Genomic DNA, 57455 nt, shown 5'->3' with positions numbered 1-57455 from the left:
TTGTCGTACGGGGCACTGGCAGCGGCATCGGAGTCCGCGCCGCGGTCGCCGTGAGCGTCGTCCGCCTTCGAGTAGTCGTCCCGGGTGGTGTCGTCGTGGGGTTGGCGGGGCGCAGGTGTGCGGGCGGCGGCCAGCAGGTGCCAGATCTCGCCTGCTTCGGCCGGGGTAAGGGTTTCGGCGCGTGCTCCGGCCACCCATTCAGTGCCGGGGCCGTGCGCGGCGGCGATGGTGCCGTCGGCGTCGAGGGTCAGCTGCGTGAAGTCGCCGGCCTCGTGAAGCTGGTCGTCACCCAGGAGCAGGGCGTGGATGCCGACCGCGCGGCCTTCGTCGCCGATCGTGGCCCATTCCCGCCGATACTGCGGAGACGGGCGGGCTGCTACCAACAGCAGCGGCACCAGCTCCGCGCTCTCGCCGAGCCGCTCCTGGGGGCCTTCTTCGCCGTGGAGGTCGGCGTCGAGCTGGTCGTCGTCGCGCAGCCGGGTACGGCGGGCGAGCTCGGTGCGTAGCCGCGCCAGCGCCGCGGTCTCGCAGTCGGTGACCTCGACGCCCGGGGTCTGCTGCAGCGCGGCCAGGTCAGCGCCTCCGGCGATCAGCTCAGCGGTGGCGGGGTCGGCCAGCAGCGCGTGGGCCGGGTAGCGCGCGTCGACGGCCAGCACGGTGGCCAGCACGGCGCGGGCGGCGGACACGGCACCGGAGCCGGTCAGCGTGAGCCCGGCCATGGCCGCCAGGTCCAGCACCTGGGCGCTGGTGCCGGTGTGAGCGGTCAGGCCCGGCGCGGGCGGCGGCCAGACCCGTCGCCGCCCCGCCGCGAGGGTGCCGACCTCGATGCTGCGGGCGAGGGCATCGTGGCGATCGTGCTCGTCTTCGTCCGGGTCGGTGCCGTGGCGGTATAGGGCGCGCTGCGCGGCGTGATCGAGGGTGGCGACCACCGAGCCGGGCTGCACGGGATCAGGCGGCCCCGGGCGGTGATCTGCTGGCGTGAGTCGGCCGGTCGGGGTGCGGCGAGCGCGCCGCCGCCGCCGTGCGAGGACGAGCAGGATCGCAACGCTCAGCGCCAGGCCGAGCCCGACCAGCCCACCGCCGGGAAGCTGCACCGGGGTGTTCTGGCCGGCCTGGGTGCCCTGGTCGTGCCCGGGGCTCGGGGAGCTGGTGGGTGGCGCTGGCGCTGTGGGTGAGCTGCTCGGCGGCGCGGGCGGAGGTGGGGTCGGACTGGGTGGCGCTGGCGGTGGTCCCGGTGCGGCGGAGGTTGGTGCTGCGGCGGGGAGGTGGATCTGCCAGCCGGGCAGGAGCTGGTCGGGGTTGCGCAGGACGCGCCCGTCGGATTGTGGGAGCCCGCGGTTGGCTTCGAACAGCGCGGGCCAGGCATCGGCGTCGCCGAGTTCGCGACCGGCGATGGCGGAGAGGGTGTCGCCGGGCTTCACCGGCACGGTCCGCAAGCTCGCCCCGGCATCCAGGGCATCCGCGGGCAAGTTCACCGCATCCGGTGGCAGGAGCAGCACATCGTGCGGATACAGCTTGTGGGCGTTGGGGATGTGGTCGGCGTTGAGGCGTTCGATTTCGTGGTAGCGGCGGCCGTCGCCGAGGTGGTGCTCGGCCAGCCCCCACACCGTGTCTCCCTCGTGCACCGTGATGCGGGGGCAGTCCGGCCGTGCGGACGGGTCCACCCAGCTCCGGCTCGGCTGGGGCTGTGCCGGCAAGTCTGCCTGCTCCGATACCGACTCGGCGGTGGCGTAAGTCTGATGTGGAGGCCGGTGCGGGGCGGTCGCCACGATGGGACTTCCGGTGGCGGGCAGGGCGGAGGCGGTGCCCGACGAGATCAGCACGAGGGCTGCGGCGACGAGTCCGGCGATCCACTGGCCGCTCGGAACCCGGGCCAGCACACCACGAGCGGTACGGACGCCACGCCGGGTCTGGCGGATCACTTCGGCCGTGACGGACAGGGTGAGCAGCAGCCAGCCCACCCACGCCACGACGACCACCAGGGCGACGACGAGGTCGCCGGTGATCCACGCCCACCGCAGGGTGTTCCAGATCCGCTCGGGCCACTGGCTGATCGGAGCCGAATCTGGCCAGCGGTCAGGAATCAGCCGGCCGGGATCGGCGCCGAGTGCAAGGAGTCCGCAAGGGATCCCGACGATAAAGGCGAGTAGCGCCAGCGCGGCAAGCATGCCGCGCAGCCGCTGGGCAGCCGGGGAGGTCACGGCAGGCCGCCGTCTCGGGTGCCGACACCGAGCTGGGCCAGCGCGGTGCCGGTGGCCTGCGCGCTGCCGCCGAGCAAGCCGATCGTGGTGGGCTCGGTGACCGTGACCGTCACCCGCACTGCTCGGGGTCCGGTGATGGTGACCTGGCCGGGGTGTCCGGCGCGGGTGAGATAGTCGGCCGCGGTGCGGGCTGCGGTCGCGGTGTCGACCCCGACGCTCGGGCTGCGGGTGTCCACAGCGGTGTTGGCCGCGCGGGCGGCCTCGGCCGCGACCGCGTCGGCGCGGGAGATCGCTCGCAGCCGCGCGGAGCCGTCGACCACCAACGCGAACACCAGCAGCAGCGCGGGCACCAGGACCGCGACCATCACACTGACCGACCCGGCATCGCGCGGCGTCGCTCGGGCAGTCATGGGACGCCTCGATACGGGTCGACCGGGCTGGTGAAGGCACCGGTGACTCGGGTGTCGCCAGGGACAGGGAGGGCGAGATCGCTGAGCGGAACGCGGCAGGTCACGCTGGCCCGGACCTGCCCGGTGCGGCCGACCGCAATCTGGCTGGCGTCGACGGACACGCTGGACTCGCGGCAGGTGATGCCCTCGCGCGCCAGCCGTTCGCGGGCAACCGCCGCTCCGGCCTGCTGTGCCGCGGCCGGGCCGCGAGCGATCGAGGCGGCACGCGCGGCGGCGGTGGCGGCGTTGTCGACCGCCTGCTGGGCCGAGGAGGTGCGGGCGCCCGCGACGATCAGCAGCCCGACGAAGAGCACGGCGGGCACGAGCACGGCAGCCTCGACGCTGACCGAGCCCGCATCACTCCACCGCCGCGACCGGACGCCACGTCGACGGAAGCGGGTTTTGTGGTTCACGAGCCACTCCCGGCGGCCAGCGGCACGGTGAACCGCTCCTTGCTCGCCTGCGCATTGGCTTCGACGCGAAAATCCAAGCCCGGAATCGGAAGCAGACGAGGGGCGGTGCCCGCGACAGTGACCCGGACGGTCTCCGCCGTGACTGCCGCCTGCACCTCGGGGGCAGTGAGTACGCCGCTTCCGGCTCGGGTGGTGAACGAGCGCGCGGCATCGACCGCGGTGATCTTGGTGGCACCGACCGGGCGACCGGCGTCGACTCCGGCCTGCGCTGCCTGGGCAGCGACGGCGTGCGCGTACCACCACAACCCGCCCTGCACCGCCGAGAGGATCAGCAGCAGGACAACGGGAAACAGCACGGCAAGCCCTACCGATTCCGACCCGGTGTCCTCACCCAGACGGCGGGACACCGTCACCCCACCTCCGCGGTAACCGGCTCGGGCGCGCTCGCCGAGCCGCCACGGGACACGGAAGGTTCGCGCCTGACGGATGCCTGGTCCGCCGCCTGTCCGTCTCCTGTGGACGGTCCCCGGCTTATAGTGCTCTTCGCACCCAAAGTGCCGCCGGTCGGCTTCGGCTTCTTTCGCTGGGGGCGGCTGGATTTCCGGCTGCCCAGCCATTGGGTGAGATCCGCGGCCGGGACGTCGGTAAACCGCGCCAGCTCGTCGATCCCGATGACGTCGGTGGCCTCGGCGAGCGCCTCGCCGAGTTCCCGCTCGATGTCGCGCAGTTGCTCTGCGACCGCGGTCCGGCGCTGGGCGAGTTCGCCGATCCGTTGTGCGGCAGCGGATCGCTTCGCGCTGCGGGCGGCGTCGGCCTCGGCGACACGACGTTCGATCTCCTCAGTCGTAGCCATCCTGGTTCCTCCGTTTGTTGACTCCGTTACGAGACCGGGCTCGGGTGATCACGGCTGCGTGGGAGGTTTGAGCTGGCCTTGAAGTTGGGTGACGAGGGCACGGATGGCGAACCCCAGTCCGACTGCCACAGCCAGGCCGATGGCCACCAGCACGGCCTTCTCCACGGATTCGGATCCCCGGTCCCCGGACGCCCGGATCCGCGCCCACCGGTTGTCGAGGGCACTGGCGCAGGCGAGCACCAGGCCGGTCAGCACGAGTCCCAGGCGCACGTAGTGTTGGCGCGCCCTGGTGACGATGTCGTGGATGGTGTTGGTCATCCGAGGTCAACTCCTTCGCTGAGTGGCGGGAATGCGTTGTCCCGCAACGATTCTCTTGCGGTGGCTCCGGCTAGGTGCCCCCGGTCAACAGGCGGATGAGCGCCGGGAATATCGCCAGCAGCAGGAACGCGACCAGCAGCAGCGCCACCGGCAGAGCGAGGCGTTGGGAGCGCGCGTTGGCGTCGGCCTTGTCACCGGCCAGCGCGGCGGAACGCAGCGCACCAGCTTTGGCAATCAGGGTGGTGTAGATGGCTGCGCCGTCAGCGGCGGTGGCGAGGATGTCGGCCAGGTCGGCAAGTTCGACCACGCCCATTCGCTTTCCCAACCGGGACAAGGCTTCCCACGGGGTGTGTCCGGCGCGCATCGCCCGGCCGAGCGTGCGGCTAATCCGGGCGAACACCCAGGAGTCCGCCACGGCGGCGGCTTCGGCGAGGGCTTGGCTCGGGGCGCGTCCGGTTGCCCGTTCCTGGGCGACCAGGTCGAGGTAGGCGGCGGTGGCCCGGCGGAACTCCTCCCGTGCCCGGGTAGCGTCTTCCCGCACCGCCAGCATCGGCACCAGCGACCCCGCCAGCGCGGCGACCACCGCTGCCAGCACCGCCACGGTGATGGGAAGACCGATGCCGCCGAACCACGCCAACCCCGCGATCGCGAGGACACCCGCGGTGGCGCCTCCGGCCCAGGCCAGGCGGCGGGCGAGGTAGCGCTCGGGAGTCTGGTCGAGGACGTCGAGGTCGGCAGTGGGGATGCCCCACCAACGGCTCGATGACCGAGCCGAGTGGCCGGCGAGACGCTCCAGCCGGGTCGACCACCGGCTTCTCGGTGGAGCACCCTCGGCGTGACGAGCGGCGCGGTCGTCCAGCTCGGCGACCGCGGCGGCCACGTTGAGCGGAGCCGGGCGGACCAGCGCCAGGATCACACACACGACCGCGATCCCGGCGAGTGCGCCGAGCGCGGCGGCAGTGAGACCGGAACTCATCGCGGCACCACCTCCTCGGGTTGGGAGACCGCGGCCAGCCGCCGTTTCGGTTTTAGTGCGCCGACGGGGGTGCGGGAGGCCGCGCCGAGCAGCCGAGCGGGACGGCGTGTACGGGTCAGGATGTGCATCCACCACCCCGCCGCACTCAGCAGACCACCGATGCCAGCCATCACGAGCTGACCGAGCAGTCCGTTGAACGGAGTCAGGAACTCGCGGGCGAACAACACTAGCCCGGCCACCATGACCGCGGTGATGCCGAGGATCGCGCGGACATCGGTGCGGGGTTTCGCGCGGTCAGCTTCGATGTCGCGACGCGCGACCACCTCGGCCTCCAGTGCACGGGCTTTGGCGTCGAGGATGTCGACCAGGCCGCGTCCTCCCGCACGGGCGCGCAAGATTAGTGCAAGGGCCACTTCGTCGGCGGCTTCGTCACCGACGTCCTCAGCGAACGCCCGCAAGGCGGGCTCCAGGCCGCGGGTGCGCACCCGCACGGCCAGGGTCTCCACCTCGGTGGCCAGGGCCTCGGGGGAGGTACGGGCCGAGCTGGCGATCGCCTGCTCCAGGCCACCGGCGCCGGAGGCCAGCACGTCGGCCAGGCGCCGCACCCAGCTTGCCAGCGCGTCGAGCCGCGCAATGAGCTGCTGCGCGTCGTGTCCGCGCGCCAGGATCGGCACGGTCACCACCCCGGCCGCGACCAGGACCGCGGCGACCGGCCAGCTCGTGGCCCACCACACCAGCCCACCCGCGGCCACCGCGACCAGCACGCGCCGCAGCGGCAGCCGCGCGGCGAGTGCCTGCCAGCTCGACGCATGCCGCGGCGTGGATCCTCGAGCGGACTCACCTGGCCGCCGCTCGGCGGGAGGAAGGAACGCGGCGACCGCACAGGTGACCGCCGCCACGGCAACGATGCCGAGCAGCCCCGGCCACACGGTCGTCATCGCATACCTCCGTCCGGGAAACCAGCGGTGTGCCAGGTACCGGAACCGGTGGTGTCGAGTCCGGTGCGGTCGAAACCGTGGCGCTCCAGCCGCTCCAGCAGGTCGCGGCTGGGCGCGTAGGCCGGGACGGCGCGCCCATCCTCGGCGCGCGGGCCGAAGATCCGGGTGATGTCCGGGCGCCCGGAATCGCCGACCGGACCGACCTCGATCACCTCGGCGACGAACCGTTCCCGGCGCCGCCCGCCCGGGTGGTCGTGGTCGGTGCGGGCGACGTGGACGACGAGGTCGATGGCCGAGGCGGTCCACTGGTGCGCGGCCTCGATGGCCAACGGTGGATCGGCGAGCTGCCCGAGTGCGCCGATTCGGTCGAACACCGCGGAGGCGGAGGTGGCGTGCAGGGTGCACATGCCGCCGGTGGCCCCGTTCCCGAGCGCGCGGAGCATGGCGGTGACTTCACCGCCGCGGACCTCGCCGACGATCACTCGGCTCGGTGAGTGCCGCAGCGTCTGCTTGAGCAGGTCATCCAAGGTGATCTCGCCGACGCCCTCCGAGTTAGCTGGGCGGGCTTCCAGCGGGGTCACCAACGGACGGGGGCCGATGTGCAGGCCGAGTTCGTACTCCTCCTCAACCGTGACCACATGCTCGGAGGCGGGGATCTCGCTGCACAACGCGCGCAACAAGGTCGTCTTCCCGGCGGCGGGGCCGCCGTCGACGATGATGTTGCAGCCCGCCAGGACTGCCGAACGCAGGAACGAGGCGAGCAGCGGGTCGAGGGTGCCGTTGGTCACGAGGTCGTCCAAGCCGACGTCGACCAGGCGGTGGCGGCGGATCGCCACCCGCGGCCGGTCGCTGACCTCAATCACCGCGGCGACGCGAGCGCCCAGTGGGCCACCGGCAGGGATCCGCAGGTTCCCCAGCGGGCGACCGGCGTTAAACTCCCGGCTGGTTTGGCCTTGGCGGGCGAACATCGCCGCGAGCATCTCGATCAGCTCGGCGTCGGTGTCGGCGACCGGATGCGGCCACCGTTCGACCGAGCCGTCGGCCAACTCCAGCATGACGTTGTTGCAGCCGTGCACGTGGATGTTCTCCACCTCGTCGCGCTCCAGCAGCTCCTCCAACGCACCCAGCCCAGACAACGCGGCCACCACAGCCCGCACGAGCCGCTGTTCGTCCTCGACCGGCAGCGGCGCTTGCCCTGCGGCGGCACGGCGCTGCACCCACGCGGTGACTTCCTCGGTCACGTAGGCGCGCATCCGGGCCTGCTGCTCTTCGGCCGACAGCGGCACATCCAGATGTGTCTCCCCGGCAGCAACGCGCTCCAGGCGGGCGGCGACCGACTCCCGGATCGCCCGCACGGACTGCGGGTCCAGTAACCCGCCCGCAGCGCCGTCCTGCCGTACTGCGAGCGCTGGCGGCACCACTGGCCCTGCCCCTGCGGCACGGACGGGCGGCGGCGCCATGTTGGTCGGACGTGGGTAGGTCGTGGGACCGGCGAGGCGGTGACCGTTGTGCGGCAACGTCATCGGGCACCTCCGGTGAGCACGCTCGCCGAGGCGGGCGGCGCCGGAGCGCGCAGTTCCGCGGGGGTGTAGTTGTGGTAGGTGCCATGCAAGCGGCGCGCCGCGCGGCGCACGTTGCGCAGCAACGGCGAACGGCGCGGAAGTGCACCGGCGTCGAGGCCGTCGGAGAACACCGCCGCGGCCCGCGCATCCGCAGCAACCTGCACACCCGCCTCCCGGCCGAGCGCAGCGCGAACCTCCCGGCTGCCCGCCGGGGTCGTGGCGCACACCGCCAAACCGAGCCGTTGCGGCACGATCCGCTCGGCGAGTTCGGCCAGCAGCGGGCGCGCGGCCAGGACGTGCCGCTGGGTTGGGCGCACCGCCACCAACACCAAGTCGGCGGCGAGCAGTAGTGGCCACGGGGTGAGCGCGCTGTAGCGGCCGACGTCGACCAGTGCGTCGGCCGGAACACCGGTCGCGGTTTTGAACGCGGCCAGCGCCGCGGTCAGCCGTGTCCACCCGGCGGTGCCGACCGCGGCGTGCTGGCCCGGCGCACTCAACCCGGCCAGCAACCCGACGTGACGGGCCGGAGGAACCTGCTGCACGTGGTCGAGCAGCGTGGCCGGATCGCCCGCAGTCGCATGCCGGGTCGCCGTGGCGTGCGACAGCACACCGAGATCGGTGCGGATCGTGCCGTCCACCACCCACTGGCCCAACCAGCCGGCCGCGAGGTCACCCCCACCGGGATCGCAGTCGGCCAGCAGCACCGGCGCGGGCCAGGCCGCTGCCAGCGCAGCCAGCGTCGTGGTCGCGCCGGGCGCCCCCTTACCGGAGACGATCGTGATCATTGCCAACACCCTCACCGCCCTTCCAGACAGCAGTTGCTTCTAGGCGCCGGGACCGAGCTGGACCAGGACCACCTGACCCGCGGCGGCGCTGCTTGCGGCCTGGGCGGCGTCGGCGCCGACCAGGACATCGACCGTGACCGCGCCGGTGGAGTCCGGCAGGCCGACACCCAGCACCCGCGCGCGGAACGGCCCGGCCGTGCTCGCGGAGGCTTGGCCCGCGTCGGTGCCGGTGCCGCCCGCGACCGGGCTGACCTGGACCAGATCTCCGGGCGCCAACCCGCGGGCGGGTAGGTGCCCCGGCTTGACCTGCAGCCCGACCAGGCGCTCGCCTGGCCCGGGAACCGGCTGCGCGGTGAGCTGGCCGGGCGCGAGCATGGTGCCCGCGGGCAGCGTCGAGCGCACGACCTGGCCGACCACCGCGGCGCGGTCGTTGGCGGAGATGGAAGCCAGGGGCTGGTCTGGCACCGCCTTGGCCACGCCGAGATCGCCTTCGCCGATCCGCTGGCCCCAGCCCACGTCCCGGGTCAGCACCAACACGTCGACCCGCTCGTCCTGGCCCGCGATCAGCGCGTAGTTGCCGTACGCGACCACGGCAGCCAGCACCACCGCGACGGCCAGCAGCCACCAGCGGCGCCGCCGCGGCACCCGCGGACCATCACCATCCTCGGCCTGGTCAGTGACGACCGAGTCGCTGCTGCGCTGCTGCGGCGGCCGGGAAAAAGACACAGCACTACCCACCGGGGTACTCCTTCCCCATTCCAGAAATGCGGTTTCCTTATGTCCACAAAATGCGAGAATCAGAACTTCGCAGAATGCGTTTATGACAACTCTCGGTGCGCTAATTCGCTCGTAATGCCTGCACCTCCGCAACCGCGAACGTGGCCGCCGCTCGTGAGCTCATCTGCGGGAAATCACCACCGACCTCGGCCGTGCCGTCCGAGCCGACCCAACTCACCTGCCATTGGATCGCCCACTCCGCGCTGGCCTGGTCGTTCGGTTGCCCGACCGACGAGCGCGTGTAGACGAAGCCGCAATCCGGACTGGCGGCATGCAATCCGTACGAGCGGTCATACGGCGTGCCCGGACCCGAACACGACATCGAGCCACCGGTGCCCGAGGTGAAGGTCATGCCCGTCGGAGTGGCGGTCACCTCGGCCCAGACCGGGCCGACCTGCACCCGCTGCACCGCCGGATGCCAGACACTGCGGTCGGTCCACACCCACGTGTTCTCCCCGACGATCGTGGCGTCCCGCCCATCCGGCAACCGCACATCCGGCGAATGCCGCGGCACCGGCAACGGCAACCGCAACTGCTCGAACGCCTGCGCGGCCAGCTCCGCCGGAGTCGGAAGCGGTGGAGCAGCCGGCGCCGCTGGCGGCGCGTTAGCCGGAAGAGGCGGAAGACAGCGCATCCCGAACGCACTCCCACCAGGACGGCCACCACCCGGTGGAGCACCAACGCCGAACCCGCCGATAAAACACCCGGGTGGGATGCCACTCGGGGAATCCGCAGTCCCGTCAACTCCGACCTGCCGGTCCTGACCGGGTTGTGGGCCACCAGGCCGGACCGGAGCCTGCCCCCGCCTGTCCAACGCCTGCATGTCGATCTGGGGCGGCGCATAGCGGCCCGACCCGTCGCCCGGTACGACGATGACCTGGCCGTCGTCGTTCGGCGGATCCTCTGCCATCGCGGGTGAAGGCGACACAGCCATCGACCCAGCAACGACTGACACGGCTACCAAGGAGGTGATCGGCCCACTTCTACGCCCCAGCATCAGCATGTCCCTCCGGGGAAGGAGACCTGGGCGACTTTCCACTGGCCGTCGCTGGTGTCGCGCTTCAACGATGCGTTGACCGGATTCCGCGGTACACCAACGGTTTTCCGGTCACCGGTCTTGGCGTCTGCCTGACCGGTGCGGGAAGCGTCCTGGCAGTCGACCACCTTCGCGGTGTCTCGAGTAACGTCGACCGACACGATTCGAGCGGTGACATCGCCGTAGATCTTGATGCCAGCCTGCTTTTGATAGCGCATCGCGTTGAGCGTCGTAGTGAGCTGGGGATCAGTCGCAACCGCGGCCACCGCGTCGTGCCAGGTGTCTTCCGGGTTGTCGTCAGCATGCATAGTCCGGGGCCAGAACTGGGTGTAGGCGGCCTCGACCGCCTGCCGCTGGTCCTGCCCGGACGCACTCGGTGCCGAGGGAGTCTGCGATGGAGCCGACGGGTTGGGTGACGACGCCGGCGCCGGAGCATCCCCACCGCTACAGCTCGCCACCAGCATGGGCGCCAGAGCCGCGCCTGCCAGGGCAACGAGCTGGGACCAACGACGGGTGCCGACGATCATCACAAGTACCTTCCCTGTCTTCCGGTATTGATGTCCGAGCCGACCTTCCGGCCCCGGCTGCACGCAGTTAGCCAGCTACGCCACCAGCATGCTGACCAAGGCACCGGCCAGCAGCGGCGGCCCGGCGGGGAACCGCGAATTCATGCGTCTGGAGCAAACCGCCACCACGAGCGCGACCACCGCGGTGAGCCCGCTGACCATCAGGAGTCCCCGCAGCAGCCCCTCCAAGCCGAACCAGCCCAGGTACAACGCGAGCGCCCCGTACAGGGCGGTGTCCCCACCTCCCGTGTGGTTGGGTGCCCACGCCTGCACCAGCGCGGCCAGCGCGAACACCACCACCGCCGCGCCGCAGGCGAAACCGAGCTGCGACCAACGCTCCTCGAGCGCCGCGGCGCCGAACAAGGCGATCACGCCTCCGCCCGCGAAGGCCGCCACAAGCGGAAACGGCAGTCGCCGACAACGCAGGTCGGTGAGCACGAGTCCGCATCCCAGCGCGCAGGCCCAGCACCACGCGAGCCAGATCGGAGTCACGCCGAACCGGAACCACCCCGCCCAACACAGCACCGCGGTCACCGTCGACACCACGGCGGGCATCACCGCGCGCGCGAGACCCGGGGCCGTAAGCGGCGAGCCGACCGCCCGCTCGGCGATCCTCACCAACGCTGGCCCGGCCATCAGACCTACGGCTCCGACTGCCCACGGCACCATCGAGACCACGAGCACCTCCAGAGTGAGCGCACAGGGGCCAGCGATCGCCAAGAAGAAGATCGGGGAAACCGGCCCCCGGAAGGCCGGTGCCCCCGCATCCGGCGTGCCGGGCCGGAGCTTGCTGGTCCGCATCGGATAGCACCTTGTGAACCGGAGCCACAAGTCCGAGTCGTTCCGCCGCCGATCTTGCGAACCTCGACATTTCTCCACCTCCCGACGCTCTGACCTGCAGATGTGATCAATTACCACATGTCTACGCGGTCTCGTGAGCAACTTCCAGCCGCGCCCCGTTCACCGACGCGCCGGTCAACGGGAAATTCCACCCGTCTGGAGTAACGTCGATCACAGAGCGTGGTCAAGTTTCCGGCAAGTGGAGTAAGCCCGTGCGCGTTCCGTTACGTTGAGGCTCGTCGGCGTTGGGCGGAGCGGGTCTTCCCTGCGCGGCGGTGTCGCGGGGAGCCGTCGGCGTTCTCGAACAGATCCGCATGGCGGCGCAGCCATGCCTGCATGCTCTCCAGCACGGGCAGCAACTCGGCGCCGGCTTCGGTCAGCCCGTACTCGACCGAGCGATCCCAGCCCTCAGACAGCGCAGTTCGGTGCACCAAGCCTTCCTCGGTGAGCACACGCAACGCCTCGGTGATTCGGCTGGGGCTGAGGGTGGCCTTCGTGCCGTTCCAACGATCGCGGAACGGCCACTCAGCCGCCATGCGCGCGAGATCGCGTGGGCGGCGAGGGCCGTCTCGCAGCAACGCGAGCACCGCCAGATCCCAATTGCCGTGGAACAGCTTGCCTATGTTGTACGTGTCGACCGCCAGCGTCCAGTCGTTAGCGCGCATCAGCCCTCCCCTGATCGCCCGCCAACGCCGGATTCCTAGCCGCCAGCGGGGCCGCGATGACCGCGTCGAACACCAAGATCGTCGGTGTTCAGCACCCCCACGCCCGGTCGCATCGCACATTCCCCTTAACGTGCGGAGACAGGTGAACCATCCACGCTACCGGCGTCGGTCACAAACCCGCATCATCATCTTGTGTGTCCAAATCCTACAGACGAGGCCGACATGATGACCGCGCGTTAACGCTCAGTAGTTGATCTGGGCGCGAGTGCGCTACCAGCGCTGAAGTCAGCCTTCGCCATCGCCGGGGGCCGAACTGAGCTCGGGCGGCCACCAGGCTTCATCACGGAGCGTGCCCGCCGGAAGGCGTCGCCGCACCAGCGACGGGTAGAGGTCAGTGCCCGGGATGTCATCCCACCGGATCCACACGGCTTCCCACAGATCGCTGCGGCTGACGACCTCGACATCGTCGGCACCCACCAGCGAGGTGTCGAACACCAGGTTGACGTGGTTCCCCTCGGGCCGCGGTTCGTCCTCGATCGCGGTGTGGAAGGCGAGATCGCCTACCTCGGCACCCAGTACTTCACGCAGACGCGCGCGCAGGCCACCGCAGACGGTCTCCCCGGAATGGATCGCACCGCCAGGCAGCATGTGCCACCGCTGCTCGCGGTGCCGCAGCGTCAGCACGAACTCTTCGCCGAGCAGACGAGCGATCACTGCATGCGCGTAAACCACCGTGGTCAACTCCGCGATCGGCCCGGCAGCGCGTCGACCATCACTCATCTCGCGCACCTCGCTCGTCGTTGCCTTCCCGACTTCGATGTCGTGCTCCGCACGACAACACCCCCTCGACGCGACGACGAAGCCTTCCAGTCCGGATAACCGCGGCTCGCCGTCACCCGTCTGGGGGCACGTCCTACCAGGTCTGTGCATCCGTGTCGAACCCGGCCTTACCCACCACCATGAAGCGGTTACCGGTGACGGCATATCCTGCGCGACTTGGCACCCAGGCCAGGTACTGCGGGTCACATCCGATCAGCAACTCGTCACAGCGAGGTGGTGACGCGGTAGTCACCGGAGCGCATAGCGCACCCGCCAAGGCATTCGCGGTACCGATCATGTCAGGACGATCGCCCGATTGACGGCAACTGCTACGACCTGAGTGAGCCGAAGTAATCACCCTGTGCAACGAGGTTGCTGGTTGATCATCGTCGCGGAGCCAATGGCGACACGACCATGATCACGCAGGCTGATACCTTGAACAGCATGGTCGACGTCACACTCGGTTCCCCTGTCCGGCCTCGTGACCTGCGCAAAGAGTCTGTGGATGACGTGCTGACCCGCGTCGAGGCCGGGCTCCGTGTGACGCTTGATCGCGCGACGGTGGCGCGCAAGCGGCGTTCGGTTGGCGCTCGCAGTGATCGGGGCACGTGGGTGCGGATCGAAGCCCGTCCTCTGGCCAAGATCGTTGCGCATGGGCAGGTGGCGGACGGCATGGAGGCCGCGAGTCTGCTGAGCGACATCGCGAAGCCTGCTTGGTACGCGGCGCTGAGTTGGTACGCACCCGACTCTCAGGCGTTCTGGCGTGCTGATGAGGTCGAGTTCGTCTCCGATGCGGCCCTTCAGCGGCGGATGATGCGCGATGTGTCGTTGTCCGAGACGTGGTGGGCCACGTTCAACGCCTCGCTGGACGCTCTCGCCGGCCAGCGCACGACCCGGATCGCTACCCCGGACACCGAGGTGATCACACAGGCGCTGGTGACGCAGGAGATCGAGCGCGCTTTCCCTGGGCAGGTCGATACGACGCTCACTGAGCCGTGGACGCCCGCGCACGCGGATCTGGGCTGGGCGAACGTGACGTGGCCTGGATGCTGGATCATCGATTGGGAAGATTGGGGGATGGCCCCGCGCGGGCTGGACTCGGCGAATCTGTGGGCCAGTTCGTTGGGGATCCCCGGGCTTGCCGAGCGAGTCTGGCAGGAGCGACGCGCTGATCTGGAGTCGCGGCCGGGCAAGCTCATGGCGCTGTTCTGCTGCGCGAAGATTCTCAGGGACTCGTTGCTTCCTAGCGAAATGCGGGACCTCGTCACCGGTAAGGCAGCCGCTATCGTCGCCGATCTCCAGCGATGACCGGTCAATCATCACGGCGCCTCGTTGATCAGTTCCCGATATCTGACGAGCGCTGCGGAATTGAGACGCATGGCGGTCGCCGCGACGAGTTCGCGTAGGTGCGCCGGGTTGCTAGTTCCAACCGCAATCCGTGCGACGCTCGGCAACTCATAGGCCAGACGGAACGCCGCTTGTGGCGTGGACCAGTCTTGATCGCTTGCCAGAAAAGCGCGTAAATCAACGACACCCCATGCCGGATCAGCCATGCTGCCGGCAAAGGGGCTCATTCCCCAGCGGTGCTGCGTGTTGACGCCCATCGTGCGACACAGACTCTCGCCTACGCTGAGAATCGGTGCTGCCACTGACAATCCTGCCCGCAGCAGGACCACGTGCGGCTGAATGTCGGAGACGCGATGTTCGACGGCGGCCGCGACAGGACGAGGATCCCACGTGGCGATGCCCCACGCGCCGCACAATCCGGACCGGCTCGCCTCGCTCAGCGTCGCGCAAGCGGCGGCCAACCTGTCGTAGGACTCCGTGGGATCGAGCTCTGACAGGGTGACTTCCGGGTTGTGAAGGAACACCACGTCTGGAATGCGGCTCAGATCGTCGGCGGATCGCTCGACCGCCGCCCGCAGGCGGGCGGGGTCAAGCGAATGCACCGGGCGCTCGCCGGTGTCGCTGAGGAAGTACCCGACCTTGGTAGACAGGGTGAAGTCCCCGAGCAGGTCAGCAGCGGTCCGCGCGAGCGCCCGGTGCGTCGTGAAGCCCTGGTAGTTGTACGCGGTATCGATGCCGCGTACACCGAGGCTCAGGGCGTGTTCGAGCAGGTCCCGGTCGGGACCAGACCGGTGCAGGCCGAGGACAACGCCTCGGTCAGCTCGGCACACACGCCCTCCTCCAACAATGGCTCGGCGATCGCCGCCGCGTCCACACCGGTTGCAGCCGTCACATCGGCGATGCCAACCGGATGCCCAGACAGCAGGTACGCCAGCACCGGGCCTGCGTTGCTGCCAAAAGTGAACTTCTTCTCCGCTGCGCGTACTTCGATCGTCTCGCCCTGGCGCTCCACATGAGGTGGAAAGCCGGCCACGCACAGCACGGCCCTTGGCGGGCCAAACACACTGCGCGTGGCCACCTGCCGTGGCGGACGTCGCTCCTGCTCCCGAGCGGCAAGGTAGTCACCGATCGGATAGTCCGCCACGAGCTGTCGGACCTCCGCGACGAGACTGTCTTGCTGTCCCGTCGCCGCGCACGGCCCATTCCATCGGTCAAGGTCATGACGGAACGGCTCGCGCTCGCGGCTGCGATCAGCGACCCACGTCAACCAGTCCACGCCCGTGCGCTTCACGAACCCGAACGTGAGATGGAGGCTGTAGCCCTCACCTCGATCGGCGCGGGTCGCCTGGTGCCAGTAGCCACGCGGAATGTGCATGACATCGCCCGCACGCATGGTCCCCGACCAAACGATGTTCTCGCTCGGCGCGGTGTTGGCCTCGGCGTCCCGGTACATCGGCGCCAGCCGGGAAGCGCCACGCACTTCCCAGGACTTCTCGCCCGCAATCTGGACGATCACGACGTCGTGATCGTCCCAATGCAGTGAGAACCCGGCTGCGTCATTAGTGGTCAGATAGGTGTTGACCTGCACCACCTCCCTCGACCACCACTGCAGGGCGCGGCACACGAGCTCCATCGTCGGATCGAAGGCATCCAGCGCGTCGAGTACAACCGTGCAGCCCGACTGCAACAGCTGCCCCAGCCGATCCATGTTGGCCATCGGCAACGACTGCCCACGTCGCGTCACCTGCTGCGTGAGGTAGGCATCAGGATGCAGCTCCGTGCCGTGCTCAAAGCACCGGAATTGCGGCGGTGCCAAGCTGCGCCGCATGATGACGTCCAGCAAATGCTGGGGCGTCAACAACCGCGAGCACAACCCGACGTCGGCCATGCTGCCCCGGGCAAACTCGACGCCAAGCGCGCTCGGACCGTTCCACCCCAACGCCTTCTCGACCGACCGGACCAATTCGTGATCCATTGTCACCTCTCGGTCAGGACGACTCGGGGATGTTCAGCCCGTCGCCGCCCGCGTCGCCGTGGCCGTCGCCTCCTGCGTCCTGGGCGCCATCCGAGTGCACGGCGTCCATACGCCCACGCACGAGAGACAACTGCTCCACCGCCACAACCAGACCATTGTTGTTCTGTTCCACGGAAATGTTCCCTTCTCTCCGGTTATTTGTGCTGCACGCCAACGATTGTTGGCGTGAAGACTCGGCCACTGGACGCCGGGCCAGCCGCCGCAGCGGTTGCTCCTCGGCGGAGTGGGTCGACATCTCTGCCGCGTCGGATTCAGTCGAACCACCCAGAATCCGGCTTGCTGCGCCGTCCGCGCAGTGGGGGCACTGGGCCCGGTGTCCGCTTCGGTAAGTGTGGACGCGTCGTTGGCGAGGAGATTCCCCGCCGTGGCGCAGGCGATGGCCAGCATTCGCCACATTGCCTCGATTCCGGGGAAGGCTGGCGGAGTATGCAAACCCGGCCGCAGACAGCCAGCGCGTAAGTCTCGTCTGCTGCTCGGAGCCAGTGGACATATCCCTGTGGCAATCGGTGAAGCACGTCGCCGTGTAGTACTCCGGGCCAGACGTGGTCTCTGCCTCCTTTGCCATCACTCACCGCCTGCTGTTCGGCAATCAGCGGCCGGGTGACGGTCGGACGAGATCCGACGCTGACCTATGCGCTCGCGTCGGTGCGCCAGGCTCGCCGTCCGGAGGCAGCTCTAGTACTGCGCTGATGACTTCCCCGACTGCGCCGAAGTGCCGCCACAGGGGCACCGCCGCCGACCCCTCCTCGAAGTAGTCGATGGTTCTCCATCGAGCTGACGTGGCGACCGTCATCGAGGTGACCGAGTACGTGTCGACTACAGCGCCGCGGTGGCCTTCGTAGTACAGACCCGGGTAACTTGGGTTCTGAATCTGCTCGAATCCGGCGGCTGTGGCTTGACGCATCGCGTCGGTGCGCGAACGTTCCTCGTCCGTGACTGCGTCCATGTTCAGTTCCGCCTCGCGTCGTCCGCAGCGGTCCCGGAGGTCAACTGCGGCAACTCCGGGACCGCTGCGATCGAGCCCTGGTGGCGTTGCGGCGGTTTGAAGCGCTGCGGGAAGGCCCAACGCGACCAGGACGCCTCCCCAGGAAGAGGCGATGGCCCCAACGACTACTGAGCGTGGGCCGTCGGGGCCATCGCAGGGAGCTGACCGGCCCGAGGGGGGCGCAGGGGAAAGCGCCGGGTCGGCCAGCAGGTCGTCGAACCCGATCCCGCCAACGCACAGCCGACGCCAGGAGCGCGGCGCAGGCTCGTGAGATCTCGCCAGTCGCACGGTCATCAGGCCCACCTACTCTCCGTATGCCCCGGCATTGCCCGGGTGGTCTTCGTGGTTCGCGCACTTTCTACAGGCGACGATCAGGCTGAAACTGCTCGCAAATAGCCTCTGAGCAGCGAAGATGCGGTGCAGTCCGTGCGGCTTGGGTTCCTGCCGGCGACGTAGCCAAGCCACTGTGCTAGTGGCCGCGCCACCAGGCGGGTCCTAAGATCGAGCGGAGTGTGGGACTTCAGCGCGGCGCACGAGGACGGCGGGCCTCCTGGCGGAGCGGATGTCGTGGCGTGCGCGTCGCAGTGTTCCGCCACCGCGAGGCTTTTTCGTGCTCATGCCACTACTTTCGCCCGCTCGCCAGCGTCCAGTCCAAGGCCAAGTAGTCCTATCCGTGTCATAACATGACGGCCGGGCATAAGCCCAGGTCACGACCCCGCGCAGAGGCGTCGGTACCTGAACGAATTTCTAGCGAAGGGACTCCCGCCCCGTGCATGATGACCACTCCTGGCTCTCGCCGAGGAGCACGACGGAGGTCGAACTGAACACGGGCTTGCTCGCCGAAGTCTTGAAGGACTACCGGAACGAACACGGGGTCAGCCAGGCGGACCTTGCCCAGATCCTGAACATGGACCAGTCCTACGTCTCCAAGATCGAGAGTGGCCGACGCCAAGTCCGGGACCTGGACACGTTTCTCCGAGTCATCAATCAGCTTGGCATCGCGCCCGCGCGACTCGGTCTCTCCAAGGAACTGCTTCACCCAGTCTCGCCGCCCTCGACGTCGACGCTCGTCAACGAAGTAGACCCGGTGGCAGTCAGCCAAGAGCAATGGTGCCGTATCCGCCGCGAGCTCAACAGCCGGCGGCGGGAGCTGGCCGAGGCCGCAGCAACCCTGTACCAACCAGAAGCCCGGATCGGCAAGGCGCCGTTCATCGCCAAGCGGGAATGGATGCCGCCAGCGCCGGTACGGCTTGAGAACATCCAACTCGGATGGTCGGACGGCCGAGTCCCGATCATCGTGACGGGCACCGAGCCGGAAGCAGACCAGGCATTGCCGCTGCGCGCTCCAGGTCGCCGGTTCGAGCGCTACACATCGGCCATTCGGTATCTCGACCCGCCATCACTCTTTGAGAACCGCGTGAGCTACCGGCTCCTCGACGTCGATCTAAGCCCCGGACACGAGCGGATGACGTTCGGGCTTGCCACCTATTTCGACAAGCTAGACCTGTCCGAAGCCATTGCTCACGAACTTGCGTCAGCGCAGGCACCGGATCGGACGACGCCCCGCGCAGATTGGTCGGAGCTTCCGTTACGTAGCCTGATCGGTGATCCCTTCGACTTGCACCGGCGACCCGTTATGCCCGCAATCGAAACGCTTACGCTCCGGCGGCAGCGAAACACGGGCAAGGCTACATTTCTATTGCACTGGCGCGATCCTGCGAAGGTTGCCACCGCGGCCGGAATTTACGGTCTCATACCGGCAGGGGAATTCCAGCCCTCGTCGGTAGCATCGTGGGACACGAAAAACGACTTCGACCTGTGGCGCAGCATGGTCCGCGAGTTCTCCGAGGAACTGCTCGGTGAGCCCGAGCGAGACGGAAGCTCGGGTGAGCCGCTTGACTACGACAACTGGTCCCTGTATCGAGATTTGCAAGCAGCCCGGGAAAATGGCCGGGTAGCCGTCTACTGTCTAGGAATCGGACTTGACACCCTCACGTTGACCGCAACGGTCCTCACTGTGGTCGTCATGGACGATGACATCTTCGATGAGCTGTTTGGCGATTCCGTGCGGGTCAATGCAGAGGGCGTTCTTATCACGGCAGCTGAGTCGACCTCGGTATCCGAGGGTGTCCCATTCACAGAAGAGAACGTGACAAGACTCCTTACGCGAGAGCCAATGGCATCGCCTGGCGCCTGCATCCTCGATCGTTCCTGGCGCTTCCGCGCCCAGGTCCTAGGTCGCTAGTCGCACGTCACAGGCGCAGTGTCGTCGCCGCAGCGCTGCCGTGGTGGCCCGCCCGGGGAGTCCGCGTGTCGGCGGCGTCGCTCAAGCTGGTTGAGGAAGTCGATCAGGTCGCCGGTGACGCGTTCGCCCTTCTGGACGACTGCGGCGAGTTCGGGGCGTGTGACGGGCAGCAGCTCGGCGGCCCGAATGAACGGTCTCTCGTTCGCGCGCTGGCCGGTCAGCTTGCGGCGGCGAGGTTGCCGGTGAAGTCGAACTCGCCGTCGGCGGCTCCGGCGACGAACGCGGACCACTCTCCTTCATCGAAGCGCAGTTCGACATCGGTGATGAGGGACCTGACGAGGGTGTCGGTGCCGATCATGGTGATGGTGGCGACGCCGTTTGTGCTGGCGAGACCATCGCGAGCTTCGCGCACGAATGCCGCCCAGGCGGGGAAGGGGAAGGGGATCGTGCCAGCAGCGGGGCACTTGCTGTGCCGGATGACCACGCCCTCGGCGGCTGGGGCGACCTCGACGCAGTTTTCGCCGTTGCTGCTGCGGCTGGAGGTCCGCCACGCGAGGCGGTCGGCGGTGGTCATCTCAGTCCTCCGAACTCGTTGTCAAGATCTCGATGCGCGCGGCGATCGCATCGGCCGACTCGGACGCCGACAACGCGGCGGCGCACAACCGGTCCGCCGACAAAGTATACGCGCCGACTTGATCTTGATCCTGAACGTAGATGGCGCCGGTGGGGTACTCGATGTAGCCGATGCTCTGAGCCTCATCGAAGTCCAGCAGGAGGAAATCCCCATCGAGCCCGTCATGGACGGCGACGCTGACAGGCATGACGTGAAGCTCCACGTTGTCGCGTTGCATCAGGGCGAGCAGATGTTCCAGTTGTGCTCGCATGACCTGCGGGCTACCGACAATGCGATCGAGGACGTACTCCTCGATGACGGCGCGGAACCGCAGGGGTTTGGTGTCATCGGCGAGTCGCTGGTGGGCCAAGCGAGCGCGGACGACTTGCGGGGCGTCCATCGGCGCGACGCGGAGGTTGCCTACCAACAGACCTGCCGCGTAGTCAGCTGTCTGAAGTTGACCGGGCAGCAGCAGAGACTCATAGGCGAACTCGGCGGCGGCAAGCCCTTCCAGGCCGACGAAGGTCTTGAACCAGTTGGGTAGCACGTCACCAAAGGGCGCCCACCAGGTGCCCTGATCAGCCCGTCCAGCCAGGGACGACATGCGGTCGACATGCTCCACATCCGCGCCATAGGCGCGCAACAGCTCGGTGACCTCGTCGGGCTTCTGCTGCGTCTTGCCGGTCTCCAGATAGTTGATCTTCGCCTGGCTGCAGCTGAGCACCTTGGCGGCCTCGGTCTGTTTCAGGCTGGCCCGCTCGCGCGCGGTGCGTAGGTCGTGGCCGATCAGGAAGCGCAGCGCGGACGGGTCTGAGCGGTGGTCGGCCACTGATGTCCTCCTGTATGTCAGCCAGGTTGCACACAGTGTGGCACCAGGTCGTGCAGATGACGGCAGGTCCACCCAGTTAGCGTATGGGCTGTTGTATATATACAAGGTAGGTTACAGTGGTGCCGACAATGAACGGTACCCCGCCGGGAGGACGCCATAACGCGGCCAGCAACCGCGGTGTGCCTTCCCGGCACCCAAGAGCCCCGGCGGGGTCGGGCCAGTCCCCGACCTGGTCCGACCCCGCCGGTACCAGCCAGCGACCCCGGCCCACAGGCCGGGCCGAGCAGCGGGGAGGGATCATGTGGTGGACGCGACGCAAGCCCGGTCAGTGGGTGGCAGCGTGCCGGGACTTCGCCGGCCGACGACGGGAAATCCTCGTCATGCCTACCGACGACCAGCGGGTGGCGCTGGTCTTCCCACCTGGCGAGGTCGCAGTCCTGGACCCGTTGCAGGCCGGTCGCCTACGGGGCGCGCTGCGTGACGCGGTGCTCGCGCTGGACCATCCCGAGACACGAGACCAGCGCCAGGACGCGATTCCGACCGTGCAGGCCAGCGCATGAGCTCCGCCGCACAAGCCCTCCTGGTGGTCGCCGCAGCCACGGTGTTCATCATCCGGCTGGTCGCCGCGCTTTACCACGCGCACGTCGACGGTCAGATCGCCGCCCGCCGGGAGCGCCAACCGTGAACGCGATGCCCGCACGTATTGCCCAGGACTTGGGTCGACGCCTGCGCGACGCAGGATTCCAGCCGCTGCCCGACGTGGCCGACGACGGCGAACTGATCGGCACCCGCCTGTGGCGGGGNNCCCCCGCCTGTGGCGGGTGCGCGCCGGATACGTGGAATGCCTCGCACTTCGCCCCAACGGACTCGCTCACGCCGTCCGCGCCGAGGCCGCCTTCGACTACCAACGACCTGCCGAGCACGGCCGCGTAGTCGAGCGCCGATCCGGGCATGCCGTCAACGCCCTGGACTGGCTGCTGAGCAGCGCCGACCCACCCGCAAACGACCTGCCCCGCCGTCACGCGCCGCCCAGTCCGTCGAACAATCCGGACGGTCCCCGATGACCCCGCCCGTGCCCGGCGTCGAATGGCTGATGTCGGCCTACGACGCCACCTGGCACGCCTTCCCCACCGCGCAGGTCAGCGACCAGACGCGAGCCTTCTACCAGGCATTATGCGATCACTCGATCCCCGTTCGCCACGTCGAGCGTGCCGCGCCGCGCGTCCTCTGCGCCGCCTGCCTGGTGCTCTACGGCGCGCAAATCCCCGACGACCAGCGATGGCAGATGGGCGGCTAACCGATGGCTGGCCCTGGACCCGGAAGAAGCCGTTACGGATGGAGGCAACGCATGACTACAGCACTGACGCGCCCCGATTGGCCGCGCGAACCTGACGACCGTGACCAGCGGGAACAACACGGTGACCCGCTGGATGCGGTAGTGCCCGATCCCTCCAGCTTGACACCGCTGTGCGACGAGCCGGAGTTCGCGGAGATCCTGGAGGAATTGGTCGCCGACGAGGCACCCAGGATCTTCGCCGTGGTGCAGGAATACGGCGAGCGCGTCGACGGCAGGATCGCCGCCTGGGGCATGGCCTTCGCCGATCACGCCGAGGTCGTCTCGGTGACACGCGGGCTGCGGATGAGCCTGCAAGCCCCGGAGAACGCGCTGCGGATGTTCAAGTTCGGCAGCCACGTCCGGGCTCGCCTGGTGTGGCTCAACCCGGACGCGGCCACGCCCGCCGACGATGACGAGGCGGCCTGAACGAGCGCAAGGTGTCAGCGGATGGCGTGCTGTGGCTGCCGGGGCTGTTCCGGCCGCTCTACCACGTCATCCCTGACACCCTGCGCTACCACCGACTTCGGCGGCATGATCGTGCTGTGGGCGGCGTGCGGCGTGCCCGCGATAACCTGGACCGGCAGCGCCCTGCCGTACTCACCATGTCGGGACTGTGAGCGCGCCGCCGGTCCAACTTTGCCGCCAACGCCGCCCCAATAGTGACTGGAAGTCGGGCTGCTGCCCACGCTTCCCGTCACAAGGTCAATCGGGTCGATCAGGCAGCTTTGGCCACACCAGCTCAGCGAGTCTGGCCGCCCTTGGACGGCGGCTTTCGCACGCTCAGGTGGAGTTCCTTGAGTCGATTCTCATCAACCTCGGTGGGTGCACCCATGAGCAGGTCCTGAGCGTTTTGGTTAAGCGGGAACGCGATCGTTTCACGGATATTGGGTTCGTCCGCGAGCAACATGACGATGCGGTCGACACCGGGAGCAACGCCGGCGTGAGGCGGAGCTCCGTAGTGAAAGGCGCGCACCATGCCGCCGAACTCCTGGTCGACCCGTTCCTTGGGGTAGCCCGCAATTCGGAATGCCTCGTACATGACCTCGGGGCTGTGGTTACGGACCGCACCCGAAGAGAGCTCAGTGCCGTTGCAGACGATGTCGTACTGCCACGCGAGGATGTCCAAAGGGTCCTGGGTCTTCAGGGCTTCGAGGCCGCCTTGCGGCATCGAGAACGGGTTATGGCTGAACTCAATCGCGCCGTCGTCATTCTTCTCGTACATCGGAAAATCGACGATCCAGCAGAACCGGAACGCGCTGTCCTCGAAGAGGTCGGCGCGTTTGGCCGCTTCGACGCGGACCTCGCTCATGACCTTGGCGACATCGGTTTCGTCTCCGGCACCGAAGAACACAGCGGTCCCGGGTTCGCCCTTGACTTCGGCAATGAGTTGCTGGGCGACGTTCTCGGTGAGGAACTTGGCGATCGGACCTGTGAGCTGTCCACTGTCGTCAATCCGCACCCAGGCCAGGCCTTGAGCGCCGCGCTCGACAGCGAAGGCGCCCATTTGGTCGAAGAACGACCGCGGCTTGCTGCCGCAGCCGGGTACAGGCAGCGCCCGGACGTGTTTGCCCGCGAAGGCGCGGAACTCGCTGTCGTGGAACAGATGTGTGACGTCGACGAGTTCGAGCTTGGCGCGAAGGTCAGGTTTGTCGGTGCCATAGCGGGCCAGTGAGTCCCGGTACGCGATACGCGGGAACGGTGAGGTGGTCTCCCGATCGGGTGCGAACTCGGTGAAGAGTTCCACGAAGACCTGCTCGATGACCTGGAAGACGTCTTCCTGTTCGGCGAAGCTCATCTCGACGTCAAGCTGGTAGAACTCGCCGGGCGAGCGATCGGCGCGGCTGTCCTCGTCACGGAAACACGGCGCGATCTGGAAGTAACGATCGAAGCCCGAGACCATCAGCAGCTGCTTGAACTGCTGGGGAGCCTGTGGCAACGCATAGAACTTGCCCGCGTGAGTACGGGACGGCACAAGGAAATCGCGGGCACCCTCGGGGCTCGTCGCCGACAGGATAGGGGTCTGTAGATCAAGGAACCCCCGCGCGGTCATCTTCTGCCGAATGCTGGCAATGACAGCTGAACGCAGCAAAATGTTGCGATGCATCCGCTGGCGACGAAGGTCCAGGAAGCGATAGGTGAGCCGGGTCTCCTCGTTCACCTTCTCTTCGGGGAAGACGCTGAACGGCAACGGATCGCAGGTGCCGAGCACCTCGATCTCGCTGACCTGGACCTCGATGTCACCCGTCGGCAGCTCCGGATTGACGTTCTCGGCCAGGCGACGCAGGACACGCCCATCGGCCCGAAGAACGGTCTCCTTCGGCAGGTTGCTCAGCGGCTCGTATGCCGGCGAGTCCGAGCGAACGACAAGCTGCACGACGCCGGAGTTGTCGCGTAGGTCGACGAAGATGACACCACCAAGATCTCGCCGGTTGTGCAGCCACCCCGACAGCCGCACATCACTGTCGACGTCCGTGGCACGCAGCTCGCCGCATGTGTGAGACCGGTATCGATGCATCATCCATCCAGGTTGTCGGTTTATGGTCGCCATCGACGATGGCCGCCCTCCTGACCAGGGGCTCTAGCAGCGTACCGCGACCGTCTGGATCGACTCCTTGGCCATCGCGTGGCACACGCGCCGCTGGTCCCGGTCATGGCGACGGGGCGACCGACGTCGACGGAACCACTGGGCACCGTGACGCACTCAACCCCACACTGCCAGTGTCCTGGATCACATGTTCGCCGAGAAGCTAACCCCCTGCTCCCAGCAATGGACACTCTGGGTATACGCCTCGGTCACCCGTCTGCACCTATAGCGCCTTGCGCGTCCCTCGATAGGTTGGATAGTTGCAGACAGTGCCCTGATTACGCCCAGGAGGTATCTCGTGACTTCGTCCGTACCGCAGCTCGACGAGGACGCCAAGCAGCGCGTCGAAGCGGTCCTGTCCCGGGCAGCCGAGGACATCGAGTTCCGCGAGTTGCTGCTCGCCGATCCGGAGGCCGCGCTCAAGGACTCTGACCTGACCGACGACGAAAGGACGGCGCTGAGCACGATGCGTCGCGTGGCGCTCGAGGAGTGGGGCGTCGACGTGCGGCGGTTCCGGGCGTTCCTGATGGACAACGGCAACAAGTTTTGGACGGGCGAGGACGTCGAACCGGCCGTCTGACTCGGCCTGGCGACCGGGGAGCGTGGGCATCCACGCTGCCCGGTCGTTTGTGTCGGGACCATCGAACAAGGGACAGCCGTAGGTGCGTAAAACATCGATCTATTTGCTCGGCAGTGGCATCAAGGGGGCGTTGCACTTCACCGTGGAGACGGTGCAAGCTTTGCGCGCGTGTCGGCGTGTCTTTGTGCTCCACTCTGATCAAGGCGTGATCGAGTCGGTTCGTGAGCACTGCGCCGAGGTCGAAGATCTGGCTCCGCTGTACAACGGCCAGACAGTCCGCGACGACGTCTACCACGAGATCTCACATCGCCTGGTCGAGTCGGCCCTCGACTCGGCGCCCGTCGCGTTCCTGGTCCACGGACACCCGTTGTTCCTGGTCAGTGCGACCGAGTACACCCTCGAACTGGCAGAACACCATGACCTGCGCGTATCCGTGCTGCCCGCAGTGAGTTCGTTCGACACCCTCCTATGTGACCTGCGCATCGACTACGGCTACGGGGTGCAGATTTTCGACACGACCACGCTGCTGAAGGCTGGCTGGACACCGAATCCCCAGGTCCCGCTGTTGCTGTTCCAGCTCGCCTCAACGCTGAACCGGGCCGTCATCAGTGGTGATCCCGATCAGGGAGCACTACGCCCGCTGATCGACCTGCTCGCCCCTCTATACGGGGCCGACCATCGGGTCCAGGTTGTGTGGTCGTCGGCGCACATCCTCGAAGCCAGCTCGATCACCGAACTACCCATTCGTGAGCTCGCGACGACCGACTTGGAGCTGTGGAGGAGGCCGACGCTGTATGTACCAGCCAAGGACTGACGACCTCCGCCTACCCCAACAGGAGGATCTCGACGGAATGCGGGCCCAGCTCCGCACGGCCGGCCACAAGGTGCTCCCGACGTTCGCTCACCCGGCCATGCTGGAGGCACTCCGGCACGAGGCCGCTCGGCTATCCACCGAGTTGGACGGACAACCCGAGGGCACAGTGATCTCGCGCGACGCGGACGGACAAGTGCTGAGCATGCACTACCTCGACCGCCACAGCGACCTGCTGTTCGACCTGACCCGCCTGCCAGAGTTGCAGAACCTGGCAGAGGAACTACTCGAATCGCGATGTGTGCCCTTCCTGACCGAGTATTTCGCTAAACCTGCCACGACTTCCGAAGCCACGCCATCACACCAGGACCAGATTTTCTACCGGGACCATTTCGGTGACGAACTAGCGATTACGTTCTGGATCGCGCTCACCGATGTCACCGAGGAGGACGGAGTCCTGCAGTACGCCAACCCGCAACCCGCGGCGGGCGAGCTGCTCAAGCATCGGATTTCCGACGTACAAAACTTCGGCGCGGAACTGGTTGACGATTCCGCCTTCGAGTTCCAGGCGGCGCCGGTACCCGCGGGCGGCGCCGTGGTACATCATTCCTACGCAGTGCATCGCTCAGGCCCCATGACGGGAAGAAGTTCGCGCGCGGCGTTCGCGCTGAACTTCCGACGCTCGCCATACCGCCAGCAGATCCGCCCCCTGGCACGCTGAATGACGTCGCAGGGTGCTCGGAGGTTGCAAGCCGTCGTGTTCGCCGGCCCATCGTTGCCGCAGCGCTTTCGACCGGACTCGGACGTTCTGATGTGGCGTCCGCCAGCCCGCCGCGGCGATCTCCATGAGCTGAATCTGGAGCCAACTATCAAGGTCGTACTCGTCGACGGCTATCTGATCCAGCAACACCCTCCGTCGCCCACCGAGGTGTTCGAGCTGATCGCCCGAGGCCACGAGGTGTGGGGATGCTCCAGCCTCGGTGCCTTGCGCGCGGCAGAGCTACGTAACCACGGGATGCGCGGCTTCGGCTGGGTATACGACCGCGTGGTTGACCGCACCATCACCTACGACGACGAGCTGGTGGCAACGCTGGACCCTCGCACCAACGAGGCCACGGGCCTGTTCTTGGCCAATATCCGCTTCGGGCTCGACCAGCTCATCGCAGCCGGGCGTGCGAACCAGTCGCAGGCCCAACTCCTCATCAACGATCTACGGACGGTGCACTTTGAGCAGCGGACGAGGCACCTGTGCGGCAGCCTGGCGACATCAGCAGGATTGAACGCGTCGGCTGTCGACCACCTGCTGGCCACTGACGTCAAGCGCCAGGACGCCACGGCGCTCGTGCGGCACCTCACAACATCGGCGCTGGCGCAATGATGGACAGCCGTCCATCCAAAAAGCAGTGGGAAGCCTGGGAACAGCAGCTCATTTCCCGCCTCGACGAGTTCGGTATCAGCCGCCTCGCCGACACCACCGGCATGGATACCCCGGGCGTGCCGACCGCCAGCGCGACCAAACCGGCCACCACCGATGTGATCTGGGTCTACAGCGGCAAGGGGCGCAGTCAATCGCAGGCGCGAGTAACCGCGATCATGGAATGTCTCGAACGCAGCGGGGCACTGTGGCCCGCAGAAGCGCGATGGGTCACGGAAACGCCGACGGTCTTGCGACGGTCGCACGAGGTATGGGGTCCTGACCGGTTCACCTACCGTCGGCGCGACAGCGTAGGAGCCGATGATCCGCAGGTGTGGGTCGAGGCCACCAAACTCACCGGCGACCGTGGACGTGTGATGGTTCCCGCCGATGTGTGCTTCAACGGGCGCAGGCCCACCGGCCTTGCGGCGAGTCCGTTCCTGCTGTCGACTTCCAACGGACTGGCGGCGGCGTTCCGCCTGGAAGACGCGCTGGCGCACGGCCTGGCCGAGGTCATCGAGCGGGACGTCATTTCCTGCGCCGAAGTCCGCGCCTCCCATCTCGGGTTCCGCTTCCTCTCCGCGATCGCGGAGCGCTTCGGCCTCGCCAGTTCCACCCTCGGGCGCTATGAGGACAACGTCGACCTTGCCATCACTGTCGAACGCGACAGCCTCCCCGACACCGCGCTGGAGATCGTGCGCCGCTACGAGGAGGCTGGCCTCGACCTTGTCCTCAAGATGCTGCCGAACGACTTCGATCTGCCCGCGTGCGGTGTCGCCGCTGTTCAGGAAGCCGACTTCACCCGTCATCTTGGCTGCGCCGGATATGCCGTCCGGTCGAGTAACACAGCCGCTGCCGAGGCAGCCCTGCTGGAGCTCGCACAGACGCGCGCCACCGATCTGCAGGGCGCGCGGGAAGACCGGCACGAGCCGGAGAAGCAGCGCCTGGACCACGTTCCCGAACGCCACTGGCTGGCGACGCCAGGCACTCAGCCAATCGCCTACCAGGAGCGCAACGTCGAGCCCGGACTCGACAACCTGGTGAACCGTTGCGCGGGCGCGGGACTCTCCGACGTCGCCTACGTGGAGTTCCCTGGCTGGCCCGGGATCTCGGTAGTGCGGGTGGTCGTGCCCGACTCCGAGACGTGGCACGTCACAGGCGGGTGGTCCAGCTTCGGCCCGCGGCTGCGAGCAGCGATGAGTGGGTCCTGACATGTACTGGGCGTTCGACAACATCAAGTCGAAGGATGCCGGTGCCTATCCACCTGAGCCTTTGGAGCTGTCCTACGGGCATCGCCCTGCTGACTCTGACCGCCTGCGGGGGACGGAACTGCAGCGGGCGTACACCGTCTCGGGCCGGGAGGTCCGGCCGGCCGACTGCGGACCGGTGCGTGTGCTCTCTCGATTCGGCCAGGTCGTGCGCGCACCAGGCCGGATCACCATCCAACGCGAGGAGCCAGGGCTGAAGTGGCGAGACTTCCAGCCCGAAAGCAGTGCTTACGGCCGCGTCCGGGTTGGCGGCGACCCCTGGCACGGCACAGAATCCGGCTTCGTGGCGAGCTGGATCGCCGGTTCCGAGTACGTCAAGATCAGCACAGGGATCCTGATCTACTTCCCCAAGGGCCACCTTCTTTATCAAGGCCCCGTCCCCAACCGACAGCTTGTAGACGACCCGGCGATCGCGTCGAATGAGCTCGATGTGATGGCCGGCATGGAGTACCTCGTTCCCGGACGAAGCCGCGAGCTCGATGGCCGCACGTACGGGATCGCCGCTTTGAACATCATCGCCCGTGCACCGCGAGACGACGCCGTCGTCGAAGTCCGCAAGGGGCAGGTGATCGGCTGGTTCCACCTGGTCGCACCGCCTGCAAGCCAGCACATAGACCAACTTCCGAGTAAGCACGGCAACCGATCATGACGCCCAATCCAACGCCTTGCCACGGCGGGCGCTTGCCACATCTTCGCGCGGAACTTGCAGCGGCCAGGTACGATGAAGCCGCAATTCGAGATCGCCTTGCGGTGCCAGCAGCCTCCCCGCTGCCCCCGGTCGGCCATGCGCTCAGCCTTGCCCGACTTGCCCTGGGCGAACAAGACACCCAGAGCGAACTGATTCGTTTACTGCTCCTGGGACAGCCGATTCGTCCAGGCGGCACGCCGCGACCGTCGACGGAACTTGTCGACATGCTGACCAGCGCCCGCCTAGTCGAGCATTCTGGTGGCATTCTGCATCCACTCGTGCGACTGACACCGTTTCACGATCTGCTGCTCGCAGTGGATCACCACAACGAAGACTCGGCCGAGGTCAAGCCGGACGCCGTCGAGAACCCGCACCTCCCCACCGAGGTCCTCGCACGGCTGATCCCACGCGAGTCCGTAGATCGAAGCCTCGACATCGGTACTGGCTCGGGCGTGCACGCGTTGCAACTCGCCAGCCACTCGAACACGGTCCTCGGCGTCGATGTCTCGCCCCGTGCGGTCGCCTTCGCACAGTTCAACGCGGCCCTCAACGGGATTACGACCGCCCGGTTCGACATGGCGGACGTAGTGAGCGGTCTCGACCGCGAGCAACCCTTCAACCTGATCGTGAGCAACCCGCCGTACCTCGTTTCGCCCGAGACATCAGTCGTCTACCGGGACGGCCCATCCGAATCGACGCATGTCGGCACGCGCGTACTGAGCGAAGCTCCCGCCCTTCTCACGCACGACGGGCTACTCGTGTGCCTCACGAGTTGGAGCGTCTCGGACCCAAGCGACCCGGCGCGCGAAATCAGGGGCGTTGCCGACCGGGCCGGGTGCAACGCTGTGGTGTTCGTGTACGCGATTCGATCGGGGCCAGACGATGCGCTCCGGTGGAACGCCCACCGCGGCGAGCCACACCAGATTCAGCAAGCCGCCCAACGATGGATGGACTTCTACCAGCAGCAGGAAATCGGCGAGCTTGCCTACGGTGTGGTCGTTTTCACGCCCTCTCGCGGACAACGCCCCTGGTTCCGAACGGAACGTGTCACGCTGCGAGGCCAGGAGTTCGACCGGGGCCAGCTTCGCGACATCGTGTCTGCGCTCGATCGCGTCCATCGCAGACACGTTCCCGGAGACCTCAGACCTCACGCCGACCACGAGATCGAATCCATCAGCAAGATCGGAAAGGACGGGACGCGTACCGTTCGCGAGCAGGTTCTGCGTTCCACACGTGGGATGCGGTTCGCCGTGGACTGCGGACCACAGCTGCTCAAGGCGATCACGAGCGGAACCGACCGATCCACTTCAGACCCGGCGACCGAGGTCATCGCAACCATGCGCCGGCGACTCTACGAACTCGGCCTTGTCATCGGCGGCGCAGATGGCTGACAGGAGCGAAGCTCACCACGCGGATGAATCGGACGCCGACCTGGAGCGCGCCCTCGGCACCCGTGACGCCCTGCTCGCCTTGTGGAACCCGAGCGGCCGACCTGTCTCGGTTTCCTGGGATGACAGCAGCATCGTGACGGCGGACGACCGAACTCGCTTACGGCTTACCCAGACTCATTCGGTTGTGCATGCTCTGCTGCGCGGCGAGTACTCCGGTGCAATGCGACGGCTTGCGGGCATGAGCAGCCTGATGACAGTCTTCACCGCGCTGCGTTCGGTGACCCTGGCGAGTGAGTTGCTGTGGAACGTTCCGTTGCTGACGTGGCAAACGGTGCTCGCTGATGCCCAAACACAAGCGGTGGTCATGATCGCCGACGAAGCGGACGAAGCGCAGACAGGGGCGGATGGTCTTGCTGGAGCGATTCGCCGAAACCTGGCAGGCGACCGACGCCAACGGATTCTGGACTGTGTTGTAGAGACCGCGACCATGCAGTCACAGCGTGCCCGACTCGGTCTCGGCGGCTTTGGGGCCGCAGTTTTGGTCGCCGCGCTGAAGTCCACATCCGGCGGCACGCTGAGCGAACTGGCGGAGGAGCACGCCGCCCTCATTGTGGCGTTAGCTCAAGGGCAAGCCGTGACGCACCGCGACGGAAGACTTGTCGTCGATGGTTGACAACGTCGGCGGACTCTCGTCGCGAAACCCGGCATCACTCCTCCCGCGTAACTGGGTACGGGAGGTCGTGAGGCCGCACAGTGGCGCCCAGGTCAGGCAAGCCGTAGCGCTGTACCCACGGTTCGTACAGGCGCGGCGCCTCCGGCCAGATGTCCTTAAGAGCAAACCCGATCGCCGCCCCGAGTGCCAACTGGTGGTGATCACTGAACCGACCACCTCTCTCGCCAACGACGGCGCGCGCGAAGGTATACGCCCCGACTCGCCGTGCCGCATCGACCACATCAACCGCGCGCATCCGCAAAGCAGCCAGCTCCGGACCGGGCGAAGGGAGTTGTTCATGCAAGTCCAGCGACTGAAATTGGCTGAGAAGCGCGAGAACCTCGCGCCCGCACGGCCCCAGGAGCCACCAGTTAGGTACTTCTCGGGCAACCCGGAAGCGGTCGACTCCTGCGAGGCCAAGATCGGGAACGACGACTGGTATGGAACGTGCCAGCAAAACAGGTTCCGCGTCGATCTCGAACAGTCGCGTCCGCAAGCCGACCGCGCCGCCCTCGGCTGCCGCCATCGCGGGACTATCCCAAACCCGCAGCAACCACTCGGCCGGTATCCACTCGTCAGACAGTGGAACGTCTCCGGTCCCGGACAGCCACTGCTGAACAAGGTTGGCGTGTTGCGCGACGTCGAACGCCGCGGTCCACTCCATGACCTCAAGCCCGCTGGCCGCGCTGACGCAGTCGAAGCTCATGTCACGTCGATGAACTGGGCGATGCCAGCCGAGTCGGTCGGCAACCAGGTAGAAGGGTCCCATGACTGGTGACGATAGATGACAGCAGACTCCTCCCCGTGCCCGACCAAGCCGCAGTGACAGGAGCGTGACCGTGGTGATCCTTCACGAAGTCGCCGAGTTTCTCGGCGAAAGGCGGAGGTCTGACGTACTCCAATTGCTCAGTTCGCCCAGCCTGGAGTGGGAACGTTCGGACCGGCTCGGCCGTACCACGTTCGGCCGCATGTGGCAGTTGGCAAACTCGGCGATGCACAAGCGACCCGAGATGATACAACTTTCGACACTGATGGCCAGCGTCGTCTATGACGAAATGCGCCGATACATGCCCGCCCTACTTCCCGATTCGGCAAATCTGATTCCGCAGGTTTTTCCTGTACGAATGGAAGGAAACGCTGAAGAACCACCAGCTCAGTGGGCACACAAGGACGAAGCGCGAGGGCGGCACCCCCTCGCAACTTCGCTCTATTACGCCGAGGTTGAGAATGTGACTGGTGGCGCACTCGCGTTACACGATTCATCAGGAGAGGTGTGCACTCGGGTTCATCCCGTAGCAGATCAGCTGGTTGCAATAGCTGGCGATCAGGTTCACTCGGTCGAACCTCTTACCACTGGAAAAAGGATCACAGTGGTGACGAATTTCTATCACACGTGACCGGGTGCACACTGATAGAAGGGTCGAAATTCCACAGTCACGCAGCATCGGCCCCGAATAGGGGTAAACAACGGGCGACCCCGTCGATTGTGACGGGAATGGTGCGGTGGTGCTCCCACGCCGCTCGGGTAAGGCGGAGCCGACGCTCAGTGCGCCCGACCCCACGGACGGTGTGACGTTTTATGCCGTCGGACTGGTAGCCGAGCTTGCGGGAGATGCTTTGGGAGGCAAGGTTGTGCTCGAGCGCGCCGGAGACGGCCTCCTCCGCGCCCAGCTCGGTGAAGGCCAAGTGGAGTGCGGCGGCCCGCATCTCGGTGCCGATTCCCTGCCCCTGCTGGGACTTCCCGAGCCATGAGCCGGTGCGCACTTCACGAATGATGGCCAGGTCGCGCGCACCGATGGTCTGCTGCCCGACTACGACGCCTGCGTGGAAAGCGGTTAGGTTGAGCGACCAGTTCTGCGGGGTCCAGTTGCCCAGCTGTAGCCAGTGGTGCTGGATAACGCCCCGGGCGATCTCGGCGGACGGTTGGCCTGTCCACGGGAGTAACTACTCAGGTCTTGTTGGGTCGCATGTAGCGCTGTCGGGCGATCTGGGATGATCTTGGGGTGTCGGGTTCCGAGGGTGGGCGGCTGGAGTGTTTGCTTGCGCGCCTTGAGGAGCTGGAGTTCCGTGTTGTCGCGCTGGAACGTGAAAATGTCGAACTGAAGGTCGAGAACGCTGGGCTGAAGGTGGAGAACGCGAAGCTGCGTGCGGAGAACGCCGACCTCAAGCGGCGGTTGGCCCAGAACTCCCGCAACTCTTCGAAGCCACCGTCCTCCGACGGTCCGGAACAGACCCCGCCGCCGCGTTCGTTGCGTCGCAAGACTGGCCGTAAGCCTGGGAAGCAACCTGGTACGGCGGGGTTTTCGCTGAAGCTGGTTGATGATCCGAACAAGGTCATCGACCATGTGCCCAGCTGTTGCCGGGGCTGCGGTACAGGTCTGGACGGTGCCGCGTCGGCGGGTGTCGTGCGTCGCCAGGTCACCGATGTCGCTCCGGCGGTCGCCACGGTGACCGAACACAGGTTGCATCAGCGGCGGTGCGGCTGCGGGAAGATCACTACCGCGCCCGCGCCCGCGGGAGTCGCTGACGCGCCCACGTCCTATGGCCCGAACCTGCGCGCGTGGGTGGTGTATGCGCTGGTGTTCCAGCACATCCCGGTCACCCGCGTCGTTGAACTCGTCACTGACCTCTCCGGTGCCCGACCGTCGGTGGGCTGGGTGTGCCAGGTGCTTCGCGAGACCGCCGCCGCGCTGGTCGGGGTGGAGAAGCTGATCCGGGCCTTGCTGACCGCGGCACACATCCTGCATGTCGATGAGACCGGCGCGAAGGTCACCGGCGCTCGCTGGTGGCTGCACGTCGCGGCGACCGAGAAGCTGACCACCTACCACCTCGACCGGTCCCGAGGCAGGTCCGCGATCACCGAACTGGGTGTCCTGGCCGATTTCGTGGGCATCGTGGTGCATGACTGCTGGGCCTCCTACAACGCCTACACCGACTGCGACCACGCACTCTGCGGGGCGCACATCGCCCGCGAACTCATCGCCGCGGACGAGACACACCCCGGCCAGCACTGGCCGACCCAAGCGCTCGACGCGTTGTTCGCGCTCAACACCGCCGCCCACGACGCCCGCGACCAGGGCAGATCCGCTATCGCGCCGGAGATCGCCGACCCGCTCCTGAAGTCGTGGCGCCACGCGATCCTGGTCGGCCTGGCACAGCACCCGCCTCGAGATGGCTGGAAACAATCGAAGACCCGAAACCTCCTCGAGCGCCTGCAAGCCCGGGAGGCCGACGTGCTGCGCTTCGCTCACGACCTCACCGTTCCCTTCACGAATAATCAGGCCGAACGTGATCTGCGGCCGACCAAGACTCAGATGAAAATCTCCGGGACCTTCCGATCCGAGGCCAGCGCCGCAGCGTGGGCACGCATCCGCGGCTACGTCTCCACCGCACGCAAACACGGCCTCAACGCCTTCGAAGCCATCTACGCGGCCGTCGCCGGAAACCCTTGGACGCCAACACCTTCACCAGCTACCTGAATAGTTACCCACGGGACAAGAAAGGGCATGACATCCGGGTCATGGATACCACCGGCTGCCAGATCAGCCAGGGCACCAAGTTCTTCGGGCGAAGGCAAGCGAAGTTCGAGCCGCGGCGTCGTCAGCCGCAGTTCGATCAGCGGAAAGTGGTCGGCGAGCATGCCTCATCCTGACCGCCGTGCGGCGGCAGGTCACATCGTTTTCCGCAGCTGGTCGCGCCGTCGTCATCGCCGAAGGGTTCCGCTACTCCGCGGTGTCGGCTTCCTCGGGTTGTTCGGCTCGCTGGGGATGATCAAGGTCGGGGCGTTCGGCGAGGTGCAGCGGTGTGGGGTTTTGTGTGCGGTCGCCCCAGGAGGCCGCTTGCTGGCACAGGCGCGCGGTGAGAGCGGGCGTGGCGCTCGACTGGCCACGTTCCGTTCCGGTGCTGGTCGGGGCGATCTCGATGGCGGTGATGTCGTGCCCACTGCAACGTCCACGGGATCGGCGGCGGCCCCGCGGGGCCGCATCAGCCTAACCGACCACGGCCACCACCTGGCCGAACAGCTGCACGCCGACTACACCCAGACGCCGATCACCGCCGCCTACACCACCCCGCCACGGCGAGCCCGGGAAACCGCCGACATCATCGCCAACCGCTTCCGCCTGCCGATCACCGCCGAGCATGACCTGCGCGAACCCACTGCGGAGACGCCGACGGCGAACCCTGACCAACGTCGTGACCGCGTTCGGCCGCATCCCCGCCCGACATCCCGACCACCCATCCCGCCCGGCGCCGAAACCTGGACCGCCTACCTCCAGCGGACCATCATTCGGCCCTGCGCGGCATCCTCGCCCGCCATAGCGGCGGCATCGTGCTGATCATCGGCCACAGCGAAACCGTCGCCGCAGGCAGCGCACCTCTTCCTCAACCTCGCCGCCAGCATCCTGGCCAGCCCCGTGTTCGCCGTGCACTACGCCTGCATCTCTCGCTGGGAACAACGACCTCTCGCCTGGACTGAGCCGGCCACCGGATGGCGCTGGCCCCTGCTCGCCCACAACGACACCACTCACCTCAGCCGGTAGCGACCAAGACTCGGAGCAGTCCGCGCACAAAGGCGGAGCAATGCTCACCACTTGTCGGGCTGCTTGGTGACCAGGTGCAATGGCCGTTCCATCAGGGCTTGGGAAAAACCTGCTCGAGACTGCAACAAACGGCGACTTCGACCGATCTATGTAGGTGGGAGCAACCTCGACTCGGCAAGTTCAGCGCTGACGGTGCCGCTGTCGGCAGAGTCGAGTACTCTGGACTGCACAACTTCACACGCAGTGCTTCACCGAACGGACGCGTGCCACCGTATGGGGCTCGCCACCAGAACAATGGAGCAGTCATGATCAGCCAATCTGTCCAGGCAGCCGTCATCGCGCTGCAACAGCGCGCCCTCGCCGCTCGCGACCTGTACGAACTCGACCGCATCGAACGTGCTCTCGACGAGCTATTGCGGACCCCAGACGGACAGGCTACTTCGACACCACCAGCGGCCCGCATACGATCCGCACTCGGGCACGCCTACGAGGCGATCGAGCGGCGCCGAGAAATTGCGCCGTCAACCGTGCTAGACGATCACACGGACCTCGGCTTCGAAGACCAGAACTACCGCTTCGCCGAGGTTCACCTCTGGCTCCAGACCGAACCAGCTCTAACGGCCAGCGACCGGACGATGCTCCGCGACCTGGCCGACGGCGAGGACGCGGCGAGCCTTGCCGATCGTCACGGATTGCCAGTAGCCCGCGTACGCGAACGCATCAGCCGTGCTCGTCGCCACGGCCGCCAGATCTGGCACGAGACAGCGTTGGCCGCATGACGCCGCGGCTCCTTCGCCTGCGCCCCTGGCTCATCCGCGCGCTCATTCCCGCGAACCACATCGGCACGTACATGCTGTACAGCGACCAAGGCGAGTTGTTCTACATCGGCCGTAGCGACACCGACGTCCAGCGCCGATTGATTCGCCACGCAGCTGACCGACGAGGCGAGTACTTCACCTACGACATCCACCATACGGTGACCAGCGCCTTCGACGTCGAATGTGCACTCTTTCACATCCATGCCGAGGCACTGTCCAACCGGCTCCATCCGGACAAACCCGACTTCCACCCTATTACCTGCGCGTTCTGTCCATATCCTTCGACCGCGATCCCATATCGCAAAAACGCCCCCTACGGCGTCTCACGCCGTCCGCACAAGTCGCAATGGAGCTCACAGTGACCAGTCAGCCGCTTTTCCTCTCCACTCAAGATCAACGTGCTGATCTTGTCCAAGTCGACCGGGCATTGGAGTCCATGCGCGACGCTGGCTTTGATCTCACTGCCGCCGTCGGCGAGCCCTTGGACAACTCTATCGAAGCCGACGCCACACTGATGCGTGTACTGCCCGTGTTCGGTCCCCGGAAAAAGACTATCGACAGCATCATCGTCGCCGACAACGGCACTGGCATCGATCCGAAGATCATGCACCAGGTTCTGTCCATGGGCTACAGCAACCGCTACAACCAGCGAGCCGGTCTCGGTCGCTTTGGTGTCGGCCTGAAGCTGGCTGGGCTCAGCCTCGGCGAGCGTATCGACGTTTACAGCAAGCAGGCCAACAGCTCAAGCGTCTACCACAGCTACATCGACCTCGAGGAAATCCGCGAAGGCCGGCAGCAATACATCACCACTGTGCCGGTTGACGGCTGGCCAGCAGCGGCAGCCAAACTCACGGCGGGCAAAGACGGCCGTCCCTTCTCCTCGGGGACGGTCGTGGTTTTTGGCAAGATCGACCGGCTGTCGAGCGGCGGAAAGTTCGCTACGTCGCTCGAGCAGAAGCTTGCCGATCTCAGGAAGTTCATCGCGCGGGCATACCGCACCTTTATCGACACCGGACGCTCCTTCGAACTCGACGGCAAGGAAGTCACGCTGCACGACCCACTGTTCCGGATGGACAATCCCCGGATCATCTCGCGGTATAAACCAGCCGATCCACGCGGCCAGCTCATCGAAGAAGATGACATTGCCATCGACGGGCACAAGGTGCACGTCGCGGTCGCACTGGTGCCGCGGGAGTTCCGGCCATACCGCACGGCTGGAGGCGAGGTCGACCACAAGGGCCAGGACATCCGAGAGTTCCAGATCAACGCCGACAACGCGGCGCGGATCAGCATCCTCCGCAACGGGCGCGAGATCTACTACGACGTGGTACCGCAGCTCGTCGAAGGCGGCAGATCGGACAAGGTGATCCGATACATCGCGATCGAGGTCCGATTCCCAGCTGAACTGGACGAATACTTCCAGGTTCGTCACGTCAAACGCGGCGCGGAACCGGTTAGTAAGCTGCGCGAGGAGCTGCGCACATGGTTGAAGCGGCCCGTCCGGCAAGCACGTTCGCTAGTACGGCAACAGTGGGACGAGCATGAAGCCCAGAATCGAGCCGAGAACGGCGAGCACAGCGGCAGCATGAGCACCGCTGAACGCGTCGACCCTGATCTCCCGAAGGGGCTCGCCGGGCGCACAGCGACCGCTGAAGAGGAGGAGCAGATCGTCCAAGAGGCAGCCGACGATCAAGGCCTCGATCCGCAGGTCGATACCGCCAAGATCGAGAAGATCCGCGAGCAGGTAAGGACCAAGCCGATCACGCTGCTCGACGGTCGCTGGCCTGGCAAGGAGTTTCTCGACATTCGACACCTCAACGGCAAGTCCGTCGTGAAGCTCAACCAACGGCATGCCTTCTTCAGGGAGGTCTACGCGCCCATTAAGAAGGTAGCCGACGAAGGCGTCGGGAACATGGCTCCGGAGGAGATAGTAGATCTTGCCAGGCGCGCCGAGTCAGCGATCGACCTCCTCTTCATGGCCTACGCCCGAGCTGAAGGCATGTACGAGAACCCCGATCAGTTCGACGACCTGCGGACGTATTGGGGCATGTTCAGCGAAGCCCTGCTGAAGGAGCAGTTCAAGGATCAGTAGTCGGGCCAGCCGGTGGGGCCACACAGACGAGTACAGCCCCACCGGCGCCGACCGCACACGGTAACATTTGATGCCCGGCGCGTGATTCCTACGGGGTAGTCCGCTCGCACGAGGTAACGTCGCTCGCCCTACGTGAGCGACTGGACACGAAGTGCGAGCGGGAGTACGACGCGATGTACTAGAACACAAGGAAGGCACGAAGTATGTTCGGCTCCGGCACCAAGCTGACCTTTCGGGACTACGTCCAGGGAACTTGGGGCAGCTTCGATACACCTGCCGGCCGCGTCGACTACGTCATGACCAAGGCCAAACTCGGCGGTGACGGCGACGCTCCCGAGCGGCAGCTCACTAAGAGTCTGGCGCCGGTCCGGGAGATCATGGATGCTGGTGACCTCGACTTCAACCAGCTGCTGCAGCGCGACCTTGACGACCACCGAGTCGCGGTCAACCTCATCCCCTACCTGCTCAAATCTCAATCCACCGGCCCAGCATTCTTTCCGCCGATCGTTGCGGTGCTCCTGCCGTTCCGCAACAAGAGGCCAACTAAGTTTCCCACGCTGGGAGAGCCTGTCACCAAGGATCATGACGACGCAACATGGCAGGAACAACGCGCCGGCAACGCGTTCCAGGTCCATCGGCTCCTGGACCCCGATGGTGAGCCGCACGGCGCAAACGTGGGAAAACTCTGGTGGAACCGGTCAGAATCGAGTTTGGTCGTACTTGACGGTCAGCATCGCGCGATGGCCCTTCTTGCCATCGAACGCACTCTCTCCAACTCGTGGCAGGATACATCGGGAGTTAAATTCCGGTCCTTCTACGAACATCAAGTCAGGCAGCTAATCGATGCCCACGACACAACAGAAGTCGACTTGGAAAAGGTCGAGGTACCGGTCACGGTCTGCTGGTTTCCACAACAGACCGGCGAGGAATCGCGGCCACACGAAGCGGCACGGAAACTCTTCGTCGACGTCAACAAGGAAGCCCGCCCACCAAGCGAATCCAGGATCATCCTACTGTCCGACGCCGAGCTCGGTAACGTGCTGACGCGGAGCATGCTCAGCGCACTTCGGGGCCGCAGCGAAGATATGCGCCTTCCACTCTATGCGGTCGAATACGACAATCCGGATGTCAATAGCAGTCGACCGGCTCGCTGGTCTGTCGTCACTAATGTGCATTTGCTGAAGATGGCCGTCAACCGCTGCATCTTCGGTCCTCCCAAGTACCTCACCAACTTGGCTCAACCGATTATTGGACGTGAGAGCTCAGAAGAGCGCGACCAGTTCATGCGCACTCAACTCGACCTCCAAACACTCCTACCAGGTCGACTTGACGACGGAGGCTACACCTTTGAGCGCGAGTCCATCGGAAATCTCAACTTCCCTATCGGCAAGGCCGATGCAATTAGCGAGCGCTTTATGGAAACCTGGGGTACCGCAATACTCACGTTGCTTTCAAAGACCAAGCCATACGCAGCACATGCGGCGAGCCTTGCAAAGCTGAAAGAAGATTGGCACACTGCGGACACATTTGCCTCCCTTGCGCATGATGCATTATTCGGAGGAGTCGGCGTGTTCTGGACACTACGTGCTAGTCATGAACACTATCTTGAAACCAGGAATTCAGCCGATCACAGAGTTCCAAAATCAGACGTAATCCGAGCCTGGGAGACACTGAAGGCAAAAGAGGACGACTTTGATCGATATCGCGCACTGGAGTATCTCGAATCAATCCGGCCCGAGAGAATAAAGAACTGCAAGGCCGCTTATGGGGTCTACAACACCCATGCATGCCAACTGGGGCTGCTCATGACACTTGGCTCCCTATGGGAGCTACACAAAGGAATGGTCCCCAGCGCACGAATCAATGAGCTACCTAGGCTTGCCGACGCCCTGGCGACGGCGTGGAATACTTTCTTTGCGATCGACCACGGGAAGGGTCGCGATCGGAAACTTGCCTTTAGCCGGGCGGTTACAAACCCAATCAATCAAATTGGGACCATGGACACTCCTCAAGCTGTCTACTTCCGATACTTCTGGATGCAGGCCCTCGCGATTCCCGACGCGTGGAAACACGTCGCCGAGTGGCTACCTGAGCACGTCAGGTTCGAGGTAAAGCTTGGGCAAGCTCGTCACATGTACCTGGATTTGTGCACTAAACAGCAGCTCAAGGCGTTGTCAACTAGCCAGCCCGGCGTTTCCGATAGCAGACTACGGAAGCAGGCAGAAAAGATCGCCGCAACCAGTCTCATGAGGGCACTTCGCGACTGGTTCTTCGTTTCCGAAGAAGAGTTCAACGTCTGGTCGACCAATGTCAAGGTCGGCGATCAACAGGGAGCACTCGATCTAGCTCCGGCAGCCCCGGAGGCCGCTGCGGACCAGGAATGAAGCCTGAAAGATCGCCGACTAATATTGTTTCCACGTGAACAGCGCCGCAGGCTTGGCTTTTCCTGTGCGCACCCACGTCGTCGACGTCCAGGACCACCGACGCTCGCCGGACCCACCGCTGCTGCATCGAACCAACCAGGTCGACACTGAGGGCAGCGCGAGGGTCAGGTATGAATCATGCCCGAAATGTCAGATAGGTCGGGTAGGCCACCGTCGGCTCGTCGCGGTGCAGCTTGATGATGTTCGCACCGGGAACGTCGCCCACGAGCGTGCGTGCACATCCCTCGAGGACCCTGAGCACTGCGGGCGCGTGACGGAGAGCATCAACGTGGATGTACAGGGCGATGGCGGTGAGGAGACAGCGCGGCACGTTGACGTTCGACAGGGTACATGCCTGCTTGGTAAGTCCGATTCGTCGTTACACGCGAAGCCGCCTGCACGATTTTGTCGGTGGCATGGGGGATCAATTCAGGGTGGCGGGAGGTGACGAGTGACTGAGGACTTCAACCAAGGACGGCCCACGGCGCCCGTGAGCTGGGTGGATGCCTTTCCCTGGCTACCGGGTCTGGTTCACGAAGGGCCAGGCGAAGCGGCAGGAGCTTGGGTTCGGGACCCAATCGACACCGCCGGCTCGAAGCTGCGCGAGTCGCGCGTGGGCACGATCGCAACCGTGGTGACGTCGCGGCTGTCGCACCTTTCGTTCGGAGAGACTTTGCCCACGCTGCCACCAACCACGATGTTGTCGAGCCTCGCGATCTCTAACCGTGGCCGGAACATGTTCAGCCGCGAGGGCTACCAGATCACTGGTGAGCTCGAGGAGCTCACGCCTCTTGACCTACTCAACTGGCGGGGTATGGGCGCCGGGACGCTCGACGTCATCATCCAAGCGCTGGTCGACAGCGCCGCAGAGGCGGCCACGCACGGCTACGACCGTGACCCGGCGGAGGTAGCGGCTGCGCTGCGGCAGAGTACAAGGGAGTGGCCTGCCGGTCAGCTCCTGCCCGAGCCACAGTACGTCCGCGACCTCAAGGCATTGGCGGACTGGGCTGCGTTCATCGGCTGCGCCGGAACCCCTCTCTTGGCCGGACCGCTGCCCAGCTGGGCGCCGCAGTCAGTGAAGGAGGCGCTTGGTCGCTTGCTCGCACTCACCGCAGACGAAGTTGAGGATCCGCGCGCCGCGCGGGCAGATCTCGCCACCAAGCTCGACGAGGCTTTGAGTGATTTCGACGAGCGGCAGCTGAACATCCTGTCGCGCCGGATGTTCGCAGACGCCCCGGTCACGCTAGACCAGCTTGGCAATGAGCTCGGTGTCACCCGTGAACGCATCCGGCAGATCGAGTCGAAGGTGCGCGGCCACCTCCTGAACTTAATCGCGCCCGGCGGCCCACTTGCAGACGTCGCCGCAGCGGTGCGGAAGGCGATCGGCCAAGTGACCACGCTTGCCGAATTGCTGGAGCTCGTGCCGTCGTTGCGACAGAAGGTCGAGGCCGTCGGCCAGCCGGCGTGGCACGTCCTCGACCGGATCGACGACGGGTACGAGATCGAAAATGGGTGGTGCTTGGCGCCGTCGCTGACCGCGGCTCGGGCCAACACGAACGCCCAACTCCAGGAGCAGGCAGACCAGTACGGGGTCGTGCGATTGGACTCGATCAACGTCGTCGAAACCAGCTACCCGGAGCGGCTCAGCGAGGTTACGGCCGCTTGGCTGGCCAACTGCGGCCACATCGTGAACGGTGACTACGTCTTCACACGGACGTCGTCCGTCGGCGACTACGCCGCGGCGATCCTGTCGGTCGTGGGGACGCCGCTGGCGTCACAAGAGATCATTGATCGCTTTGCCTTCGAGCGCAGCGCGGGCTCGCTCCGGAATGCGATGAGTATCGACGAACGCTTTGAACGAGTCGATCGCGACCTGTGGGCGCTCAGCGAGTGGGGCATGGACGCCTACGCGGGTATACGGTCGAAGATCCGGGAGCAGGTTGCCCAGGCTGGCGGCCGGGCCAAGCTGAATGACCTGGTCGAGTTCATCACCGCCCGTTACAGCGTCAGTGCAAGCAGCGTGGTGGCCTATGCTAGCGCCCCACCCTTCGAAACCCGGGACGGTATCGTGCAACTGGCGAGCGCCGAACGAGGCGTTCGGAAGACGCCGGAGCGGACGCGTCGATTGTTCCGGCGCCCGGGCGCATGGGCGTACCGGGTGCGGATCTCGGCAGACCACCTGCGCGGTAGCGGATCGGTCGCGCCGATTGCCATCGCTACCATCCTCGACCTGCAGTTCGGTGCAACCCGCCAACTCGAAACGCCCCTCGGTCCGCAGGCGATCGCCTGGACGGGAACCCAACCGCAGTTCGGCACGATCCGCCGGTTCCTGATGGACGGCGACATCCACGCCGACACGGAAGCCTTCCTCGTTATCGGGGACAATGGCACCTTCACCCTCGAGCCGGCGCGCGACCTGACCGACGACCCACTACAGGACGCCCTGACGCACGTCGGCGCTCCGCCGACGACAGATGAGGCCGAAGCCTGCGCTGCACTGGCTAGTGCCGTCGGCTTGTCGGAGACTGTGCCGGTCACGAGCATCATCGCGGCCTACCGTGAACGCGGCGACAGCGACATCGCAGACTTGCTCACCACCATCCGCGCCGAATTGGAAGCCGGCCACTCACCTGGGCAGGTCGCGCACCGTGCCGACGTCGAAGACATCCTGGACCTGTTGTGACTGCAACGCCCCGCGGCCTCCGCTCGCTGCAACTGAGTGACCGTTACCGAAGCGACAAGGAGGATGTCGTGGCGACGTTCTACGTCCCGGCCTTCTCGGTCGCTAGGACGTACAGCCGTGCCGTCGGGTATTTCACTTCGACGAGCCTTGCCCTGTTCGCCCGCGGCATCGACGAGTTCGCGAAGCGCAGCGGGACCATGCGCCTGGTCGCGTCACCTCACCTGAACGAGGATGACATCCTCGACATCGAGCGTGGTTACAACGTGCGCGAGGTCGTCGAGCGGGCGACGCTGCGCGAGTTGGAGTTCGAGCAGCGCGAAACCGTGCTCGATGGCCTTGGGCTGCTTGGCCGCCTGATCGCTGAGGACCGCCTGGACATCAAGCTGGCCTTCGTCGAGCAAGAGGGCCGCGTCGGTATCTACCACGAGAAGATCGGCATCTTTCGCGATGACCTCGGCGATCTTGTGGGGTTCACCGGCAGCAGCAACGAGACCTACGGCGGTTTAATGGCCAACTTCGAGTCGGTCGAGGTCTACTGCGGGTGGGTGGCCGGGGACAGCGCTCGGGCGCTCCGGCTGGAAGCTGACTTCCAGGCTTTGTGGGCGAACCAAACGCCCAACCTGAGCGTCGAGCCATTCCCCGACGTCGCTCGTGAACGCTTGATCAAGCTCGGAAATGACCGTCCCCGGCAGCCGCTCCCCGGACGCGACGACGCGCTGACCCCGCCGCCGGTGGTGTCGAACCAGCCGACGCAGCTCGTGCTGCCCGGCTGGCTGGAGGTCCGCGACTATCAGCGTCAGGCAGTCGAGGCGTGGCTGAAGCAGCAAGGGCGCGGCATCCTGAAGATGGCGACGGGCACCGGTAAGACCAAGACCGCCATGATCGCAGCGACCAAGCTCGCTGGCGTCTTGCGCCAACGCGAGCAGCCATTGATCTTGCTCATCCTGGCGCCGCTGACGCACCTGGTCGACCAGTGGATCACCGAGGTCGAGGACTTCGGTGTCCGCCCAATTGCGGTCTACGAATCAAGCCAGAAGTGGCAGCCGATTGTCGAGGACCAACTGGCGGCGGCCCGCATGGGCCAACGCGCGGTGGTGGCGATGGTCGCCACCAACAGCTCGTTCGCCGGTGAGAAGTTTCAGTCGGTGCTGTCGCGGGTTAACCAGCCGATGCTCGTGATCGCCGACGAGGCGCACAACCTCGGCTCATCGACGTATCGGTCGTCATTGCCGCCAAACGCGACTTACCGCTTGGCACTGTCGGCGACGCCGGAACGGTGGTTCGACGATGAGGGCACGGACGCGCTGATCGACTACTTCGGCCCGACGGCGTACGAGCTCGGCCTCGCCAAGGCGATCGCGATGGGCGCCCTCTGCCGCTACCGGTATGTGCCCCGCCTCGTCGAACTCAACGACGCCGAGACGAACCTCTACGTCGATCTGTCGGCGCAAATCGCCACTCGAATCGCATCAGGTGACAGCCTCAAGGACGTCGATCCGGACTCACCACTGGGGTTCCTGCTGCGCCAGCGGGCCGGTGTGCTTGGGCACGCTGAAGGCAAGCTCACGGCGCTGCAGGTCGACCTTGACACCCGTCGCAACGAGTGGTTCCAACTGATCTACTGCGCGGAAGGTCGGCGGCCGAGCGAGCCTGGCGAGCCCGCCGGCCCGAAGCAGGTCGACGAGGTCATGAACCTGGTCGGCAACCGGATGCATCTGTCCGCCCACTCCTACATTTCGGGGACCTTGCGTCCCGAGCGCAAGGTGCTCCTGCGGCGCTTCGGTGCTGGCAACGACCTTCGGGCACTTGTTGCTATGCGCTGCCTCGACGAAGGAGTCGACATTCCGGATGCCCGGGTGGGCTACCTGCTCGCTAGCAGCAGCAATCCTCGGCAGTTCATCCAACGGCGTGGTCGGCTGCTGCGGCGAGCCGACGGCAAGGACCGCGCCGAGATTTTGGACTATCTCGCGGTGCCCCCGGCTGGGACGCCGATCAACTTCAATGTCGAGCGCGCCCTGCTCATTCGGGAGCTACAGCGTGCTAACGAGTTTGGCAAGCTGTCCGAGAACTACGAAACCACGCTGCAGGTGCTGCGCCCGCTGAAGGAGCGCTATCAGCTCATGGATATGTAGGAGCGTCTGATGACCAGGACATGGGTGCTGGAGGGAACTGCGTGAGCGAACGGCGTACCGAGAAGCAAGTACTCGAAGAACTGAGTGACGAACAACGCGCGCTGCTCAAGCGCGTGTTGGAGATTGAGCGGGCCAAGCTCCACGTCACCGCGTACGACGCGACCGACGATCTGCTCGTTGCGGTGAAGGAGATCATCCCGTGAAGCTGCAGTCGATCACGCTCACGAACTTCCGCCAGTTCAAGGGTGTCCAGACCTTCGACTTGACCTCGGATGCGATCAAGCCGGTCACCCTCGTCTTCGGTGCTAACGGAGCCGGCAAGACCACCTTGCTGAACGCGTTCACCTGGGGCCTGTACGGCAACATGTCGGCGGACGTCGAGCAGCAGGACCGCATGATCACGGACAGCGTCTGGCGTGCGCTGCCGATGGGCGATTCAGTCGAGGTGGCCGTCGAGGTACGCTTCGATCACGAGGGTCAGGACTATCGTCTACTGCGCAGCGCCGCCCTCCGAAAGGAGTCGGATAACCAGGGCCGACTGTCGCCGCAGCTGCAGCTATGGACGACGCAACCCGACGGCTCGTCCGAGGTGAGCCACGCACCGCAGGAGACCGTCCTCAGCATCCTGCCGGTCGGCGTGAGCCGATTCTTCTTCTTCAATGGTGAGCGCATCGAGAACCTCGTCAAGAAGGGCGCCTACGCGGAGGTCCAGAAGGACATCAAGGTGCTCCTCGACCTGGAGCAGGTCGAGCGGGCCATTGCCCATCTCCCCAAGGTGAACCGAAAGCTGACAGACGAGCTCAAGAAGCACGGCGGCGACACGGCGAGCGCCATTCAGGAGGCCATCGACACGCTGACCGATCAGCAGACTAGGGCCAAGGACGAGCTCAAGGTCATCGAGGGTGACCTGGCAACGCTGACCGAGGAAAAGGACGCCACGGTGGACCTGCTCCGGCAGCACGCCGAGGCGGCTCCCATCCAGGCAGAGCGTGACGCCGTCTCCAAGGAGCTCGACGAGGCGCGGACGGCCCGCGACGCAGCGCTGTCTGAGCGGGCGCTCCTCGTCGCCACAAAGGGGTTCCAAGCATTAACAGACGCTCTCGGTGACAAGACCAAGGCGATGGCAGAGAGCCTCTATCAGAGAGGTACGTTGCCTGCGCCGCTCAAGCGCGAGTTCGTCGATCAGTTGCTCGACAACGGTGCCTGCATCTGCGGCACTCCATTGGCCGAGCACACCGAGCCGTGGGATCACGTCAAGGAGTGGCGTCAGCGTGCCGGCCTCCAGGCCGTTGAGACAGCATGGCAGCAGCTGAGCGGCCAGATCGTGCCTTTGGCGGGCGCGCGCGATGGGTTACGCGACTCGCTCGCGACTCTGATGGCTCGCATTCAGAACGAGCGAGACCGAGTGGCTCGACTAGAAGCCCGGAAGTCCGAGCTGGACGGCAAGCTCAAGGACAGCCGCCTGGAGGGCGTCCAGGAGCTGGAGACGAAGCGCATGGACCTGGAGGGCCGGATTGCAATCAAGAACCAGCGCAAGGGCTCTATCGAGGCCGATCTCGCGAACCTGGCGAAGGAGATTGAACAGAAGACGAGGGAGCGCTCACGGGCGCAGGTCACCGACGAACTCGCCGCCAAGGCCCGATCGCGTTCCGACCTCGTGCAGTACGTGAAGAGGGCCCTGGAGGAGATCCTCGCGATTCGCGAAGGGGACATGCGCCTGCGACTCGATGCCGAACTCAAGTCGGTGTTCAGGAGCATCACGCATCAGGCGCACGTGCCAACGCTGAGTGAAGGCTTCGAACTCACGCTGTACAAAGACGTCAACGGCGTACAGTTGCCAGTCCCGAAGTCGACCGGCGAGAACCAGATTCTCAGCCTGAGCTTCGTCGCCGCCGTGTCGAAGCTCGCCCGGGAAATTCGCAAGGAGCGCCGAGCCGAAGGCGCCGCGGCGGAGGACGCTGGCACCTTCCCGATCGTGATGGACGCAGCATTCGGATCACTCGATCAGGACTATCAGGAGGCGGTCTCCCGGGCACTCGCCAGGTTGGCACCGCAACTCGTCGTGCTGGTCAGCAAGAGCCAAGGGCTCGGCAAGGTCGTCACTGAGCTGCTTCCGTACGTTAGCCACCTCGGGGTCATCGAAACCCACACGACTGCCACCGGCACCGTCGCCGATGACATCGAACTGGAAGGCATGTCCTACCCCTACATCCGGTCGTCCGAGTCCGACCACTCGGAGATGAAGGTGATCAAGTGACGTCCGCACAAAGCGAAGTCCGGGCCCGCCGCCCGCAACAGCACGAGGCACTCATGCACGAGTTGCAGGTCGAGGCCAAGTTCCCGACCTTCCGCGACATCCTGCTGTTTGCCGCCGCTGTCGGCTTCCGGCAAGACCGTCGTGTGCCGTTCACCGATTCGTCGGGCGACCCGATCCGCTATGAGGTGCTGACCGCTCCCGGGTTCAGCGACACGTTGATCAACATGATCGCGGCCAACGTCGTCACCGACGATCCGGAGATCATGGACGGCACACGCGTCGAAGAGCGGATCAACATCTTCGAGGAGTACGCCAACGGCGGGCTAGAGTACCTGCAGGAGCAGGTGAATGTGCGCCACCAGCCGGCCGCGCTCGTCGTGATCGACCTCGTCACCGAGGCGTTAAGCGACAGCGGCGGAGCCAAGCAGGTGTCGGTCGACGAACTGTTGAGCGGCGTCACCTGGACCTAGCCGGGCAGGCCGCGGTGTCCGTGGCCACCGGTCTGCCTCACACATTTGCGATCGCCTTGGGACGTTCGTACAGGCCGGTCGCGACTTCGGACCGGGTCAACTGTCCTAGCAGTCGCGCTCCGACTCATCGGCGCCAAATGGACCCGTGCGGCGGAGGACCGCGTGCGATCTCGGGAGCTGAGAACGCTACAGATACAATGTGACGCTAGTTCAGCGACCGGAGATCGTCGGGTAACGCGGCTTACCTAAGCCCTTGGCGGAGCCGAGCAAGTTCGCGCTGCCAGCCACCGAGAGTGGCAATCCGTTCTGGGTGGTCGTACAGGCCGGCTTCGGTCTCAGTGGCCGAGATCGCGGAGAGCTGCTCTCGGCGGGGGTCGTCGGGGCCGAGGAATTCCTCGGTCCGATGCAGCAGCGGTGGGTCCGGCGAGCGTCGGTGGTCCTGGACGTCGACGACGCGGGTGCGCAGGTCGACACTGAGGGCGGTCGCGAGGGTCGGGTGTGGATCTTGCCCGAAGGTCGGATAGGTCAGGTAGGCCACCTTCGGCTCGTTGCGGTGCAGCTTGATGATGTTCGCGCCGGGGACGTTGCCCACGAGCGTGCGTGCACATCCCTCGAGGACCCTGAGCACCGCGGGCGCGTGACGGAGAGCATCAACGTGGATGTACAGGGCACTGGGGGATCGCTTGCCGACAGGGCTGGCGTCCACGGCGAACCCGACCATGTCGGCGTTGCCGGATGCCATGAGCAGGCGGTCGGCGCGGCGACAGGCGTTGCGATAGTTCTGCGTGAACTCCCGGACGTCGTGCTGCACGGTGCGGGGAAGGTGACCATATCGTGGTCGTCCGTCGAAGCGGGCGAGCGCGAGGTGCACGAGCAAGTTGGCGGTAGCGCGGGCGCGGAGGCGGACCCAGTGTTCGGGGTCGGTGCTGGTCGAGATGATCGCGAAGGCGCGGGCGAGGCTGCCGAACCGTCGGGTGATGGTGGGTGCGGCGTCCATTTCGGTCGACCTAGGCAGTCGCCCGTATGCGGTGAGGAACTCGACCAATGGCATGAGGGTGTCGCGGTGCTGGTCGTAGAGCTGTTCGCAGATCCAGGGCTCGGGTACTGCGGTTCGGCGGTGGATGCGGGCCGCGAGTAGTTCTTGTGCGCGTGTGGGATTGCGGAAAACGTAGATGATGCCAGGGGCAGCGTTGAGTGTTGGCGCGTTGAGGGCGTCTTGAACCAAGGTTCGGAGTTCATGCTGGTCGAAGAACTTCTGAAACGTTCCAGTGCTCGTGAGGACACCGTCCCCGGAGGGCCGACCGCGAAGTCCGCGAGCATCCCATGTCATTCGTGCGGACACGATGAGTGCATCCCGGGCAAGTTCCCATGCCGCGTGTAGGGTACGGACGCGCTCGTCAGGGTGCTCGATGACGTTGAGGACGTAGCCGAGGTTGACAACCTGCGCCGGTTGACGTGCCTCGTGAGGTCGGTGCGCAGGATCCCAGCCAGCGCTGGTGATGCCGAGCTGGTTGAGGTGTGCAAGGTCGGTTCCGTGTCCGCAGCCGTAGTCGAACACTGTGCTCTCTGTGGTCACGATCTTATCGGCGACCGCGCAGGTGAGTGGGCGCGAGAGCTTGGTGCGGATGAGCGCCGTTCGGTGGCGAGGTACTGCCGCTGTCACGTCACGTTGGCAGGGACGTCGATGGCTTCGTTGACGAGGTCGGTGATGGTGCGCAGGCTCCGGTCGCCGACGAGGTAGCCGATCCCGCGGTGGAGGTGGACGCGGAACTGTTGAGCGAGTGTTTCGTCGTCCAGGGGCAATCCGTCGGAGTGGCAGCGCTGACGCAGCAAGGCCCAGTAGAGGTCGCCGTGGAGTCCGGCGAAGGTGCGCCAGTCCATTTGAACGTTGCTATCGGCTGGATGTTTCGCTTTCGGCGGTGGTGTTGGCTCGGATAGTGACCGACAGAAAGCCCATCGGCAGAGGGTGTTCCAGTGCGGGATGCCGGTGCGTCGTTTGAGCGTGACAAGTTGGTCGCGTGCTTTTTGACTAAGCCGAATGTTGTCTATTGGCATGAGGATTCCCGGAGGTTGTCGTTTTACCAGAGATAGCCGGTGGTGGCGCGTGTACTGCCGCTGCTGGCGTCGTGTTCGAGTTGGTAGGTGTGGCCGACGTGCTTACGGAGCCGCTTCCACGCTGCTTCGTCGATCTCCTGGTCGGTAGACAGGAGGATCACCTGGTGGCTTGCCTGGGGGAAGTACCGTTCAAGCAGGTGGTTGCGGTGAATGCCGTCAAGCCGGCCGAGCGGCGTGTCGATCACAACGGGAAGCGGACGGCCGGATGCCTGTCCAAGGCCCCACAACATCGACACGGCAAGCAGCTGTCGTTCCCCCGCAGAGAGCTGCTGCGGTAGGAGCACTGTGCCATTGCGTCCTTGGAGCTCGACTTCGAAGGTTTCCGGGTCGATACGAATGTCAGTGATCAGGCGGTTCTTCCGAGCAAGGCGCTGCAACGATTCCAGGATGAGCTTCTGAATTCGGTCCACGTTTCTGCGGCTGGCCTCGTGTCGGAACCGGCTCAGCGTCGTCCGCACTCGTTGGCTGTGTTCGATCACCCGGCGGGAATCCTCCGCGGCGCCGAGTTCGTCCGCGGCCTTCTCCAGCAGGCCGCTGAGGCGCCGCTCGGCCTCGTGTTCTGCTGCTGCAGCAGCAGCGACCTCGGTCTCGGCCTGGTTGAGCAGTTGAGTCGCCTCGGCAACGGCCCGATAGGCGTCGTCTCGGTCCTGGCGAAGTTCGTCCAGGGCTTTCTCACGCGGAACGCTTGCGATCATTTGGAGCACATCATCAAGTTCCTGCACTACCGTGGCCCGTTGATCGATGAGTCGCTGTGCGTTCCCGATCTCGGCATCCAGATCGGCATCGATCAGGCGACGGAGGATGACCACACTTTCGTTACTCAGTTCCGCAATCGGCTTCATTTTTTCTTTTCCCGTCTGCGACTTCCGGTCGGCAGCGAGATAGTCCTGTACATTTTTGATGACTTCCGCAGAAACCGCCTGCTTTTTCAGTTGGCCGAGGATTGCTCGGTCACGCTTCTGCAGAATGTCGCGGATGTCGCGTTGTCGCCGATCGTACAGTTCGGACTCGGCGCTTTCAGCGAGCTCAAGGAGCTGTTCACGGACGAGCTGCAGCGGGAGTGTTCCTGCTGCAGCGTCACGTAGCCTCGAGTCAAGGTCCTTCGCCGACTCAGCCAGGTGGAGTTTGGCTGCCTCCAGTTCGCTGCTGCGATCAAAGAGTTCACCACCCTCGAGACGCAGTCGTTCATTGACGTCGAACAGCCGCTTTTCCGCTCGTTCAAGCTTGCCGCGGGCCTCGTCGACACTCCGCTTCGTTTGCTCCTTCTGTTCGCGGTGCATCTCAACTTTATTCCGCACGGTCTCGAGGACCTTTTGCATTGCTGGCGCTGCTTGGTCGGCCTTGTGGTTACGTTCCACCAGAGTCAAGTCTGCAGCGAGGCGGTCAACCAGATCAAGCCCGAGGAGGGCGCCGATGGCCGTGCGGAGGACTTCGCGGGCGTTGTCGAGTTCGGCTAGCGTCTCGATCTTCTCGCCATCGAAGAAGAACAGTTCCGCGACGCCTCGAGGCACGAACGCATCGACCCGTTCTGCCCACTGGCGTGACAAGGTGCCGTCTGGGCGATCGTCGACGAGGACGTCGACCCGCTCGCGGGCACCCGTGGCGGTACCGGTCCACGCCCGGCGTAACCGGTAATGGCGTTCGTGGCCTCGTTCTACGATGTGGAACGCGAGTTCGATCGCTGCGCCTTCATCCAGCGGCGCGTCGTTGTGGATCAGTCGGCGGAGATAGCTTTGGTAGCTGCCGCCGCCTCGGCTGGCTGTACGGGCAAGCGGTCCGAACAACGCCAATTGGATGGAGTCGAGGAAGGTCGTCTTTCCGGCGCCGTTGAGTGCGCCGATCAGAATGATCGGCTTGTCGGGCGATGGGGGTGTCAGTTCGAAGCTGTGGCGACCGGCGAAGACGCCGACGTTGTGCAGCACCAACTCATCGAGGATCATGCTTTAGCCTTACGATCAACGGGAGTCAAATTGATCATTCCTGTCTCGGCGTCGATCAGAGAATTCAAGGATTCATCGCGGTCTTCCCCCTTCCGACGCGCCCGGTTCGTGCGAGCGCGAGCAACAGCGTCCTCTCGATCGTCGTAGAATCCTTTTTGCAGGGCCGCTTCCAAGGCGTCGAAGAGGCCGGCGCGGCGCGACATTGCGCGATGTCGCTGTTCAATATCGAGCAGCTCACGCACGAGCTCGAAGTGCAACGATCCACCGCTGTCTCCGACGATTTCACGCAGGAGCCTGACGTCATCTGAGCCAAGTGGCAGGTGATCGTCCATTGGCTTACCGGGATAGGGCTCGCCGACGGCCTTCTCGTAGATCATGGGAAGGGAGTCTTCGAATTCGTGCTTCTCTACAACCCAGATCCGGCGAATCTCTTCCATCTCCTCCAAGGTGATGAGTTCGATGTTCGCCACATTGTCAGGGCCTTCTTGCCGGATGTAGGTCTGCGCCTCCAGTAGCTTGTTCAGCCACGCTTCGCGCCACTCCTGCAGGTATGGACCGTGGATGGGTGCGTCGTGGAAGAGTTGGACAGTGCCGTTCATTCGGCGGAAGTCTCGCTTGGATCGGTCATCGGTCTCGTCAAGTTCGTTGCGAATATCCAGAAGAGGACGCATCCATTCTTTCTCTTCGTCATTCTGGATCATCGCGGACATCGACTTGTCTTTTTCAACAAGCGTGCATGTCCAACACCCGAAGCGGCTGTCGCCGCAGCTCGGCGTGCTGGTGTCCACGACTAACGGGCACTCGCCATCCGATGAAGCACCTTGGTACATGGTGAGCAGGTCTTTGTTGTTGTATCCCCACGGGTTCGGGCGCTGCATCAAGAACAGCCAGACGTCGTCGTTGGTCCAGTCCTCGATTGGGCTGTACACCAAGGAGTTGGGCAGGTTGGAGTTCTGGCTGAGCTGGTCGCGAATCCTGCCGCCTTCCAGTGACGTCATACGCGCCGAGCGTCCGGAGCTTTCCGCCTTGCGCGTGCCCAGCACCAAGATTGCTTCGCCGTGCTTACGGACCATCCGGCGAATAAAGTCATTTGATGGATTGATCTTCAGTCGTTCGGTACACCAACGGAACTTCGGACGGGGAGCCGGGTATCCTCGTCCGATTAGGTTGACCCAGAATGTGTCGGTGATCTTGGGCGTTAGCCTGTGGGGGTTGATCGGCAGGTTCGCCTTCTCGGCTCGCTGTCCGATCAGTTCGAGCGAGTGGGACACCCATGCAGCGACGACTGGATTCTCTACTAAGGTGTCGGTGCTGATCACGTGAACTTGCTTGGTCCGCTGAGCCTGCGGCAGCGCCTCCAGCGCCATCCAGACCAGCTGCAAGGTTGCGGTCGAGTCCTTGCCGCCGCTGTAGCCGACAACCCAGGGAATCCGGTCCGCGAGGTACAGATTCTGGACTTGCTCGATCAGGCTGTCGAGAACCGCTGACATGCCTCCGTCGGCGAACGCCGAGTTCCTACTGGTCTTTGCGCGGCTCATGCCCGCCCCCGATCGTACGATTCTTCGATCCGCTCTTCCTCGCTCGAAAGCGGCAGGTTGAGCAGCTTCTTGATGACATTCGTAGTCAGGGTGACGCTATTTCCTGACTTCGAGACTCGACCGCCGACCATCGCGCGCCCCTCCCACAGCCTAGAATTTGTTCTGGACCAATCCAGCGTGCTTAGCGACGCAAGGCTGCGTTTCCACTTTCGGGAATCTCGTGTCTCCCGCACAAGGACGTTCCCAACCTTCCCTAAGGCGTGCAACGCGATACCGTGGCTATGCAGGAAGTCGCGGCGGATGTCTCCTGCGCTTACTTTCTTCTCGTGCACGAGCTTCCACTCTGGAATAGTCTCGCCCACGACAGTCCAGTAACTCCGCGCGATCCTGCTCGCCTCGTCAACGCTGAGATCATTGATTCCGTCCAGCAGCGCCTTCGTCGCCGTGTGCAAAGCCGAGAGCGTGAAGAGCTTTCGTGAGCGAGCAGATAGGTTGTTCCGCTCAGACTCAATGAGGTCCGTCCACAGCGGGGACGTCTTCACCACGCTTTTGACGATCCTCGCGCCGTTTTCGCGTTGGTCGTAAAGGATCGTCAACGACCGAGAGGGACGGATCGCATACCGGTTGAGATCAGTGAACATCTGCTGGCAGCGCTCCAGGCCAATGTCAAGGAAGAGCACGATCGGGATGCTTTCGTCACCCATGTCGGGATTTTCACGGAGAGCCTGCTCGATGGCCGCTCGACGATGCTGGCCGTCGTTGATGACGAAACGCGCCGACATGGGAATAGCCAGCAGGCCAACACGCGCCCCTGGCCCGCCCGTACCGAGAGGATCGAACCGCACCTTAGCGTCGACCGAGGCGGTCAGCGCGGAGAACACGTACCCGTCGGGATTGTCCAGCATGTACCGAGCGATCTCGGGGATACGCGCCTTGTTCAGGTTGCGCTGCGCCCGCAGAGTAGGCTGCAGCTCCTCCTCGTCAAAAAGGAACAGACGCGGTACGAGCCGCAGCGGAAACATGGTGACGTAGAAGTCACGCTGCGCTTGCACGCCCCTGACCGCTGGAAACGTGTACTCGAACGCGCCCCCGTAGATCTCACCAGCCGACGGTGTCGGGTCAGCCGTCTCGCCGGTCGCAGTTGACATGATCGATCAGTACCTCCCCTTCGCCAAGTTCGCAACTGGGTACGACTTTCTCCGTACAAGCGTCGGCGTGGCTACGAACACCGCGCGCTCTAGCTGCGTACACTACCTGTATCGACCGACAGTTCTACGAGCAACGCCGACATGACGACAGAAGGTAGCGTGACCAGCGACAACACGAACGAGGCGGTCTACCTCGACAGCAACGCGACGACACCGCTCGAGCCCGCGGTGCTCCAGGAGATGATGCACTACCTGGCGGTGGAGTTCGGCAATGCCGGCAGTCGGACCCACGAGTACGGGCAAACCGCGAAGAACCGTGTTCAGCGTGCACGCGAGCAGGTCGCCGCGGTGGTCTCCGCGCAGGCCGATGAAGTCGTCTTCACTAGCGGCGCGACAGAGAGCAACAACATCGCTTTGCTCGGGTTGGCACCGCACGGCGAGTCGTCAGCCAAGCGCCACCTTGTCACAACCCAGATCGAACACAAGGCCGTCCTTGAACCCCTGGAGCACCTCCAGAAGAGGGGCTTCGACGTCACGTTCGTCCCGCCAACATCTGGCGGCTGGGTCGACCCCGACGCCGTAGCGTCCGCTGTGCAGCGCGACACCGTGGCGGTTTCAGTGATGCAGGTCAACAACGAGACGGGCGTCAGACAGCCGATCGGCGAGATCGCCGACCTCCTGCGAGACCACTCGACCTACCTTCACGTCGACGCGGCACAAGGCTTCGGCAAGGAACTCGACGACCTGTCCGATCCGCGCATCGACCTCATCAGCATCTCCGGCCACAAGATCTTCGGCCCCAAGGGCGTTGGAGCGCTGATCGCCCGCCGCCGCGGCTACAAACGGCCACCGCTAACCCCGCTCGCCTACGGCGGCGGGCAAGAACGCGGCCTCCGTCCCGGCACACTTCCCGTCCCGCACATCGCCGGGCTAGGAACGGCCGCTCAACTCGCCATCGACAACCATCAGGCACGCACGGACGCATGCCTGAAATACCGCATCGACGTACTCACAGCGCTGCAAGAGCTGGGCGCTGAATTCAACGGTGACCTCGACCGCACGGTTGCGCACACCGTCAACGTGTCCATACCTGGACTCGACTCGGAAGCCGCGATCGTCGCCCTGAAAGGCTTCGCCGCCATCTCCAACGGCTCAGCCTGCACCTCCCACAGCTACGAACCCAGCCACGTACTCACCGCCATGGGGCTACCCGCGGAACGGGTCTCTAGCGCATTGCGCATCTCCTGGAGCCACCTCACGCC

At 65.3% G+C, this 57455-nt stretch carries 57 protein-coding genes and 1 pseudogene (2 of these 58 cut by a window edge); 28 read left to right on the top strand and 30 right to left on the bottom strand.

The features are described from left to right. The 16 genes from L942_RS24610 to L942_RS24535 form a co-directional block, all read right to left on the bottom strand. A protein-coding gene (locus L942_RS24610; protein WP_051166207.1) for a LysM peptidoglycan-binding domain-containing protein crosses the window boundary here: on the bottom strand, positions 1-2201 show its 5' portion. It extends 760 nt beyond the left edge of the window; only the first 2201 of its 2961 coding nucleotides appear in the window; it begins with the start codon at positions 2199-2201; its stop codon lies beyond the left edge, outside the window. Further along, on the bottom strand, positions 2198-2611 hold the full coding sequence (locus L942_RS24605) for a hypothetical protein (RefSeq protein ID WP_037364700.1): 414 nt from the start codon (positions 2609-2611) through the stop codon (positions 2198-2200). Before L942_RS24605 ends, L942_RS24610 begins: the two co-directional genes overlap by 4 nt. Continuing rightward, complete coding sequence (locus L942_RS24600; RefSeq protein WP_037364698.1) at positions 2608-3063, bottom strand: TadE family protein; 456 nt, start codon at positions 3061-3063, stop codon at positions 2608-2610. The genes L942_RS24605 and L942_RS24600 overlap by 4 nt, the downstream gene beginning before the upstream one ends. Next, entirely contained in the window at positions 3060-3476 is a 417-nt protein-coding gene (locus L942_RS24595; protein WP_037364696.1) for a TadE/TadG family type IV pilus assembly protein, read from the bottom strand. Before L942_RS24595 ends, L942_RS24600 begins: the two co-directional genes overlap by 4 nt. Next, positions 3473-3916 (bottom strand): hypothetical protein, encoded by a 444-nt coding sequence (locus tag L942_RS24590; RefSeq protein WP_037364695.1) that lies wholly within the window; start codon positions 3914-3916, stop codon positions 3473-3475. The genes L942_RS24595 and L942_RS24590 overlap by 4 nt, the downstream gene beginning before the upstream one ends. A 48-nt stretch (positions 3917-3964) precedes the next feature. After that, positions 3965-4234 (bottom strand): hypothetical protein, encoded by a 270-nt coding sequence (locus tag L942_RS24585; protein ID WP_037364692.1) that lies wholly within the window; start codon positions 4232-4234, stop codon positions 3965-3967. Positions 4235-4304: 70 nt separating this feature from the next. Then, the gene (locus L942_RS24580; RefSeq protein WP_037364690.1) at positions 4305-5210 is read right to left on the bottom strand and encodes a hypothetical protein; all 906 of its coding nucleotides are present in this window, start codon (positions 5208-5210) and stop codon (positions 4305-4307) included. Next, positions 5207-6148, bottom strand: coding sequence for a type II secretion system F family protein (locus tag L942_RS24575; protein WP_037364688.1), 942 nt, complete (start codon positions 6146-6148; stop codon positions 5207-5209). The genes L942_RS24580 and L942_RS24575 overlap by 4 nt, the downstream gene beginning before the upstream one ends. Continuing rightward, the gene (locus L942_RS24570) at positions 6145-7566 is read right to left on the bottom strand and encodes a CpaF family protein (protein WP_235079381.1); all 1422 of its coding nucleotides are present in this window, start codon (positions 7564-7566) and stop codon (positions 6145-6147) included. The genes L942_RS24575 and L942_RS24570 overlap by 4 nt, the downstream gene beginning before the upstream one ends. 101 nt (positions 7567-7667) lie before the next feature. Further along, positions 7668-8495 carry a hypothetical protein gene (locus L942_RS24565; RefSeq protein ID WP_037364683.1) on the bottom strand — a complete coding sequence of 276 codons (828 nt, stop codon included), beginning with the start codon at positions 8493-8495 and terminating at the stop codon, positions 7668-7670. Between the two features lie 39 nt (positions 8496-8534). Next, positions 8535-9233, bottom strand: a complete 699-nt coding sequence (locus tag L942_RS24560; RefSeq protein WP_037364681.1) for an SAF domain-containing protein — start codon at positions 9231-9233, stop codon at positions 8535-8537. A gap of 100 nt (positions 9234-9333) precedes the next feature. Continuing rightward, positions 9334-9714: a hypothetical protein gene (locus L942_RS24555; RefSeq protein ID WP_235079379.1), complete on the bottom strand. Its 381-nt coding sequence runs from the start codon at positions 9712-9714 to the stop codon at positions 9334-9336. Positions 9715-10268: 554 nt separating this feature from the next. Then, on the bottom strand, positions 10269-10835 hold the full coding sequence (locus L942_RS44430) for a hypothetical protein (RefSeq protein WP_158684532.1): 567 nt from the start codon (positions 10833-10835) through the stop codon (positions 10269-10271). Between the two features lie 75 nt (positions 10836-10910). Next, entirely contained in the window at positions 10911-11675 is a 765-nt protein-coding gene (locus L942_RS24545) for a methyltransferase (protein ID WP_235079378.1), read from the bottom strand. Between the two features lie 263 nt (positions 11676-11938). After that, the gene (locus L942_RS24540; protein WP_037364676.1) at positions 11939-12379 is read right to left on the bottom strand and encodes a winged helix-turn-helix transcriptional regulator; all 441 of its coding nucleotides are present in this window, start codon (positions 12377-12379) and stop codon (positions 11939-11941) included. A 285-nt stretch (positions 12380-12664) separates the two neighbouring features. Next, positions 12665-13168 carry an NUDIX domain-containing protein gene (locus L942_RS24535; RefSeq protein WP_158684531.1) on the bottom strand — a complete coding sequence of 168 codons (504 nt, stop codon included), beginning with the start codon at positions 13166-13168 and terminating at the stop codon, positions 12665-12667. A gap of 474 nt (positions 13169-13642) precedes the next feature. Between L942_RS24535 and L942_RS24530 the strand changes: the two genes are divergently transcribed. Beyond that, positions 13643-14506, top strand: a complete 864-nt coding sequence (locus L942_RS24530; protein WP_037364944.1) for a phosphotransferase — start codon at positions 13643-13645, stop codon at positions 14504-14506. 11 nt (positions 14507-14517) lie between these two features. On the opposite strand, the gene L942_RS24525 is transcribed toward L942_RS24530, so the two are convergent. From L942_RS24525 to L942_RS44785, 3 genes are read right to left on the bottom strand one after another with little or no spacing between them, the layout of a single operon-like run. Beyond that, on the bottom strand, positions 14518-15375 hold the full coding sequence (locus tag L942_RS24525) for an aldo/keto reductase (protein ID WP_037364673.1): 858 nt from the start codon (positions 15373-15375) through the stop codon (positions 14518-14520). Next, on the bottom strand, positions 15297-16520 hold the full coding sequence (locus L942_RS24520) for a JmjC domain-containing protein (RefSeq protein ID WP_037364670.1): 1224 nt from the start codon (positions 16518-16520) through the stop codon (positions 15297-15299). Before L942_RS24520 ends, L942_RS24525 begins: the two co-directional genes overlap by 79 nt. Positions 16521-16533: 13 nt before the next feature. Continuing rightward, on the bottom strand, positions 16534-16692 hold the full coding sequence (locus tag L942_RS44785) for a hypothetical protein (RefSeq protein ID WP_162472751.1): 159 nt from the start codon (positions 16690-16692) through the stop codon (positions 16534-16536). A gap of 1642 nt (positions 16693-18334) precedes the next feature. On the opposite strand from L942_RS44785, the gene L942_RS24510 reads away from it, so the two are divergent. After that, positions 18335-19810: a helix-turn-helix domain-containing protein gene (locus tag L942_RS24510; RefSeq protein ID WP_037364667.1), complete on the top strand. Its 1476-nt coding sequence runs from the start codon at positions 18335-18337 to the stop codon at positions 19808-19810. Positions 19811-20027: 217 nt separating this feature from the next. On the opposite strand, the gene L942_RS24505 is transcribed toward L942_RS24510, so the two are convergent. Together L942_RS24505 and L942_RS24500 are read right to left on the bottom strand one after the other, a co-directional pair. Further along, on the bottom strand, positions 20028-20384 hold the full coding sequence (locus L942_RS24505) for a DUF397 domain-containing protein (protein ID WP_037364664.1): 357 nt from the start codon (positions 20382-20384) through the stop codon (positions 20028-20030). 1 nt (position 20385) lies between these two features. Beyond that, complete coding sequence (locus L942_RS24500) at positions 20386-21252, bottom strand: helix-turn-helix domain-containing protein (protein WP_037364662.1); 867 nt, start codon at positions 21250-21252, stop codon at positions 20386-20388. Between the two features lie 380 nt (positions 21253-21632). Between L942_RS24500 and L942_RS24495 the strand changes: the two genes are divergently transcribed. The 4 genes from L942_RS24495 to L942_RS24485 all read left to right on the top strand — a co-directional run bounded on the left by L942_RS24495 (position 21633) and on the right by L942_RS24485 (position 23014). Further along, the gene (locus tag L942_RS24495) at positions 21633-21812 is read left to right on the top strand and encodes a hypothetical protein (protein WP_326929356.1); all 180 of its coding nucleotides are present in this window, start codon (positions 21633-21635) and stop codon (positions 21810-21812) included. After that, positions 21809-21937: a hypothetical protein gene (locus L942_RS45920; RefSeq protein WP_268745741.1), complete on the top strand. Its 129-nt coding sequence runs from the start codon at positions 21809-21811 to the stop codon at positions 21935-21937. Before L942_RS24495 ends, L942_RS45920 begins: the two co-directional genes overlap by 4 nt. Positions 21938-22312: 375 nt before the next feature. Further along, complete coding sequence (locus L942_RS24490; protein ID WP_037364658.1) at positions 22313-22549, top strand: hypothetical protein; 237 nt, start codon at positions 22313-22315, stop codon at positions 22547-22549. A gap of 51 nt (positions 22550-22600) precedes the next feature. Continuing rightward, complete coding sequence (locus L942_RS24485) at positions 22601-23014, top strand: hypothetical protein (RefSeq protein WP_235079375.1); 414 nt, start codon at positions 22601-22603, stop codon at positions 23012-23014. Between the two features lie 313 nt (positions 23015-23327). On the opposite strand, the gene aspS is transcribed toward L942_RS24485, so the two are convergent. Beyond that, positions 23328-25106, bottom strand: a complete 1779-nt coding sequence (gene aspS, locus L942_RS24480; RefSeq protein ID WP_235079373.1) for an aspartate--tRNA ligase — start codon at positions 25104-25106, stop codon at positions 23328-23330. Positions 25107-25470: 364 nt separating this feature from the next. On the opposite strand from aspS, the gene L942_RS24475 reads away from it, so the two are divergent. From L942_RS24475 to L942_RS24435, 8 genes are all read left to right on the top strand, one after another. Next, positions 25471-25752: an Os1348 family NHLP clan protein gene (locus L942_RS24475; protein WP_051166206.1), complete on the top strand. Its 282-nt coding sequence runs from the start codon at positions 25471-25473 to the stop codon at positions 25750-25752. Positions 25753-25834: 82 nt separating this feature from the next. Further along, the gene (locus L942_RS24470) at positions 25835-26566 is read left to right on the top strand and encodes an SAM-dependent methyltransferase (RefSeq protein WP_037364655.1); all 732 of its coding nucleotides are present in this window, start codon (positions 25835-25837) and stop codon (positions 26564-26566) included. Positions 26567-26603: 37 nt separating this feature from the next. After that, positions 26604-27284, top strand: a complete 681-nt coding sequence (locus L942_RS24465; protein ID WP_051166204.1) for a phytanoyl-CoA dioxygenase family protein — start codon at positions 26604-26606, stop codon at positions 27282-27284. A gap of 24 nt (positions 27285-27308) precedes the next feature. Then, positions 27309-27941, top strand: coding sequence for a TfuA-like protein (locus L942_RS42125; RefSeq protein WP_158684529.1), 633 nt, complete (start codon positions 27309-27311; stop codon positions 27939-27941). After that, the gene (locus L942_RS24455; RefSeq protein WP_081655210.1) at positions 27938-29188 is read left to right on the top strand and encodes a YcaO-like family protein; all 1251 of its coding nucleotides are present in this window, start codon (positions 27938-27940) and stop codon (positions 29186-29188) included. The genes L942_RS42125 and L942_RS24455 overlap by 4 nt, the downstream gene beginning before the upstream one ends. 1 nt (position 29189) lies before the next feature. Beyond that, positions 29190-29894 (top strand): hypothetical protein, encoded by a 705-nt coding sequence (locus L942_RS24450; RefSeq protein ID WP_051166202.1) that lies wholly within the window; start codon positions 29190-29192, stop codon positions 29892-29894. Further along, positions 29891-31324: a methyltransferase gene (locus L942_RS24440; protein ID WP_081655209.1), complete on the top strand. Its 1434-nt coding sequence runs from the start codon at positions 29891-29893 to the stop codon at positions 31322-31324. The genes L942_RS24450 and L942_RS24440 overlap by 4 nt, the downstream gene beginning before the upstream one ends. Next, positions 31317-31997 (top strand): hypothetical protein, encoded by a 681-nt coding sequence (locus L942_RS24435; RefSeq protein WP_037364646.1) that lies wholly within the window; start codon positions 31317-31319, stop codon positions 31995-31997. The genes L942_RS24440 and L942_RS24435 overlap by 8 nt, the downstream gene beginning before the upstream one ends. A 34-nt stretch (positions 31998-32031) precedes the next feature. Here the strand turns inward: L942_RS24435 and L942_RS24430 are convergent, their stop codons facing one another. After that, the gene (locus L942_RS24430; protein ID WP_158684528.1) at positions 32032-32805 is read right to left on the bottom strand and encodes a hypothetical protein; all 774 of its coding nucleotides are present in this window, start codon (positions 32803-32805) and stop codon (positions 32032-32034) included. Between the two features lie 64 nt (positions 32806-32869). On the opposite strand from L942_RS24430, the gene L942_RS43125 reads away from it, so the two are divergent. Then, positions 32870-33433, top strand: a complete 564-nt coding sequence (locus L942_RS43125; protein ID WP_158684527.1) for a 2OG-Fe(II) oxygenase — start codon at positions 32870-32872, stop codon at positions 33431-33433. A gap of 37 nt (positions 33434-33470) precedes the next feature. Here the strand turns inward: L942_RS43125 and L942_RS24425 are convergent. Then, a pseudogene (locus L942_RS24425) lies at positions 33471-33950 on the bottom strand (GNAT family N-acetyltransferase); the annotation flags it as partial. 89 nt (positions 33951-34039) lie between these two features. Between L942_RS24425 and tnpC the strand changes: the two are divergent. Both tnpC and L942_RS45915 read left to right on the top strand, forming a co-directional pair. Further along, positions 34040-35515: an IS66 family transposase gene (gene tnpC / locus L942_RS24420; RefSeq protein ID WP_081655207.1), complete on the top strand. Its 1476-nt coding sequence runs from the start codon at positions 34040-34042 to the stop codon at positions 35513-35515. A 41-nt stretch (positions 35516-35556) separates the two neighbouring features. After that, positions 35557-35688, top strand: coding sequence for a hypothetical protein (locus L942_RS45915; protein ID WP_268745740.1), 132 nt, complete (start codon positions 35557-35559; stop codon positions 35686-35688). 70 nt (positions 35689-35758) lie between these two features. Here the strand turns inward: L942_RS45915 and L942_RS44425 are convergent, their stop codons facing one another. After that, a complete protein-coding gene (locus L942_RS44425; protein WP_235079391.1) occupies positions 35759-35953 on the bottom strand; it encodes an RNaseH domain-containing protein in 195 nt (64 codons plus the stop codon). Between L942_RS44425 and L942_RS43115 the strand changes: the two genes are divergently transcribed. From L942_RS43115 to L942_RS42120, 10 genes are all read left to right on the top strand, one after another. Next, on the top strand, positions 35876-36373 hold the full coding sequence (locus tag L942_RS43115; RefSeq protein ID WP_158684526.1) for a histidine phosphatase family protein: 498 nt from the start codon (positions 35876-35878) through the stop codon (positions 36371-36373). The genes L942_RS44425 and L942_RS43115 overlap by 78 nt on opposite strands. Before the next feature lie 509 nt (positions 36374-36882). Continuing rightward, positions 36883-37356: a hypothetical protein gene (locus L942_RS24415; protein WP_037364641.1), complete on the top strand. Its 474-nt coding sequence runs from the start codon at positions 36883-36885 to the stop codon at positions 37354-37356. After that, positions 37353-37757, top strand: a complete 405-nt coding sequence (locus L942_RS24410; RefSeq protein ID WP_051166200.1) for a GIY-YIG nuclease family protein — start codon at positions 37353-37355, stop codon at positions 37755-37757. The genes L942_RS24415 and L942_RS24410 overlap by 4 nt, the downstream gene beginning before the upstream one ends. Further along, positions 37754-39487, top strand: a complete 1734-nt coding sequence (locus L942_RS24405) for an ATP-binding protein (RefSeq protein ID WP_081655205.1) — start codon at positions 37754-37756, stop codon at positions 39485-39487. Before L942_RS24410 ends, L942_RS24405 begins: the two co-directional genes overlap by 4 nt. 203 nt (positions 39488-39690) lie before the next feature. Continuing rightward, on the top strand, positions 39691-41871 hold the full coding sequence (locus tag L942_RS24400) for a DNA sulfur modification protein DndB (RefSeq protein ID WP_037364638.1): 2181 nt from the start codon (positions 39691-39693) through the stop codon (positions 41869-41871). 490 nt (positions 41872-42361) lie between these two features. Next, positions 42362-44593, top strand: coding sequence for a sigma factor-like helix-turn-helix DNA-binding protein (locus tag L942_RS24395; RefSeq protein ID WP_158684525.1), 2232 nt, complete (start codon positions 42362-42364; stop codon positions 44591-44593). 68 nt (positions 44594-44661) lie between these two features. Then, positions 44662-46725: a DEAD/DEAH box helicase family protein gene (locus L942_RS24390; RefSeq protein WP_200862907.1), complete on the top strand. Its 2064-nt coding sequence runs from the start codon at positions 44662-44664 to the stop codon at positions 46723-46725. 41 nt (positions 46726-46766) lie between these two features. Then, positions 46767-46928, top strand: a complete 162-nt coding sequence (locus tag L942_RS44420; protein ID WP_158684524.1) for a hypothetical protein — start codon at positions 46767-46769, stop codon at positions 46926-46928. Then, complete coding sequence (locus L942_RS24385; RefSeq protein ID WP_037364633.1) at positions 46925-48982, top strand: AAA family ATPase; 2058 nt, start codon at positions 46925-46927, stop codon at positions 48980-48982. Before L942_RS44420 ends, L942_RS24385 begins: the two co-directional genes overlap by 4 nt. Further along, a complete protein-coding gene (locus L942_RS42120) occupies positions 48979-49452 on the top strand; it encodes a DNA phosphorothioation-associated protein 4 (RefSeq protein WP_158684523.1) in 474 nt (157 codons plus the stop codon). The genes L942_RS24385 and L942_RS42120 overlap by 4 nt, the downstream gene beginning before the upstream one ends. 241 nt (positions 49453-49693) lie before the next feature. On the opposite strand, the gene L942_RS42535 is transcribed toward L942_RS42120, so the two are convergent. The 5 genes from L942_RS42535 to dndB are packed head-to-tail and all read right to left on the bottom strand — an operon-like array spanning position 49694 to position 56193. Then, on the bottom strand, positions 49694-51115 hold the full coding sequence (locus L942_RS42535) for a DNA phosphorothioation-associated putative methyltransferase (protein WP_037364632.1): 1422 nt from the start codon (positions 51113-51115) through the stop codon (positions 49694-49696). Beyond that, entirely contained in the window at positions 51112-51507 is a 396-nt protein-coding gene (gene dndE / locus L942_RS24370) for a DNA sulfur modification protein DndE (protein ID WP_037364631.1), read from the bottom strand. The genes L942_RS42535 and dndE overlap by 4 nt, the downstream gene beginning before the upstream one ends. Before the next feature lie 23 nt (positions 51508-51530). After that, complete coding sequence (gene dndD / locus L942_RS42530) at positions 51531-53507, bottom strand: DNA sulfur modification protein DndD (RefSeq protein ID WP_037364630.1); 1977 nt, start codon at positions 53505-53507, stop codon at positions 51531-51533. Further along, complete coding sequence (gene dndC / locus L942_RS24360) at positions 53504-55045, bottom strand: DNA phosphorothioation system sulfurtransferase DndC (protein WP_081655204.1); 1542 nt, start codon at positions 55043-55045, stop codon at positions 53504-53506. The genes dndD and dndC overlap by 4 nt, the downstream gene beginning before the upstream one ends. Then, a complete protein-coding gene (gene dndB / locus L942_RS24355; protein WP_106965009.1) occupies positions 55042-56193 on the bottom strand; it encodes a DNA sulfur modification protein DndB in 1152 nt (383 codons plus the stop codon). Before dndB ends, dndC begins: the two co-directional genes overlap by 4 nt. A 159-nt stretch (positions 56194-56352) precedes the next feature. Between dndB and dndA the strand changes: the two genes are divergently transcribed. Continuing rightward, on the top strand, positions 56353-57455 hold the 5' portion of the coding sequence (dndA, locus tag L942_RS24350) for a cysteine desulfurase DndA (protein WP_037364626.1). The gene runs 49 nt beyond the window's last position; 1103 of the gene's 1152 nt are visible here — the first part of the coding sequence; it begins with the start codon at positions 56353-56355; its stop codon lies off the right edge, out of view.

Origin of the sequence: Amycolatopsis orientalis DSM 43388 (assembly GCF_000411975.1) — a bacterium.
In the GTDB taxonomy this organism is placed as follows: Bacteria; Actinomycetota; Actinomycetes; order Mycobacteriales; family Pseudonocardiaceae; genus Amycolatopsis; species Amycolatopsis orientalis_D.
The sequence above is the reverse complement of the archived record's forward strand: the minus strand, read 5'-3'. Positions and strand labels throughout refer to the sequence as shown.

Coding starts and splice junctions, on each gene's coding strand:
- L942_RS24545 (WP_235079378.1), bottom strand. CDS start 11,675: ATGCGGACCAGCAAGCTCCGGCCCGGCACGCCGGATGCGGGGGCACCG.
- L942_RS24490 (WP_037364658.1), top strand. CDS start 22,313: ATGACCCCGCCCGTGCCCGGCGTCGAATGGCTGATGTCGGCCTACGAC.
- dndD (WP_037364630.1), bottom strand. CDS start 53,507: ATGATCCTCGATGAGTTGGTGCTGCACAACGTCGGCGTCTTCGCCGGT.
- dndB (WP_106965009.1), bottom strand. CDS start 56,193: ATGTCAACTGCGACCGGCGAGACGGCTGACCCGACACCGTCGGCTGGT.
- L942_RS24590 (WP_037364695.1), bottom strand. CDS start 3,916: ATGGCTACGACTGAGGAGATCGAACGTCGTGTCGCCGAGGCCGACGCC.
- L942_RS24505 (WP_037364664.1), bottom strand. CDS start 20,384: ATGACCACCGCCGACCGCCTCGCGTGGCGGACCTCCAGCCGCAGCAGC.
- L942_RS24495 (WP_326929356.1), top strand. CDS start 21,633: ATGCCTACCGACGACCAGCGGGTGGCGCTGGTCTTCCCACCTGGCGAG.
- L942_RS24450 (WP_051166202.1), top strand. CDS start 29,190: ATGTACTGGGCGTTCGACAACATCAAGTCGAAGGATGCCGGTGCCTAT.
- L942_RS24465 (WP_051166204.1), top strand. CDS start 26,604: ATGCGGGCCCAGCTCCGCACGGCCGGCCACAAGGTGCTCCCGACGTTC.
- L942_RS44430 (WP_158684532.1), bottom strand. CDS start 10,835: ATGATCGTCGGCACCCGTCGTTGGTCCCAGCTCGTTGCCCTGGCAGGC.
- L942_RS24440 (WP_081655209.1), top strand. CDS start 29,891: ATGACGCCCAATCCAACGCCTTGCCACGGCGGGCGCTTGCCACATCTT.
- L942_RS45915 (WP_268745740.1), top strand. CDS start 35,557: ATGGATACCACCGGCTGCCAGATCAGCCAGGGCACCAAGTTCTTCGGG.
- L942_RS45920 (WP_268745741.1), top strand. CDS start 21,809: ATGAGCTCCGCCGCACAAGCCCTCCTGGTGGTCGCCGCAGCCACGGTG.
- L942_RS24540 (WP_037364676.1), bottom strand. CDS start 12,379: ATGCGCGCTAACGACTGGACGCTGGCGGTCGACACGTACAACATAGGC.
- L942_RS24520 (WP_037364670.1), bottom strand. CDS start 16,520: ATGGATCACGAATTGGTCCGGTCGGTCGAGAAGGCGTTGGGGTGGAAC.
- L942_RS24580 (WP_037364690.1), bottom strand. CDS start 5,210: ATGAGTTCCGGTCTCACTGCCGCCGCGCTCGGCGCACTCGCCGGGATC.
- dndC (WP_081655204.1), bottom strand. CDS start 55,045: ATGAGCCGCGCAAAGACCAGTAGGAACTCGGCGTTCGCCGACGGAGGC.
- L942_RS24530 (WP_037364944.1), top strand. CDS start 13,643: ATGGTCGACGTCACACTCGGTTCCCCTGTCCGGCCTCGTGACCTGCGC.
- L942_RS24400 (WP_037364638.1), top strand. CDS start 39,691: ATGTTCGGCTCCGGCACCAAGCTGACCTTTCGGGACTACGTCCAGGGA.
- aspS (WP_235079373.1), bottom strand. CDS start 25,106: ATGATGCATCGATACCGGTCTCACACATGCGGCGAGCTGCGTGCCACG.
- L942_RS24415 (WP_037364641.1), top strand. CDS start 36,883: ATGATCAGCCAATCTGTCCAGGCAGCCGTCATCGCGCTGCAACAGCGC.
- L942_RS24605 (WP_037364700.1), bottom strand. CDS start 2,611: ATGACTGCCCGAGCGACGCCGCGCGATGCCGGGTCGGTCAGTGTGATG.
- L942_RS24585 (WP_037364692.1), bottom strand. CDS start 4,234: ATGACCAACACCATCCACGACATCGTCACCAGGGCGCGCCAACACTAC.
- L942_RS24455 (WP_081655210.1), top strand. CDS start 27,938: ATGATGGACAGCCGTCCATCCAAAAAGCAGTGGGAAGCCTGGGAACAG.
- L942_RS24565 (WP_037364683.1), bottom strand. CDS start 8,495: ATGATCACGATCGTCTCCGGTAAGGGGGCGCCCGGCGCGACCACGACG.
- dndE (WP_037364631.1), bottom strand. CDS start 51,507: ATGCCAATAGACAACATTCGGCTTAGTCAAAAAGCACGCGACCAACTT.
- L942_RS24435 (WP_037364646.1), top strand. CDS start 31,317: ATGGCTGACAGGAGCGAAGCTCACCACGCGGATGAATCGGACGCCGAC.
- L942_RS24485 (WP_235079375.1), top strand. CDS start 22,601: ATGACTACAGCACTGACGCGCCCCGATTGGCCGCGCGAACCTGACGAC.
- L942_RS24575 (WP_037364688.1), bottom strand. CDS start 6,148: ATGACGACCGTGTGGCCGGGGCTGCTCGGCATCGTTGCCGTGGCGGCG.
- L942_RS24430 (WP_158684528.1), bottom strand. CDS start 32,805: ATGGGACCCTTCTACCTGGTTGCCGACCGACTCGGCTGGCATCGCCCA.
- L942_RS24410 (WP_051166200.1), top strand. CDS start 37,353: ATGACGCCGCGGCTCCTTCGCCTGCGCCCCTGGCTCATCCGCGCGCTC.